Below are 57,671 nucleotides of genomic sequence, written 5' to 3' on the forward strand. Positions count from 1 at the left end.
TACGCGAGCTGGGTTCAGAACGTCGTGAGACAGTTCGGTCCCTATCCGTCGCGGGCGTAGGAAATTTGAGAGGAGCTGTCCTTAGTACGAGAGGACCGGGATGGACATACCGCTGGTGTACCAGTTGTCTTGCCAAAGGCATCGCTGGGTAGCTATGTATGGACGGGATAAATGCTGAAAGCATCTAAGCATGAAGCCCCCCTCAAGATGAGATTTCCCATTACGCAAGTAAGTAAGATCCTCAAAGATGATGAGGTAGATAGGTCCGGGGTGGAAGCGTGGCGACACGTGCAGCTGACGGATACTAATCGATCGAGGACTTATCCTTTATGTTAAATTAGTATGGTTGAACTTGTGTTTAGCGACAATGTTGGTTTTATTCAGTTTTGAACGAACAAGCATCGTTCAATTGTCTGGTGACGATGGCGAAGAGGTCACACCCGTTCCCATACCGAACACGGAAGTTAAGCTCTTCAGCGCCGATGGTAGTAGGGGGCTTCCCCCTGTGAGAGTAGGACGTCGCCGGGCACATCACTTTTTGATAGAACTGTTAGTTGGTTAGAATTGATCATTTACTACTATTTGCAGTTAAAGAACCTCACATTCTATCAAAAGGTATACATATTTAATAAGGTCCCGTGGTGTAGCGGTTAACATGCCTGCCTGTCACGCAGGAGATCGCCGGTTCGATCCCGGTCGGGACCGCCATTTAATTTAAACTTCCAACCGATTGTGGATTTACTCCAGGGTCGGTTTTTTTGTATGTACATATTTCTGAGATTGATGCAACGCTTTGAATTTGTTTGTGATGATGTGAAGAGAAGTTTAAATAACGTATAAAATTGTTTATTTACAACTGATTGGTTTCTAAAAATAAAAACTTTGTATTACTGGATCATGTATTCGTAAAGAAGAAAAGCAAGTGGATGGACGGATAGTTTATGGGTCCGGACTGATTTAAACGCGGGATGGCCTGTTAGAGGCGCGGTTGAATAAGTACTGTTCGGGGCAGATATTGCGTACACCATGTTTCTGTTCATTGGCTGCTTTAAACAATAACCGCGCCTTGTAGGAAATTGAACGCGATTCACCAAACGGATTCAATTGTTCGCCATCAATTCGCAAAGCTTTTAGAATGACGATATTTTCGGTACACTAGAACAAAGTGGAGAGGAAAGGATCAACTAATGAGGATTGAAATGAATGTTTCCTCTTTGCAGGAAACAGAACAGCTTGCTGAGAAGCTTTCAAATTTGTTGGCACCTCCTGATGTCCTGACATTGGAGGGAGATTTAGGTGCTGGAAAAACTACATTTACAAAAGCGCTTGCGAAAGGGTTAGGGATTACACGGACGGTAAATAGTCCGACCTTTACGATCATTAAGCAATATGAGGGAAAATATCTTCTTAACCATTTGGATGTGTATCGCCTTGCAGAAAGTGACGAGGACCTTGGTTGGGACGAGTTGTTTTTCGGGGATGCAATTAGTATTGTTGAATGGGCGCATTTAATTGAAGAAGATTTACCAAAGGAACGTTTGGGGATTCAACTATTCCATACAGGAGAGACGTCCCGTAAAATAATTTTTACGCCGCTTGGTGAGCGTTATATGAAGATATGTGAGGCGATGACGAAATGATATGGTTAGGAATTGATACGGCCAATACGCCATTGTCCGTTGCAATTGTGAAGGATGGAAACGTCTTAACAGAAGTGAATTCTTCAATGGCGCTCAATCATTCATTGCGTGCGATGCCAGTTATAGAGGAACTTTTTAGGACAGTGCAAATGGAGCCGAAACAATTGGACGCGATTGCTGTTTCAGAAGGCCCGGGATCGTATACAGGCGTGCGAATCGGTGTGACGATTGCGAAGACATTGGCTTGGACGTTGCAAGTACCGCTTGTCGGCGTATCGAGCTTGAAGGCTTTAGCAGCGAACGCTTCCTACTTCCCTGGTGTCATCTGTCCGCTATTTGATGCGCGGCGGAATCATGTATATGCTGGTCTTTATGAAGAAGTGGATGGTTTGATAACCTCTGTACAAGAGGATGGGCATTTTGCGATTGATGAGTTGCTGGATGCTTTAGCAGGTAGAGGCCAACGAGTACTGTTCATTGGAAAAGACGTTGCAATGTATGAAGAAAAAATTAAAGAACGACTGGCCGATTTGGCTGTCATTGCGCCTTTTTCGATGCAACTTCCACGTGCGTCGTCACTTATTTACATGGCGCAGCAATCTGAAGAAAAAGCAGATACACACACATTTACACCGGAGTATCGCCGGATTGCGGAGGCAGAGGCGAATTGGATACAGCAACAACGGAAGGAAAAAGGCTTGTGAATACGACGATTGAGTATAGAAAAATGCGTGTAGAAGACATTCCAGCTGTCGTAGGAATTGAAGAGGAGTCATTCGCGACGCCTTGGACGGAAGAAGTGTTTGCGCACGAAATGAATGGTAATGATTATGCACACTATATTGTGGCCGTACAAGAAGATGAGGTGATCGGGCATTGTGGCATGTGGGTTGTGCTCGATGAATGCCATATTACGAATGTTGCGGTTCGCAAACATATGCGTGGAAATGGCATTGGGGAAGCGTTAATGCGGAAGGCCATTGAACTGTGCAAAGCGAATGAGGTTCGGTTAATGACACTTGAAGTACGTGTTTCGAATGAGACTGCAAAAAATCTTTATCGTAAGTTAGGTTTTCAAGACGGTGGCATACGGAAAAACTATTATACGGACGACCATGAAGATGCGCTCGTCATGTGGGTGGAATTGTAATGAATAAAGATGTCTATGTATTAGGTATTGAAACGAGTTGTGATGAGACGGCAGCTTCCGTTGTGAAAAATGGTCGTGAAATCGTCTCGAATGTCGTCGCGTCCCAAATCCAAAGTCAGCAACGTTTTGGAGGGGTCGTGCCAGAAATTGCATCACGTCATCATGTCGAGCAAATTACGCTTGTCATTGAAGAGGCATTGAAAGTCGCAAAGATGATGCCAGCGGACTTGGATGCGGTGGCGGTAACAGAAGGACCAGGACTAGTCGGTGCGCTATTGATTGGGATTAATGCGGCAAAAGCGTTTGCGTTTGCAAATGGCTTACCGATTATCGGAGTGCACCATATTGCTGGCCATATTTATGCCAACCAGTTAATGCAACCGATGGAGTTTCCGTTATTAGCCCTCATTGTTTCTGGCGGGCATACGGAGCTAGTCGTCATGGAGAAGCACGGTTCCTTTAAGTTAATTGGAGAAACGCGTGACGATGCCGCAGGAGAAGCATATGATAAGGTTGCACGTGTACTTGGATTACCGTATCCAGGAGGTCCACAAATTGATAAACTGGCATTGGAAAGCGAAGAGGCAATTGAATTTCCTCGTGCTTGGCTAGAAGCAGATTCTTATGATTTCAGTTTTAGTGGATTAAAGTCCGCGGTCATTAATTATAAACATAATGTCGAGCAAAAAGGTGGCTCGGTTATACCTTCTCACGTGGCGGCAGGTTTTCAACAGAGCGTTGTGGACGTGTTGACAGCTAAAACCGTAAGAGCTGCAAAAGAGTACGGTGTAAAGCAAGTCATTGCAGCTGGTGGAGTTGCAGCAAACAAAGGATTGCGCACTTCATTGGAAGCGACATTTAAAGATGCAGGGATTCCGTTTTACGTCCCGCCTATATCGCTATGTACCGATAACGCGGCAATGATTGCAGCTGCAGGAACAGCCATGTTTATCGAAGGCAAAAGAGGCGCAATGGATATGAACGGGAAGCCTGGTATGCAGTTAACTTCATGGAGTGAATAATTGGCGGAAATCGTCGAAATATGACGATTTCCGTTTTTATTTGGTATGAGGCGGTATTCATTTGTCAATAGGGAACGTTCGTACTTATGCACATTTGTTTATAAGTTGTGGATAGTTTTTCGATATATGTGTATACTTGCACAACTGATGGGATAACTTTGTGGATTAAAAAACATCTTTCTGTGGATAACGTGGATAACTATGTTCATATCCGATTCTATCAATGCTAATCATGTTGATAAGATTGTGGAATAAAAATTGGGGCGATGTCGAAAAAGAAAAATGCTGTCGAAAGGAATTTCTCCTTCAACAGCAAATTATTATGCTAATAATGTTTCGAGTTCTTCTTGCAAGTTCAACCATTTCTCGGATTGGTTGTCGTGTTCGGTCTGTAACGTATCGATTTGTTGTTGGATGTCCATCAACTTTACATGATCATCCGCATAGTCAGGATTGAGTAATTCGTCTTGGAGCTTACTGATTTCTTCATCCATCGTGGCAAGCGAGGCTTCCACTTCCGCGATTGCTCGTGTTAACCGACGTTCTTGTCGTTTGACTTCTTTATCTTCATCATGTCGTCGGTTTTTTGCAGCGGTTGATTGCTCTGCGATTGCTTTTTCTGCTTTCAATTCTTCAAGTTCGTTTTTCTTTTCAATGAAGTAGTCATAATCACCGAGGTATTCCGTTACACCACTCGGTCCTACATCCACGACTTTGGTTGCTATGCGGTTTATGAAATACCTGTCATGGGAGACGAACAAAATGGTCCCAGGAAAATCATCAAGTGCGTTTTCCAATACTTCTTTGCTGTCGAGGTCCAAGTGGTTTGTCGGTTCATCGAGGACGAGTGTATTGGATTTTAGCAACATCAGTTTTGCTAATGAAAGTCGTGCCTTTTCTCCACCGGATAATGAAGTGACGGGTTTATCCACATCTTCGCCTGTGAAAAGGAACCGACCGAGTACGGAGCGCACATCCTTTTCGTTCATCATTGGCCATTCATCCCAAAGTTCGGATAGAACAGTACCGGATCCAATAATGGTCGCTTGGTTCTGGTCATAATAGCCAAACTGCACGTTCGTGCCGTAACGGATTGAACCGGCAAGTGGTTCATGCTTTTTCACGATTGTTTTCAACAATGTCGACTTTCCAATTCCGTTTGGACCAATAATCGCAATCCGATCGCCTTTATACGCATGCATGTGAATGTGCTGTGACACAGGATTTCCATTATAGCCAACCGCAATGTTTTCCAACGTCAATACATCATTCCCGCTTGGTCGATCGATCGAGAAGGAAAAACTGGCGGACTTCTCGTCTCCGTCAGGCGAATCCATCCATTCGGTCCGCTCCAAAAGTTTACGTCGGCTTTTTGCCATTTTGGACGTGGAGGCACGAGCGATGTTCCGTTGAATGAAATCTTCCAACTTGGCCCGTTCACTCGATTCACGCTCAAATAGTTTTTTATCCCGCTCATAATTCTTCGCTTTTTCATCCAAGTATGCACTATAGTTCCCTGTATACTTCGTCACTTTACGTCTGGAAACTTCATAGACAATTGTCACGATTTGATCGAGGAAGTACCGGTCATGCGAAACGATTAGGATGGCCCCTTCATAAGAAACAAGGTATTTTTCCAGCCAGCCTAATGTCTCGATGTCCAAATGGTTCGTCGGCTCGTCCAAAATAAGCAAATCCGGTTTCGTTAACAACATCTTAGCAAGAGCGAGTCGTGTCTTTTGCCCACCGGACAATAAATTTACAGCTTTCTCATAGTCTTCCGGATAGAAACGCATGCCGTGCAACACAGAGCGCATATCCGATTCGTATTGATAGCCTCCGCAATCTTTGAATTCGATTTGGAGTGCATCGTATTCTTTCATGACGCGGTCGTATTCCATGCTGTTCTCATAAACGGCAGGGTCGGCCATTTGCATTTCCAGTTTGCGCAGTCTCGTTTCCATCTCTTGAAGGGGTTTAAACACGGTCAACATTTCTTCCCAAATCGTCAGCGGTGAGTCAATACCGGCATGTTGTTCGAGGTAACCGACTTGAATTCCTTTCGGCATGTTCAATTCGCCCGAATCAGCGGACATTTCACCAGCGATGATTTTTAATAACGTCGACTTGCCGGCACCATTTCTTCCGACAAGTGCTACACGGTCACGATGTTGCACTTCAAGTCGTACGTTTTCTAATATGTCAGTTCCTGAAAAGGATTTCGTTACACCATTCACTTGTAAAACAATCATCTCTCACACCTCTATTCTCTTTAAGTGTAATCGAATGGACAAGGCGGTGCAACGGTCGACTTTACAGGAGCGGGCTTGTGCTGTACGATAGAATCGGTTGAATGTATGCACAGGAGGAAGAAAATGTCTGAAGTCACCCCGAAAATCCCACAGGCAACGTCGAAACGGTTGCCATTGTATTATAGATTCCTGCAAAATTTCGCAAATGCAGGGAAGAAACGCGTTTCTTCTAGCGAATTAAGTGAAGCGATGAAAATTGATGCGGCGACCATACGTCGTGACTTCTCCCATTTTGGCGCGCTTGGCCGCAAAGGATATGGGTATGATGTCCATCATCTGCTTACATTTTTCCGTCAGACACTTGATCAAGATGAAGAGACGGATGTTGCCTTGATTGGTGTAGGAAGTCTAGGGAATGCATTGCTTAAATACAACTTCCAAAAAAACCATAATACACGCATCGTCATTGCTTTTGATTCGAAAGCGCCGAATGACGGGAAGTTGATAAGCGATATCCCCGTATTCCATCCTGATATGATTGAGGAAAAAATTAAAGAATTAGGCATTAATCTTGTGATCTTAACATTGCCTTCTCGGGCTGCTCAAGAGATGGCGGATCGATTAGTGAAAATCGATGTGAAGGGTATCCTAAACTTTACGCCAGTTCGGTTGGATGTCCCGCGGTGGATGCATGTCCATACAATTGATTTATCTGTAGAGCTCCAATCGTTAATTTACTTCATTAAAAATGACGTAAAAGATTCACAATTATAATTGGTTTGTTAATAGTAATACTGGCGTTTTTCATGTAGAATAGACACATATGAAGGAGGTGTCCGAAATGGCTCCAGGAGTAACTAGTTTAATCATTATCGCAATCATTGCTTTGCTCATTTTTGGACCGAAGAAGTTGCCAGAAATCGGTAAAGCATTCGGCTCTTCATTACGCGAATTCAAATCAGCAACAAAAGGACTTGTATCTGATGATGACGATTCCGTCAAAAAAGTAGAAGACAAGAAAAAAGACGTGCAATAAGTAAGGATGTCTGTCCGATGAACGAAAAAAATTTAACAGTCATTGAACATATAGATGAAATTAGAAAACGGCTGATGGTAATCGTCGTTTTCTTTGTTATTGCAGTGATTGGAAGCTTCTTTCTCGCCAAACCGATTATTCAGTTTGTGCAATTCAATGCCGAAGATAGCGGCCATTTGACGGAAAACAGCTTTCACGCCTTCACTGTCATCGATCCGATTGCCATTTACTTAAAGGTGATCATCTTTTTAGCCATCATTATCATTTCTCCAATTATTATGTATCAGTTTTGGGCGTTCATATCGCCAGGACTTCATGAAACGGAACGAAAGGTGACATTAAGCTATATTCCATTTGCTTTTGCACTGTTCCTAATTGGTATCGGTTTTTCCTATTTCGTTCTGATGCCGTTTGTTATGAACTTCATGAGTAATTTGGCGGCTGATCTAGGCATTACACAAACAATTGGTATTAACGAATACTTTACGTTCCTGTTCCAGATTCTTATTCCGTTCGGGATTGTCTTTCAATTGCCGATCGTATTACTGTTCTTGTCGAGGCTCGGCATTTTGGATCCCGTACATTTGGTGAAAATCAGGAAAGTGGCGTACTTTACGTTGTTCGTTATTGCTGCGTTCATTACACCGCCCGATATTATGTCGCATTTATTAGTAACTGTGCCATTGTTCGCGTTGTACGAAATTAGTATTCTGATTTGCCGCGTCGGGTACAAGAAGTATTTGAAAGCCGAAAAGAAGCGGAAGCTAGAAGAAATTAAAGCGGAACAACAGCGACAAATCGACGAAGTGATGGGGAACTTAGAAAAATAAACTTCTTTCATCCGTCCTCTGCTATTTACGAGGGCGGTTTTTTTACGCTCAAAAATTAGCTGACATGAAACAAATACGCAAGGATAAACGTAAGTAGTAGTGAATGAATAAACGGATGGTCTTTTAAAGACATCCAATCATATACATAAGATGGAAAAGGAGGCGTTTGTATGAATCCTATCATGTCGATTTGGACTCAACCGACGAAGACGTTGGCGTATATTTTAGAGAATAAAAAAATTGGGTATGGATTTCTCCTCATTGCACTTTATTCAATAAGTGCAGGAATGGTTTCCTCTGCAGGTACAGGGTTATTTTCGGGACTTCCATTAGGAATCATTGTCCTGTTAGGGATTGTGAGCACCTTTATCGGCTCAATGATCGGGTGGTTGATCGGTGCGGCGATGTATACGCGGGTAGGGAAATGGCTTGGTGGAAAAGGGACGTTTTCGGATATGGCGCGTTTATTTCCTGCCTTTTCATTACTCATGATTTGGCTCGCACCGATGCATTTAGCGATGGTCGTTATGTATGGACCAGAACTTTTTGATACACCGACCTCTCAATTTGCCTTTACGAATTTACCGATTGGTGTGTATTTGTTAACGAACGTTGTGACATTAGCGATCGGGATTTATGGTGTGGTCATAGCGAGTAAGGGGATTGGTCTGGTGCACGGATTTTCGGCAATGCGTGGATTTGGCGTCATTCTTATTATCATCGCTATTGGAGTGCTTCTGGCGATCGTATTGGCGTTCGCTTTCTCGGCGATGCTGTTTTCAATCATTTAACGATAAATGTTGGTGAGTAAAAACCGAGCAACCCGTTATAGTTGGTTGCTCGGTTTTATTAGTGAAAGAATATCGCTAGTGCTTGTTTCGTATTTTGCAGCTGTAAGAGTTTATCGGCATTTAATTGAACAATCATGACAAAGCCGTTCATGAGGAAATGGGCAATCATCGGCGTCCAGATCCGTTTTGTATGGTAATAAATAAACGAAAAGACGATGCCTGGTGCCATATAGATGAGCGTGTGTTCTGGTTCTCCATGAACGAGCGCGAAGATCACACCACTAAGGATGGCCGCAATCCAAAAGTTCGTTTTTGTATAAATGCTTCCGAAAATGACTCTTCTGAACACAAGCTCTTCTAGTAGCGGTGCGAAGATGACGATCGGGATTATGATAATGGAGGAAGCTTTTGCAATTGTGCTTAGCATGGCGGTATTATCAGAACCTGGCTCTATGCCAAGACCAAACTCAATTGCTCCGGCAATCATTTGCCCTGCCATTGCCATGAAAAAGCCGAGGACTCCCCAAAGGATTGATTTACCGATTGACGCTTGCTTGCCTTTCTTGAAGATGTTCCAGAAACGTTTGTTTCGTGTTGTCATGAACAAGATGAATGGGGCAGCTATCATATTGGAGATGAAAAGTGCCCACGCGACCGCATTTAATCTTGCTAGCTCAATCTCTTGCCCAGCTGTCGTATGAAAATAGGTGAAGAAACTTTTACTAATTGGAATACTGACGAGTTGCATGGCGATATATAAGAGGATGATCCATACATTGATTTTCCAGTTTTTCATGTGCAACTTCCTTTCTTCTGATGTCCATTTTAGCGGTTTCATACTAGTTTAGCAAAGAGAAAACATAGCCAAGATAAGGTTTCATTTATATTGGACAGGCGAGGTGTAAAGAAAGTTCACGAGCGGAAAAATTATCTAAAAAACAGCAAGTATTTCACTTGCAATTAGTGGGCAACTTGATTATGATAATAAATGTATTAGCACTCGTGCTTACTGAGTGCTAAAAAGAAGATAACATATCGAGGAGGGTGTTTCACTTGTTGAAACCATTAGGTGACCGTATCGTAATCGAACTGATCGAAGCAGAAGAAAAAACGTCAAGCGGTATTGTACTACCGGATTCTGCGAAAGAAAAACCGCAAGAAGGTAAAGTAGTTGCGGCAGGTACTGGACGAGTTCTTGAAAACGGACAGCGCGTTGAGCTGGAAGTGAAAGAAGGCGACCGCATCATCTTCTCAAAATATGCTGGAACTGAAGTGAAATATGAAGGCAATGAATATTTAATCCTGCGTGAAAGCGACGTTCTAGCAATTATCGGCTAAGTCATACGCTTATAAAAGAAAACACGAAAAATCAGGAGGGAATTCATAAATGGCTAAAGAAATTAAATTTAATGAAGACGCACGTAGCGCAATGCTTCGTGGTGTAGATACACTTGCAGATGCTGTTAAAGTAACACTTGGACCAAAAGGACGTAACGTTGTTCTTGAAAGAAAATTCGGTTCACCGCTCATTACAAATGACGGTGTAACGATTGCAAAAGAAATCGAACTTGAAGATGCATTCGAAAACATGGGTGCAAAACTTGTTGCAGAAGTTGCTTCTAAAACAAACGAAATCGCTGGTGACGGTACAACGACTGCGACGGTTCTAGCGCAAGCGATGATCCGTGAAGGATTGAAAAACGTAACAGCTGGTGCGAACCCTGTCGGTATCCGTAAAGGGATCGAGCAAGCGGTTGCGACTGCAGTGGAAGAACTAAAAGGCATTTCCGATGAAATCGAAAGCAAACAAGAAATCGCACAAGTTGCGGCTATTTCTTCTGGTGACGAAGAAGTTGGAGAATTGATCGCTGAGGCAATGGAGCGCGTTGGCAACGACGGTGTCATTACGCTTGAAGAATCAAAAGGCTTCACGACTGAGCTTGACGTCGTAGAAGGTATGCAATTCGACCGTGGTTATGCTTCTGCATACATGGCGACAGATACAGACAAAATGGAAGCGGTTCTCGACAACCCTTACATTCTAATTACAGATAAGAAGATTTCAAATATCCAAGAAATCCTTCCAGTTCTTGAGCAAGTCGTTCAACAAGGTAAGCCGTTGTTGATGATTGCGGAAGACGTAGAAGGCGAAGCACTTGCAACACTTGTTGTAAACAAACTTCGTGGTACGTTCAACGCTGTTGCTGTTAAAGCACCAGGCTTCGGTGACCGTCGTAAAGCAATGCTTGAAGATATCGCAATCCTAACAGGCGGAGAAGTGATCACAGAAGATCTAGGTCTAGACTTGAAATCTGCTGATATCACGCAACTTGGTCGCGCTGCGAAAGTCGTTGTTACAAAAGACAACACGACAATCGTTGAAGGAAATGGCGATGCAGATGCAATCGCATCACGTGTTGGTCAAATCCGTGCACAACTTGAAGAGTCAACGTCTGAGTTCGACAAAGAGAAACTACAAGAGCGCCTTGCGAAATTGGCTGGCGGCGTAGCAGTCATCAAAGTCGGCGCAGCAACTGAAACAGAATTGAAAGAGCGTAAACTTCGCATTGAAGACGCATTGAACTCTACACGTGCGGCTGTTGAAGAAGGAATCGTATCCGGTGGTGGTACAGCGCTTGTTAACGTTTATACAAAAGTTGAAACACTTCTTGAAGGTGTAGAAGGCGACGTCGCAACAGGCGTGAAAATCGTTCTTCGTGCACTTGAAGAACCAGTTCGCCAAATCGCAACAAATGCTGGTCTTGAAGGCTCAATCGTTGTCGATCGCCTCAAGCGCGAAGAAGTTGGCATCGGCTTCAACGCAGCAAACGGCGAGTGGGTCAACATGGTTCAAGCGGGTATCGTAGATCCAACAAAAGTAACACGCTCTGCACTCCAAAACGCAGCATCTGTTGCAGCAATGTTCCTATCAACTGAAGCAGTTGTAGCAGACATCCCAGAACCAGCTGGCGCTGGTGGCGGTATGCCTGATATGGGTGGCATGGGTGGCATGATGTAATAAATTCTCTACCCCCTTGTACTATCAAGGTGTAGAGAACTATTCATCAACACCAAATAAATCACTCAAAATCAAGAAGGTCTTTCATTAATTCATTGAATTGGTGAAAGGCCTTTTTCTAGTAAATAGTAATTGAACTGAATTTTAAAGAACGTCTTGTTTGGCAGAGTTGTTTAGATTGATCATTATATTTTCCAAAATTTATTCTTATAGTAGGGAAGATTCCTTTTTTATTGTTCCGTATTAAACAGAATAGAGAGGTGCATCAATGAATGGTTTTTTTCTGATGAGACAGGGAAGTTAATATGTAGAAAATGTATACATAAAGCCTTACTAATGAGAGGAGTGGTATACTAGCAAATAGCTATTTATATGCAGCTGATTAAAAAGATGGTTAGGAGATAAAAGGAATGACATACGCAATAGAAATAAAAGAACTAAAAAAAGTCTATACGGGCGGTGTCGAGGCTTTGCGTGGCATCGATTTGAAAGTAGAGGAAGGAGACTTCTACGCTCTCTTGGGGCCTAACGGTGCCGGCAAATCTACGACCATCGGCATTGTGACATCCCTCGTCAATAAGACATCAGGAAAAGTTCATGTCTTCGGCTATGATATGGACACGCACTTAATGCAGGTCAAGCTACAGATCGGTCTGGTTCCTCAAGAGTTCAACTTTAGTCCTTTTGAAACGGTCCAGCAGATTGTGTTGAACCAGGCGGGATATTATGGCGTGCCAAGGAAAGAGGCATTGAAGCGCAGCGAAAAGTACTTGAAGCAGTCAGATTTATGGGAGAAAAGAAATGTACAATCACGGATGCTTTCTGGAGGGATGAAACGTCGTCTAATGATTTCACGCGCCTTGATGCATGAACCGCGTCTACTCATTCTGGATGAGCCGACGGCCGGTGTGGACATTGAATTGAGACGAGAAATGTGGACGTTTTTGAAAGAGTTGAATGAGAACGGCACGACTATTATTCTGACAACGCATTACTTGGAAGAAGCGGAGATGTTATGCCGCAACATTGGTATTATTCAAAATGGGCAGCTGATTGAAGATACCAGTATGAAATCATTGCTGGCTAAACTCCAGTATGAAACCATTATTTTAGATATCAAATCTTCCGGACGGGTGCCGGTAATCAAAGGCTATAAAAGTGAACTCTTGGACGAAGAATCACTTTCTGTGGAGGTAGCACGTGATCAAGGGATCAACGAAGTATTTAGCCAATTGACAGAACAAGGAATTAAAGTGTTGTCCATGCGCAACAAGTCTAATCGATTAGAAGAGTTATTTTTAAAACTTACAGAAGAAACGGCAGTGGGGGATACACATGTTTAAACTATATTTTACAGCATTAAAAGGCTTGTCAGTCAAAGAAACGAACCGCTATCTCAGGATATGGGTCCAAACATTGGTCCCGCCGGTCATTACAACTTCCTTGTACTTTATCATTTTCGGGAATTTGATTGGTAAACGGATTGGCGAGATGGAAGGATTCTCCTACATGGAGTTTATAGTCCCGGGATTGATCATGATGTCCGTCATCACGAGTTCCTACTCAAATGTCTCGTCCTCATTTTTTTCACAAAAGTTTCAAAAGAACATTGAAGAACTATTAGTTGCCCCTGTACCGACTCATATTATTATCTGGGGCTTTGTGATTGGAGGAATGGGAAGAAGTATTTTGGTGGGTATACTGGTCACGATTATTTCTCTGTTTTTTGTTCCGTTGCAAGTCTACTCTTGGGGCGTAGTCGTCTTGACGCTTTTGATGACGTCTATTTTGTTCTCTTTGGCAGGACTGTTAAACGGTATTTTTGCAAAATCATTTGACGACGTGTCGATTGTTCCTACGTTTATTCTTCAGCCGTTGACCTATTTAGGCGGCGTGTTTTTTGCAATCTCGATGCTTCCTCCGTTTTGGCAGCTAGTATCACAGTTCAACCCGATTGTTTATATGATATCAGGATTCCGATTTGGGATTCTTGGTGTAACCGACGTTCCGATTGTATTCTCTGTTCTCATTTCATTTGTCTTTGTCATTTCTCTTTATGCAATCAATTGGTATCTGATTGAAAAAGGCCGTGGGCTGAGAAGCTGACATCTTTTGTGCTCACTCCACAACCTCTTACAATCAATGATAATAGCAAATGAACTTAGTCATTAAAATCATTGCCTGTGCAAGGTTGAATTCAGTTAATTCACTACAATTGCATATACATACAAATTACTTGTTTTAACATGAATGTTTCTGGCACAGGCACCTTCACACATTAAATAAATCGAAGACTAATCGAAGACTGACAAGCTTGTGTATTTTTCTTTGCATTCTTCTGCACTTTTATCTTGCGAAACACATGGCACAAAGAAGCCTTGAAAGTTGCGAACTCTTGAAAAGCTTATTGGCGTTTGTCTAGAAGTGAGACCCTTTACAAAGCAATCAAAATAGAAACGTTCATGAAGTGAGGGGCTAAATGACTCAAACCATCTTTACAAGCGTCGATACTCAAGTTATTGCACCACCGTGTACAGTAGTTAACTTTTCCCTCCTACTTATTTTATTGAAATTGTTTATCAATAATTTTTAGCGGAGAAAAGTTCAAGAACACAACAAAAGACAGCATAATGCCTTGGGCAGGTGTTATTAATGATGTTAACCATTTTTAAGTATTGATAAAAATCTCCTACAAACGTATAATTAACAGAGTGTTAGCGAAATTTTTGTTGTATAATACACTTAGTGTAACCAATGCCAAATTCGGATTTGTAGCTGAAAAATATGTTTGACAAAGTGTAAACAATGGTATATATTATATAAGTCGGTAGAGTATTTGATTAACATTCATTATGATTGAGCATAATATATATTGGGACGATTAAGAGCCCGGAAATAATTATGGACGTAAGAGCCATGGAAAAGGATGTTGATAAAATCAACATCCTTTTTTTATAGAGAAAAATATTTTCTTAAACCATAATGTATTACGAAAGACTGAGTATAATTAGGTTCACTATTAGCGTCGTTTCTGTAGCCCCAAGCAAAATGATAAATATTCTTATTTTTCTTCTTTCGATGAATCCATGAATTTCCAACTACGCCGTATTTATAAAGTGATCTTAATGCATCCTTTAAGTCTGTAACATTTGGATAGTTCTGTTTATGAGCAAGAAAGTACTCTTCAATCATTTTTAAGTCGAAAGTACGCTTCTTTAAATCATTAATTAATTTTAAGCTATCTAATAACATTTCTTTGTCCTTGCTAATACTTATTTCATTTTCTAATTCATTAAAAAACCATTTAGAGTATTCTTTTGAGCAATCTTGAAAATAGTGAGGCTCAAAATATTTGGCATTGGGATTGTTATCAATAACTAATGTTAGATACCTAATTATGTCTCGAGGTCTCCCATAGCTGAAATTTATTAAGTAATCAATAACCTCTCGATTATCAATTTTCTTAGGAAAAATTGTCTTGTATAATTCACTATTCGTTACATTAAAATAGTCAGGAACTGAAATTCTTATCTTATTTAAGATCATTTCCATTATTGGATGGTCTTCTGGGTTGTTGTAATTCTTTGAAATCCAATACAATTCAACTTTACTACCTGTAATTAGCTTGTTTGAATTACTTGAATATTTATGAAGGTCATCAATAATATCGCTTCTTAGTAGTATAATAACCTTAGATTTTGCTTTACCTGCATTTTTTAACTTTAGATTAATTTCTTTGATGGTTTCTAGCATAGATAATAAAACCTGGTAGTAGTTGGAATCTTCGTTTATCTTGTCTTCAAGTTCATCCAAGTCATCGTAGATAAGAATTGTCTCTTTATTTCTGCTAATACAATTGAGCACTAAGTTTTCTAAGTTAGTAATGACCTCAAAATATTCTGTTCTTATGTAATACCTATGCGTTTGAGATGTATCTTCTAATGTTGATTTAATACTACTACTAAACTGTTTATATTGACCTTGAACTGTTTGATTTTGAGTTTTGGAAGTACTATACTCCTTTAGTTTGAAGATGTCGCTGGGGTATTTCTTTTTGAAGAAAATTCTTAGTTTATATTCATTTGTAAAAGGTCTATACTTATTAATTTTATCTAATTCCAATATACTTTCTCCTATTTGAACTAAAAACGTCCATTTCCAAAACAAAACTAATTCATCAGTTTGAAGTGATCTATATTCTAGATCTAATAGTTGCTGTAATTTAAAATCATGTCTAGTGAAGATTTTACAATTTACATTTTTTTCTTTGTTTAATTGTTTATGTATATATTTGGATAAAATGGTTTTTCCGGTCCCTTTTCTACCAGATATAATAAATTTGTCAGACTCAATGATTTGATTATATTTACTATTCTTTTTATAAAACAGCTGCTCAAAATTGTCTCTAGTGGATTCTACTTCCCCATCAATATTACCCACAAATAAATCTTTAAGTTGTACCATTTCAGACAAAACTTCTCCCCCTTAAAAATACATCTCCCAATCTTTATTATACACATTTGGAAATAGTTTTCATAGATTACTAACTACTTTCTGGTCTAACTAAAACGAATGTTCATCTTATAAAAAACGATAAATAAATCTTCTTAAACTTCTTCAATGTGGAGATTAATAATGTTTTGATAGAAAAAGTACGGGAGAATTATATTTGCGACAATCATAGTGCAATCTAAATTAACATGTAACCAAATTAAAGACGAAAGGAAGGGTGAACGGGAATATTCTGTGCTTAATCTGTTCCTGCTTTAATTGTACGGATCATATGGATAGGGAGTTTGTAGATAGTAAAGACAATGGCTATCTCGCCTTTCTTTAGATATTGATATCGTTCTTAGTCTTTTCTAATACAAAAATATGGTTACTAGTAGTATAATGCGTATTGGTAAATTACTATTAAACTAATCCTACTACTTTTATTTCCAACTGGAGGCGCAGGGGAACAAGATAAAAAATCGCAATAACATGAGTTCTTCTAAAACATCTTGTAGTTGCAAACTGGAGCAAATAGTACTCATTCTAAGTTAGAGGTTTTTACAACTCTCTTAAAGAGAAAGAATGCGAAACTTAGCGCGACAAGGTCCGCAATAAAATCAGGTGCCTGTGTAAAAAAAACAGTTAATTCACTATAATTGAATATACATAAAACTCATTCTTTGTAGTTGATATGTTTGTATTTTTATATTGTATATCCATACAAATAGATTGAATTAACATGAATGTTTCAGGCTCAGGCACCGTCACAACTTATATTATTGTGAGTGAGATAGTGATGATTTATTCTTCAAAAAGATGATGCAACATTCGATCGCGGTTCTCAAAGAATTGCTTCATAATCGAGTAGTGTTCCGTTTCTTCCAATGTTGTTTCGTACACTCCATCTTCGGTGATTTGCATAATGGTGGAAAGCGGATGTGCCATGACGATTGGTGAATGAGTGGAGATGATGAACTGAGATCCATCCTTTACAAGCTGGTCGATACGGGAGAGTAATGACAGTTGGCGAAGTGGGGAAAGAGCTGCTTCCGGTTCGTCCAAAATATACAGTCCGTTTCCTCTAAAACGCTCTCTGAATACAGCGAAGAACGATTCTCCATGGGATTGCTCGTGCAGTGACAAGCCTCCAAAAGAATCGATAATTCTGGGACCACGTACTGGCTCTTTGTCCAGTTCTTCGATTGTAGTTGCTACATTATAAAACGTTTCAGCTCTGAAGAAAAAATGATCCCTTGCACGTTCCGTCCCTTTTACAAGCCGAAGGTGCTCATCGAGCTCCGAATGTGAGTCATAACTAGAAAAATTGAAATTCATCGTTCCGCCTTCAGGGTTGAAACCATATGCAATTGCGATCCCTTCAAGAAGTGTTGACTTGCCCATGCCATTTTCTCCGATAATATAGGTGATGTTCGGATGAAGGGGTAGTTCGTGCATGTTCTTTATGAAGGGAAGTGTGAATGGGAATTTCCCGTGCTTAATCTGTTCTCGTTTTAATTGTACGGATCTTATGTATTGGGAGTTTGCAGTTAGTAAAGACAAAGACTTATACCCCTTTCATTACGTATAGTTACGTGACCTATCTAAAGCAGTCTTAACATTGTTGCATCGTGTATGTGCTCATTACATCATCAATCTCATTGTAACCCATGTTTAACCGCATATAGCGCTGCTTGGGTCCGATCGGCAAGTCCCAGTTTAGCCAATATGCTAGAGACATGTGTTTTAACGGTTTTTTCAGTAATGAACAGGGAAGAGGCGATTTCTTTGTTACTTTTTCCCTTTGCAATTTCTTTTAATACATCCAGCTCTCTTTTGGTTAAGGCATCCACTACTATTTTATTGGAGAAGTTATTAATGACATGTGAAGTCGCTTTCGGGTGCAATTGTTTTTCACCGTTCAGTATTTTTTTCAAAGCAGTTACGAGCTCATCAGGTTGAATATCTTTTAATTGGAACCCAGAGGCACCAGCTTCCAGTGCAGGGATGACATGATCTTGATCGGAAAAACTCGTTAACATCATAATTTTTATCTCAGGATGCTCTTGTTTGATGATTTTTGTTGCCTCAATTCCATCCATCTCAGGCATGACTAAATCCATTAAAATAATGTCCGGTTTTAATGAATTGGCAAGTTGTACCGCTTCTTTTCCATTGGAGGCTTCACCTACAATGTCGAGATCCTGTTGAGTTCGAAAAAAGAATACAAGTCCTTTTCGGACGACATGATGGTCATCTACGATCAATACACGTATACTCACTAGTTTTACCTCCTTCAGACGAAATCAGAGAATCTTTCACTTAAAGCGGAATCACAATTTGAATATCTGTGCCGCTCCCGAGCCTGCTTGTTAACTGGAAACGGCCATTTAATGCTTCAGTACGGGTTTTCATATTTCGTAAGCCTAATGATAGAATAAAAGAGTTTTCCTCATAACGGAAGCCGCATCCTGCATCTTTAATGCTCATCATCACTTGATTTTCATCAACATATAAAGAAAGAGCTACGTCATTTGTATTAGCATGTTTTTTACAGTTGGCTAGTGCCTCTTGTCCGATTCGCCACAGTGCTTCTTCAACTTTACTAGGAAGACTCACTGCTCCTGACATTTTTGCTTGAATGGACAGGCCAATCATTTCTGCATAACTACTCAGTGCACTTACTAAGCCATTTTCGAGTCCTTGTGGTTTTAATTGCCAGATGAGTGCTCGCATTTCCCCTAGTGCCTCTTGGCTTAAATCTTGTATATAGCTGAATGTTTGCTTTACCTCATCCACTGTTGTCATTTCAACACCTGCTCTTGCAGTAAGGCTAAGGGAGAATAGAAGCTGGTTAACGGAATCATGAAGATCTCTTGCCAATCGATTGCGCTCGGAAATCAGGGCAATCTCTTGTTCCCGGTTTGTAAGCTTTATGCGCTTTAAGGCGGTCCCTATTTGGAAAGCGACCGCTTCAAGTAAAGCAAGCTCATTCTTTTGAAAATGTGTTTTGTTAGGAGAAGCGACATTTAAGATGCCAAACTGTTCCTCTCCAGCGCGTAGCGGAACAGTTGCATGATGGGTAAGCCCGCAAGTGTTGCCAGCCGCATCTGCTAAGGCATCCTCAATTCGTTTACATTCGATAATATTAGTAGCTTTCTTCAATGTGTGATTGTTGTATTTGCTTACACACCAGCAATCACCCTGACACATTCTTTGTTTGTTGTTGTTGGCTAAAGCAGGTGGTAGAGCAACATCCGCTACAAGTTGTTGCATACCATGTTCATTTACTAAAAAAATCCAACCTGTCTGTAGTCCTGTTACGTGAAGAAGTTTTTTTAAAACGCCAGAGAGAATCGTTGTCGTATCCGTACCTTCATTTAATAGTTCTGCAATTTCTTTTAAAATGGTTAACTCTTCATACTTAGCATCTCCGGACATCTCAAGTCCCTCCAGCATTGTTTACTTATAAGTTATTATAGCGTATTTCCAATTTGAATGAACTCGATGATTTCTCGATTTGGTCCCTCGTAAAAGACAGTTTGCCACCCGTTTTCCAGCTCATAAGGACCTTCCAGCTTTTGAGTACGATGAAATTGGTTCATTACTTCGTGAAGATTGGGTACCTCAAAACAAATATGAACTGTTCTCACGTCTTCTTGCGTTTCAATTAACTCTAGCCTGTAATCCTTCGAGCCTAGAAAAACAATGTCCTCATTCATAAAAGAGAAGCGGGTTTCAATTTCAAGATTGAGAAGCTGTTGATAAAATGCCATAGATTTTTCGAGATTCGTAACTTCTAACCCGACATGATGAAAACGCATAGGCGCCTCCTTCTAAGTTCAATTAAATAATCAAATTCATATCCCCGAATTCGTGCCAGAGGTAGCGAGATGTTATCGCTTCATTATAGGCACATCGTAAATGCTGTTCCGATACAAAAGCAGTGAGCATTTCTAAGTGACTAGCTTTTGGCTCGTGGAGACCCGTAATCATTCCGTCCACTATTTTCAAAGGGGTATGGTGATTGATGTAAAGATTTGTTGTGCCGGAAAGTACGTTATTATGCGCAACAGTTTCAAGAGCACGAACGACCGTTGTACCTACTGCAACGATTCGTTTTCCAGAGGCTTTCGTTTCGAGAATCCTTTGCATTGTGCGTCCGGAAATGTGATATTCTTCAGGTTGATCTTCTGGTGTTGATTCGTACTCGTCATCGAGTAAGTAGCTCAATCCAGTATGCAGTTGGATATAATCAATCTGGACACCACCTTGCATTAACGCAAAGAGGAGTTCCCAGCTAAAGGCTCTACCAGCGGATGGCATTTCGACGGAGCCCGGATGACTGCCAAATACGGTTTGATAGCAATCTAATGCCCATGGCTCGTTAATATATTCGTAGCGTATCGGTTCGCCGAGAAAATAGATATCATGGAATAAATCCGTTCCTTTCTTTGAAAACTGAATGGTTTTTAATGGCGAATGCTCCTTGTTGGCGACAACGGTGGCCGATAACTCAGGTGAAAACTGTATGTTATCGCCTATGTTAACGGAGTTTGCGATGAGTAACGCATCCCATGTATCTTCAGTCCGACGTCTTGCCAAACGAACTTCAATTTGTGCTGCCAGTTCTTTTCTGTTCCTCATCCACGCTCCTTTTAACACCGCAGGTATCGTGCGGCTATTATTTAGAATGACTAGATCACCAGATTGAAGATAGTTCGGTAAATGATTGAATCGGTCATGGCGAACTTCACCTGTTGTCCGATCGAGTACCATCATCCTTACGTGATCTCTTCTCATCCCCCTTTTTTCAGGGGGATGAGAGGCATTTAATTCATCAGGAAGGTGGAAGTCTAGTGATTGAACGGCCATCAAGATTCACCTTCTGACTGTGCTTCAAATCGTTTTCCACTAATTCCTTCAGAAGTAGCAGATGCCAAGTATAGAAAAACATTCACGACATCTTCTGGTTCTGCTAAAGGATAATCGCAATCAGGCACCGCTAAACGATGCATTTCTGTATTCATCTCTCCAGGGTCTACCATGTTTATCCGTACATTTGTCTCGCTTAACTCATCTGCCCATGTTTCGGTAAGACCTTCAATCGCGAATTTCGAGATACCATAGGCTCCCCAGCCCGCATAACCCGTATTGCCCGCTTCGGAAGTTACATTAATAATTGACCCGTTGTTTCGCTCAAGCATGCCCGGAATGACTCTTCTCGTGACTAAAAAAGTGGAATTGACATTCACCTTTACTACCTCTGCAAAATCTTCTTCAGGATAGTCAAGAAGCATAGGCATCGGACTTGGCCCTAGAATCGAAGCGTTATTAATTAATACATCAATCTGACCGAAGGCACTCTCTGTTGTTGCGACAAACCGTTCCACATCCCTAGCATTCGATACATCAGCCGTAATGGCCAACACATCTACGCCGAAAGCCTCGGCTTCTTTTTTTACCATCTGCAAACTTTCCTCAGATCTCGCACAAATTGCCAGTTTTGCGCCTTCCTTTGCAAACGCGATTGTTAAAGCTCTTCCTAAACCTCTAGATGCCCCTGTAATTAGTACTACTTTATTTTTCATATGATATTCTCTCCTTTATCTCTTGCTATCTAAAGTATATCGACGAGAATTCGGGTTCACCTCGTAGAAAAGCTTGAACTTTTCTACGACTTTCGATGGAGGGAAACGGTTTGGCGTGAGAAGCGATACAACTAGTAAAATACGTTAGTCTATTAGGGGGGAAGTAAGTTGTGAAAATTATTAAGTTGAATCTAGGTAGGGAAAGCTGAAGTTAATGCACCACACGCAGGAGTCAAGCTTGTATATGAGAGGACCACGTAAATGATATAAAAAGTGAGCTATTTACCTGTCCAAGCACAGATTATTAAATCTCTTCTTTAACATGCTAGTAGAATTCTAATGGAAAAAAAGCAACCACATTGATTTCAATGAATGGCTGCTTGTGAACACGATAATATAGTTTTCATCTTGTGTTATTAGAAGGTCTATTTTCATTAAGCTGATTGAGTTTCCGAATAAAACTCTAAAGTATTACTTATCATTTCCCCACATACAACAACTCTTCCACATCTTTCGTATCCATGGCTCCATCCAAAATCGCTTGCACACCTTTTAACGTTTCTTGTAATGAAACTGACTCACCTTTTTTTCCTGTGAATTCTTCTGCTACATAGAAGGGTTGAGTCATGTAGGCTTCTAAACGTTCTCCACGTTTATATGTTTGTAATTCAGCGGCGGGTAGTTTCTCAATGCCGTTTACGTTTACTAAGGAGCGTAATTCTCTGTATCGTCGAAGTAGTTTTTGAGCTCTTTGTTGGATAAAAAAGTGATTTTGATCCATATGTGCGCCTTCCAGTACGGAAGAAGTTGAACTGATTGGATCTACCGCAGGGTAGCAATGACGAGCGGATAAGTCTGCATCGAACTGCCAAAGAGTTTCAAGTGGACCAAACGGAAGATCTTCATCCATCACATCTCCAGTCAAATCCAGTAAAAACGTTGTGATAGAATCCATTCCAATTTGTTGTAGCCGTTCTTGCATTTCATAGATTTGTCCAGACACGACATGACTTCTATCCGCTGCGAAGGCGATTTCATTTTCCACACCCAACGAAGCAATCTTTTCGTACGTTTCTTCAATCGATTGTGTTGTCATTTCCGTGTTCTCTAGGACATCTGACAGCTCGGGATAGTCACCTTTAGGCAGTAGCAAGATGGTAGTAAATCCTTCATTCTTTAATCTAAAGAACAATTCACTCAGCACGACAAGTTGCCCCATGTTTTTGCGTGCGACTAAACCAACTGTACCGCCTTTTGCTAATGGTGCAAACAAATCCAACGTCTTAATCTTCGTTTCGATCATTTCCATCTTCTCCCCTCTGATAATCAATTCATCCAAACTGCAACCTGCTAAATCAGCTAACGCAACAAGCGTACGTACTTCGGATTTGCCGACAGAAATCTTCCCTGTGCAAAGGTTAGACACCGTTGCTGCTCGCAAGCCAATCGCTTTCGCGGCGCTTGTTAGATTTGGTACTCTCCTTCTAAGTAGAGAAACATTTAAGCGTAAATTGTCATCATTCAACTAAATACACCTCCTATTACTTTATATAGTAATTTAAATTACAGATAAAATCAACACTAAATTACTCTATACCGTAATTTATATTACAACTTGATATTTAGTTATATAAGCACAGTCATTTTATACTTAGTATAATAAAAAATGCCACCGCTTTACTTAGCGATGGCAACTAGATGTGTTTTTATCATCGAAGACAATCAGATACTCACAACAACATCCGCAAATACCTTTCAAAGTTAATCCCTTCAACAGTCGGAACTCCTTCCATATCCGTATCTTGAATCGCTGCAGACAAAAACGTTTCAGCAAGTTGGATCGCTTTTGCCATGTCTTCTCCTCTCATCAGACTCCCCATTATTACAGATGCAAACAAATCTCCGGTGCCTGAATAACTTTTGCCGTTATACGGAACGAGACTGAAGGCGGACGACTCGCCGTTCATGTACATGTTCCCGATACTTGCGTCCGCTGACTTTGCGTTCGGGGCATTGACGCCTGTAATGATAATATGAGCATCTGTCATCTGTTGCAATTGAAGGCCGGCTTCTTGGACAGCTTGTAAATAGTCCAATTTGTCGGCGTATCGGTTGAGTCTTTCATAGGAGTAGCCTGTTAGCAAGCAGCACTCTGTTAAATTCGGTGTAATGACATCTGCACGAGTGACAAGTTTGCGCATTTGTTGCAACAATTCTTCATCAAAGTTTGTATAAGCTTCTCCCATATCTCCCATGACTGGATCCACGAGTAAAAGTGTATTTTCGCTCTTAAATCGATCGAGAAATTGAAGGATATGTTGTACTTGATCTTTCCCTGTAATGTAGCCTGTATGTATCCCGTCAAATGTCACTTGGAGCTTGTCCCACTCTGATTGAAAATAGGGCATTTTCGTTGTTAAGTCTTCACTGAAATAACTAGGATAACCTGTTTGTGCTGAAAAGATCGCCGTCGGTAAAGGTACGGCTTGTACCCCCATAACGGATAGTACAGGAATCGCGGCAGTTAAAGAGCATTTACCAAACGAAGACAGGTCTTGGATGATAGCGACTTTTTTCATAATTTCCTCCGAACAATGTAATCATTTCATTCCATGATACCATAGCTTGTTTGCAAGTTATTGAACAAAGTTTAACTACATACTAATCATACGTTCCTTTTAATTACCGAGGTGCTCAGTGTGATACTTATTATTCATCCTGTTCATGATGTATACTCTAAGAAATACAATTTACAAAAGGGGTCATTCATATGGCGAATAAAGCGGCTGGTCAAACACTATCTACTGAACAACGTGATGAACTATTGACTACTCTGCAAGACCGTTTCGAAACCAATATGCACCGCCACCAAAACTTGTTATGGGCAGATGTTCAAACTAAGTTAGAGAACATGCCTGAAAAACTATGGTCGCTACATGAAATGGAGAGAACCGGTGGTGAACCTGATGTAATAGGGTTCGACAAAGTTCAAGATGCATATATTTTCTGTGACTGTTCACCTGAAAGCCCAGCAGGACGGAGAAGCGTTTGTTACGATCAAGAAGCGCTTGAAAAGCGGAAGAAAAACAAGCCGGAAAATAGCGCAATGGCGATGGCGGCTGAGATGGGTATTGAAGTAGTCGATGAGCAACAGTATCGGATGTTGCAACAAATCGAGCATGTCGACAAAAAGACGTCCAGTTGGATTCAGACGCCACCGGATATTCGTAAACTTGGTGGTGCATTGTTTTGCGATTACCGTTACGAAACGGTTTTTGTCTACCATAATGGCGCAGATTCTTATTATGCTGCAAGAGGTTTTCGTGGAAGGTTGCTCGTGTAAATAGTGTTTTAATTGCATAGTAAACAGATAAACTCTTTCCTACATCAGGGAAAGGGTTTTTTGTTTGATAAACGATATGACACGCTTGTCAAACCTTTGTCTAATTTAAATTCAAAAACATTAAACGATTAAGAGTGAAACAAGCCGAAAGAGGGTACGAAAGAACAAACAGACACTCTTTGCTTGAAGTATAGTGATGCACGCTTGGTATAAAAGAGTTGGTATTTAAGAAAGGTTGTGTGACATGGATCCAAATTTAAGGAAGTTGGAAGAGATAAAACAGTCACTGAATGCCAAGTTTTACGAACGGGAACATGAAGTGGAAGGGATTTTATTGGCATTGTTAGCACGACAGCATCTATTAATGATTGGACCTGCCGGAACAGCGAAATCTGCTTTATCGACAGAGCTTGCGAAAATCATAGACGGGACGAACTATTTTCAATGGCTACTAACGCCGTTTAGTACACCCGAAGAAGTATTTGGACCGTTGTCGTTAAAGGAGCTGGAAGTGGGTGTTTACAAGCGCAATACTAGAAATAAAATGCCTGAAGCAGATTTGGTGTTTTTAGATGAAATTTTTAAGGCAAATTCAGCGATTTTAAACAGTTTATTGACACTCATCAATGAACGTCTTTTCTACAACGGTGACGCTCCTGTGGAGACGCCGCTCATTTCTGTCATTGGTGCTTCGAATGAGTACCCGGAAGAAGGAGAAGGGCTAGAAGCGTTGTTCGACCGGTTTTTACTACGCTATGAAATCCCCTACATTGAAGATGAACAGAATTTCCTTTCAATGCTGAAAAGCGAGGGCAAGGTGGAGGAATTGCCTGCGATGGATTTGAAGGAGTTGTACCAGCTGCAAGAGCTTACAGACAATGTTCACGTGCCGGACAAAGTGTTTGAAACGTTAGTTACGATTCGGCAGGCGTTGTTTGACGAAGGAATTCGACCTTCTGATCGACGATTCAAGCAAGCGCTCTGTGTGTTAAAAGCGAAAGCGGTTCTTCATCAGCGGAATCATGTCCAACTAGGTGACTTGTCTGTTTTAGAAAATGCATTGTGGGAGACGCTCGATCAGAAAGAAACGGTCTGTAACGTGATTCGGCGTTATACAACTCATTCAGTAGAACGGACGCTCGCAACTATTGAAAGGGAAGCGGAAGAAATTTATGACATGGCAGTGAGGGATCAGTCATCAGAAGCAGGGATGGAAGCAATGGAAAAGTTGAAAGTGCTCGTTGGAGAATTAGAACAATTAAAAGAGGATGAACCAGCTGAAGCAACTAAGATTATCGAGTTATCGAACAAGCTGACAAGCTTATCGAAGGAAGTTGAAAATAGCAGAGTGGATGAACAGTATACTGATGGGACAGTTGACAGTACGAGTGAGCAAAATGAGACAGAGGGTGTGTTCTTTAGAATGTAAAAGGAGGCGAGCTGCATGCGAACTAGCAAAATCATTCGAGATCAGCGCTCGGTCCTAAAGACGGATACATTTGAAAAAAGGCGTTTCCAAGGTGTTTTTGAAATGTCCGAAGGTTTACAACGAATTCGGGATGCATCAGACTTGCCGACGATTGAGCCTTTGTTGCAAGACATTTGGGCTTCCTTCTATAAGATGAAACCGATGATTGTTCGAAGCAGGTTGGATAGAGATTTAGATATTAACCGTACAATTATGAAACAAGTAATGCGTCATGAACAGTTTGAACGTTTTAGAATGTATACGAAATTGAATATTCTTACGGCTGCTATCTTTACGGAAATCATGGGAGAAAAACTTAATCAGTGGTTGGCGGAAGAACTGGCGGCAAATAGAGAAGGTGGCTTGCAAGGTGTATCTGTAAAGAATGGACAAGCCGAAGTATCGGACGAAACTGAATCAGAAATAGAAGAATTAGAAGATGGATTTGAAGAGGAAACGATTGTTTTTAATGAAAAACTGGAATTGGCTATCGAACTGAACCCTCAACGATTTGCGAATCGAATTGGAGAAGCAATGGATGAAGCGCTCCATACAAAAGAAAGTCTTGTTTCTTTAATGGGCGGAACCGGTGTTGGCAAAGGTGATGCGGAGCTAAAAAAAGTGCCACTTCGTGAAAAGTTGATGATTGCTGAAAAAATTGCAACCGATCTGCAAATGAAAAACATTGCAGAATGGGCTGGCCATTTTACACGCATTGCACTAAAGAAAAGCCATACAACGTATATCGATGCTGCAGAACGGAGAGGGGTCGTACAAGGCAAAGACGTGGAACGATTACTTCCATCAGAACTCGGCATGTATAAACATCCCGTGGCGAAAAAAGCGTTTCTCCGGAAGTTTGCTGAAGGAGAGACGATGCAATACGACCAAAAAAAACGGGATTATACGGGGAGAGGTCCCATTGTTTTTTGTTTCGATCAGTCTGGCAGTATGAGTGAGTTGGATACACAGGCGAAGGGATTCGTCATTGCTCTCTTATCGATTGCTAAAAAACAGAACCGTGACTTATGTGTCCTCTTGTTTTCAACTGAGGTCCAAAGATTTACTTTCAAAAAAGGCCGGATGACCTCCCGAGAGTTAATTCATATGGCAGAAACGTATCTAGGAGGCGGTACGGACTATTCATTAGCACTTGAGCATGCACTAGCAGTTCTTGCAGAAAGTGAATTTTCACGTGCAGATATTCTTTTCGTAACGGATGGGGAAAACGATGTAAGTGAGGAATTTTTACAACGTTTTATTGATAAGAAAAGTGAAAAGAATGTTCAAGTGTTATCACTTCTAATGGGAACAACGTCAACTGCCGTGGAGGGATTCTCAGATCGAGTGATGCACGTGACGGATTTCGATGAGGCTGGCAGCTATTCGTTATTTGAAATTTGAAGAAAGAACCTTCTTGTATAACGTAGTGATGACTTCAATTGGCAGTAACAAAATAACAGAAATGAGGAATGAACATGATTGAACTGAAAACATCCATGCCAGGGAAAAAAGCATTGTTTGGTGACGCGTGCACCGTGTTAGGGGAGCATGGTTTACAAATGGGTGGGAACTGGGATTTTGACAAAGGCTATTTTGATACGATTCTTCATCAAGATGGGGATGACTCCATCTATTTACGTGTACCGTTTGACGTCATTGATGGGATGCTTGACGAAGATTCGGCCATGATTGAGTTCGGGAAACCGTTCATCATTCGACATGTGTTGAACATTGGCTTGGATGATGATGATAGCCCTGTACTGGCAGCTGTCGGGTTGGATCAGTTCCAAAAACCGGATGATCCAGATGCTCCCATCCAGTATAGCGAAAAATGGATAGAGGAGGGGGAGGCACACGTTTCCCGTTTCTCTGAAGACGCGGTTTTCATTGCACCGTATTAAGGCTAGGTGAATAGTGTCTACTTAAAACATACTAACATTAGTAGTACAAACCAAGGCCATGGTTTGTGCTACTATTTTTTTATAGTAGAAGTGAAGAAAAGCCGACCAGCCTCTTGGACCTTTTGAGTCCGTATTTAAAACCGGCTAACTTCACGCCCTTATATGAATCAGTTTAGTATGTTGGGTCCATAGAGATCGTGTATAAGAAAGTGGAATCGATAAGGTAGTGTGGAGGCTTCTATGATTGGTCAAGAAGGAGAAATGAACATGAAACATGTCGTAGCTTTAGATGTGAGTAAAGGAAAAAGTACGATTGCGATTTATGATGGTTATCGCCAATGTGAATTTGAAGGCGAATTTCATCATACACGTGTTGAATTTGAACGATTGCACGAAAGAATGGCAGAGATCACAAAGGTAGATGGCCAGGCACCAGATATCGTGTTTGAAGCAACCGGCGTCTATTCAAAACCTATCGAAACATTTCTCAAAGATTTTGGCTATGCGTATTGCCGCATGAATCCACTTGAAGCCAATTTACAGATGGCGAAGATGCGGCGGCATAAAACAGATCTTAGTGATGCCCATGAACTTGCGAAGACCCATTTCCAAGCGGCGCGTAAACATACATATATCCAAGATGATTATTATGAACAGATGCGTGCCTTGACGCGTTATTACGATGAAATTGATGAAGAAATGATTTTACTGAAAAGCAGAATGCATTCTATTTTACATCTTAGCTTCCCGGAATTAGAAAAGCTCATTACACCAAGTTCAGCTCTGTTCTTAAATATTGTTCAGCTCTATCCGCATCCTGCACTTTTACTGGATCATTCAAAGACGGTCATTAAGAATCGTTTAAAAGCTAATACAAGAAAGAACCTTTCGTTGGCACGAGCTGAAGCGAAAGCATCCGTTCTATTGGAAGCAGCGCGAAACAGCTATCCAGCCATCAAACCGAATGATATTCGATGCGACCAGGTTCGTGATTACGCGTCCCGAATTGCCGACTTGAAGGAGAAGAAAGATACACTGATAAAACAAATGAAAAAGTTATCAGAAGGCCGAAAAGAATATCTTGTTTACCGCTCGATACCGGGTATAGGCGATTCGACGGCATGCCGATTAATCGGAGAAATTGGAGATATTCGCCGCTTTAAGAATGCGAAACAATTGAACGCTTACGCAGGCATCGATATTATGCGATACCAGTCGGGCAATACACAATATAGAGATCGTATTAATAAAAGAGGAAACAAACATCTGCGGAAGATTCTATATTTTATGATATGCGCTATGCTTATGGCTAAAAGAAAGCCGAATCATTTTGTGGATTATTACTACAAATTAAAAAAGCAACCTCAGAGGAAGCCCCATAAGGTTGCGATCATCGCCTGCATCAATAAGTTTCTGAAAGTGACATTTCAGTTACTGACGTGTGGCATTCTATACGATTATGAGTCCGCACTACCAGCTCAGAAATCGTAATCACTTACCTAGAACTATACCACAATGACCTTTCGAAAAAAATTAAAATCGTCAGGTCTTTTTGGCGTATCTAAAAAGGACGGTTAAGAGGGGTGGGATATCCCGCCCCTCTTAACCATCCTAGAAAGTATAAATAAATCTTTTAAAAAGGTTGACTAATTGTAAGAAAGAGGTTGTGATAAAACGTAAAAAATGCATGAAGGCAAAATTCGCCGGTATGCATTTTTTTCTGCTTTAACAAGTTTCTTTTTCATATTCATGAGTGGATCGGAGCGGAAAAAGGCCGACTCCTGCGGGACTGTAGCGCGAATGTTGAGACCCCGCAGGGAAAGCCGTCACGTAGAACGGCTTTTGCGAGCAAAAGCGCAGCGTTGGGAGCAAGGATGCCTTAATTTCCGCAAAGTACGCAGAAATACGGCAAATCGAACTCTTCGTTGTTCGATTGGCTCAAGCGCGCCCCGCGGAAAGCGTGCCTTTTGGAGCGCAGAGGAACGGTCTATGTAGAGTTTTGCCTCTTGTTTTTTTGTCAAATGCGTTCATACAGTACTTCAACGAGTAGAGAGTGATGGGTAATTAGGTGGATTATTCGAAACTACAAAAACCTACAAAACTTTAGAAGGTTTAATGGGTTCTGTTTTTTCTAAACAAATCTATTGACAGAGAATTTTTACGGGTTTAAGATAAAACTATAAATTCGGAAACGTTTTCCGATAATCGTAATAATGTTGGGGTAGAAGAATGGAGGATGTTTAGGATGGTCAACCATGTGATAAACGATTGTGATGTACTAAGATCCGCTTCTGAAGTAATGCAAATCCAAAGACTTGGAGCAATGCGCTCATCTAGTCTCAGCTTTTTACGTATTATGCTACGCAAATTGATGAGAGAAAATTGGAAAATAGAACGCACGGCATTTAATTTAGATAACGATGGTTATGGTGAAGCACTTTATACAATTACTACCCCACAAGGCCATTATACGTTTGTTGCATTGTCGCGGGAAATTAGTGATGAAAATCGAAGCGATCGTGTCATTTCGGAAAAATGGGACGTAACTTTTGCCCTTTGTGAAGGAACTATTTCTGAACTAAAACTGAAAAAAATGAGACAGGAACTACCGAAGCAAGAAATGGGACGAGGGGATGTGACAGATCTCGTCTGGTCAAGAGCGAATAAAAGTGAACGAGTTTTTAACCATGTCGTGGAAGCGCTATCAAATGGTGAGCAACCTGACTTGAATTTTATTTATGAAATTGGCTATCTCTTCAGGACAACTGCAGTATATGGAAATGGCAAATTCGGAATTGCTCCTTATGAAAAATTGAAAGACAATCATACGTTTAGTGGAGCGTTTCAAGCCCAAATGTTTGCGGTTTATATGCTACGGCACTTTAGTTTTGAAATGGTCGAACATATCGCAAGTAAGCGAAATCCGCATGCTGTTAAATTGCAGCCTGAAGTAAAAAAACTGTTAGGAACGGGTAATGCGACTGGTTTAGGCATGGTGCCATTTTTAATTTCACACCCTAAATTGCTGCATCAGTGGATTTGGATTCGAGAAGTTGCTTTGGCACGTGCGAAGCAACAACAGCCTTCCTCAGAAGATTGTAAACGCTTTATCGATAACCTAAAACGTACCTATTCTTATTTAATCAATGCACCTATCCCTGAGCTGGAGCTGTTTGAAAATCCACGGGACTTAGCGAAAGAAGTCAAACAGATTTCTAAACTTGCAGAACAAATTTTTGTAAGGGTTCTACAAGCTGGACAGGGAACAAGTCAAAGCTGGAGAAAGTTTGTTGAGGAGGTACAAATTCATTTTTCGGTTGAAGCGCAAGAACTTGTAAACTCTCAACTAATTGAACTGTATCCAAAAGTGATTGAAGATTTGGAAAGCCAAACAAATGCGGATGATCAAATCTTTTTAGTGCCTGAAATGTCGATTAATCGTTTGCAATCAATACTAAAAAAGCAATATGGTTGGGCTTTTCAATATGACTTTAATAATCCAGAGGCTCGACATTACTTTTGGTATCGATCTGTAGAGAAAGAGGAGCCTCGTATCGGAGAACGGGGGATAGACCCAGGCGATGAACTTGCAATGCCCATGAACATAGCTGAGCAGGTGCAACAACTTGCTGTTGAGATTGAATCTTGTCATGGTGAGCAATCCGTAGCTTCATTCTTGCTGAAAAAGCCCGAGTTAAGAGGGATTGTAAGACGTATTCAATCATTGGAGGGCTTAACTTACAGTGAGGTTCAAACGAATTTAACGGGAGCAGATTTATTGCCAGTCTATTTATTGCGCTGCAAGTTAGCTATTTTTGGGGCGGAGCGGTTTGATCCTAAATCGAATCGATGGGTTAGAATTACACTATTTCAGGGGGCTCCATTAGTAGAAGAAATAGGTAGCTCGACTTTTACAGATGATTGGTTCTATCCAAATTTACCAAATTTAGAGGAGGTCAAATGATGATAGATACGAAAGATATGATGATTATTGATGCATTAGAATTAAGTAATTGGGACCGCGATTTTGTCCTTATGCTACAAAAAGGTGGTGTGACTTGTGTACACGCTTGTTGTGGATTATGGGAAAATGCGCGTGAGACATTAAGTAAAGTGGCAGGTTGGCATCGCTTCTTTGAAGAACATCAAGATTTGGTCATGCCTGTTAAGACAGGAGAAGACATTGAAACGGCTAAAGCAGTTGGGAAACTCGGTATTATTTTAGGCGCACAGAATACATCTGCCTTAGAGGATGAATTAGGTTTAGTGTCGGTGTTTAACGAACTCGGTGTGAAAATCATGCAACTTACATATAACAATCAAAACTTAATCGGAAGCAGCTGCTACGAAGAGGTAGATCCAGGACTCTCTAGATACGGTAAGAATGTCATTAGGGAAATGAACCGCGTTGGAATGGTCATTGACTTGTCGCATGTCGGTACAAAGACTTCATTAGACACATTAGCATTATCTAGTCGTCCTGTTGCAATTACGCATGCGAATCCAGACTGGATCTATCCAACGAAACGTAACAAATCAGCAGAAGTGTTAGCTGCCTTACGTGAAAATAAAGGGGTACTAGGGGTGTGTGCGTACCCTCACTTGATCAACGGAGCAAGTACAACATTAGAAGAATTCTGCGACATGATTGCCCAAACTGTAGAATTTATGGGGGTCGATCACGTCGGAATAGGCACCGATTTAACACATAATATGTCGGTTGACTTCCTTGCTTGGATGCGAATGGGAAGATGGACTCATGAAATTGATTATGGCGCGGGTTCTAAATCGAGTCCTGGTTGGCCGGAGTGGCCGGCATGGTTTCAAACGCCAGTGGATTTCCCGAATATCGCACAAGGTTTAGCCGCGCGTGGTATGACCTATGATGAAGTTTCGAAAATTATGGGAGGGAATTGGTACCGTTTCTTTTCGGAAGGATTTAAGGCGGAGAAGGAGTTGGAGAAATGCGTGTCTCTCACTTAGAACTATACACCCATTGTAAAAAAATCTTCCAGGCTTGTGGGGTTCCGTATGGGTATGCAGAAGAAGGTGCAGAAACCGTAGCAAATGCTGAATTCCTCGGATTATATGGTTTACAACAATTAGCTGATGAATTGTCGCACTTGCAAAGTCAGTTGGATGAATTGAAAATTGTGGCGGAACGGAATCATGTTACGAAAATAGATGGTGGTAAGCAAAGTGGTATGCTACTTGGCAAAGCTTGTGCAGATTATTTAGTCGCACAATTGCAAGATCAACACGTTGCTGCTGTTTGTGTAACTGATACAAGACCGTCACGTGTGCTGACACAGCAAGCGATTTATCTAGCTAAGAAAAAGATTGGAAGTATCATTCTATATCAATTGCCAAGCCATTCATCGTTGATACTCTCATCTCCTAGCTATGCATTTCCGATCATGATTCATAAACGGAACAATGAAGATGTCGTGGATTGGATAAATAGACAACTAGGTTTGCGGGGTGATGAATCCCTGAATCTCCCACATGAATATACGGAGTTTTGTATTTTCGGTACTACTTCTATTAGTGTAATCGATGAGTTGCTAGAAAATTTTCAGCAAACAATAGATCCCTCTTACATCATCACAACGGGTGATGATTTTGAACAGAAATGGCAGTCATCTTGGGAATATGGAGCTGAAATTAATAAAGAACTTTGGATTGAACTAAATGAAACAGGCAAGCGGATGCTTGTAGAATCAACAGACCAATCACGTTTGCGTGGAGCGGGAGAAATGGCGTAACAAGAGAATTTACTAACTGGAGGAGATTGAAAATGATGACAGTTAAAAGTGATGTAAAAGTGTTGAAGAACTTCATTAATGGTGAATGGGTGGAAACATCAGGGTCAGATATTCTTGAAATTAGAAATCCTGCTAATCATGATGAACTAATCGTGACGGTTCGACAATCAACTGAAAAGGATGCGCAAGCAGCGATTGAAGCAGCTGAACAGGCATTTCCTGAATGGAGTAAGACGCCATCACCTGCTAGAGGCGAATACTTATTTAAAATAGCAGCAATTATGGAAGAAGAAGCGGAGGACATTGCTCGAATTATTGTACAGGAAGAAGGCAAGACATTTACCGATGCATTAAAAGAAGTTAACTATGCAGCTGGTATTGTAAAGTTTTACGCTGGTGAAGGACGCCGAATGACGGGTAGGATTATTGAATCTGATATGCCGGGTGTTCAAATTGAATTACATAAGGAAGCACTAGGCGTGGTGTTAGTCGTCACCCCTTGGAATTTCCCGTTATCAATTCCCGCTTGGAAGATTGCTCCTGCCATTTTAAGTGGTAATACGGTCGTCCTGAAAGCATCGTCTGAAACCCCTTTAACAGCACAGAAATTTGTGGAAATTATTGAGAGGGCAGGCGTTCCAGCAGGTGTTGTGAACCAATTGGTTGGACCTGGACGCCTTGTTACGGAGATGATTCATCATCCTGCGGTAAAAGCAATTACATTTACAGGATCCAATCGTGTAGGCAACTTGATTTATTCAGAAGCTTCAAAAGATATGAAGCGTGTATTGCTTGAAATGGGCGGGAAAAACCCATTAATCGTGATGGAAGACGCCGATGTGGATGCGGCAGTCGGACTTGCGATTGCGGGAGGATACGGACAAACTGGTCAAGCATGTACCGCTACGAGCAGAGTACTAGTCCATAAAGATATTCGTCAAGAATTCACAGAGAAATTAGTGGCTAAATCGAAAGAGATTAAGGTCGGTAATGGCATGGATAAAGATGTAACGATGGGACCTCAAGTAAGTGAAGGTGAGCGTCAATCTACATTGGATTTAATTAAAAAAGCAGTGGACGAGGGTGGAGAACTACTGACTGGCGGCGGGATTCCTGAATTTGAAGGTTCAGAAAAAGGATACTTTGTTGAACCAACAGTAATCGGCAACGTGAAGTCATCAATGACGATTGCACAGGAAGAAGTATTTGGTCCAGTTATTAGCATTATTGAAATTTCCTCAATTGATGAGGCGATTGATGTGGCAAATGATGTGGCATACGGTTTGTCGGCTGCTATTTGTACTAGAAATCTAACATATATGAACAGGGCGTTAAACGATATTCAAGCTGGAATTGTGAAAGTGAATATGACAACGACAGGGACTTTCTTCCAAGCGCCGTTTGGTGGATATAAGCAGTCAAGTACGGGCACGTACAAAGAACTAGGAAGCGAAGCAGTTGAGTTCTATTGCCAGAACAAAACACGTTATATCAACAGTAACTAAGTTCAATAGAGGGGATAGCTTGGTCTTTCCCCTTCTTTCTGCTAATCTGCATATGTTAGTATATTCAAAAAGAATCGAGTATCTATATTATTTGTAGAGGAGCAAGTTCATTTGAAAAAAACACCAGAAGTTTCAGCGACGGTTGTACGGGCAATTTCCGTCATAAATTATTTAAATGATGTGTCAGGACCACAAGGCGTTAGTGAAATCAGTAAAGGATTAGGATTGTCTACAACAATCGTTCATCGATTACTCACTACGTTGAAGATGGAAGGTATGGTATTTCAAGATCCGCGTTCAAAATTGTATTCATTAGGCACAGTCTTTTTGGATTATGCCAATAAAATCATGAGTGAAATGCCAATTGCGCCAATCATTGAGCCTTGGCTTATGTCGTTACGGCATGACACAGGAGAAACAGTTGGGTTCTATATGCCGACAGGCCAAATGCGTATTTGTGTATTAGAATATGAAAGTTTGCAAGAAATTAAGCGGTCTGTTGGAATTGGTAAGCGCATGCCACTTCATGTTGGGGCAAGTGGCCGAGCGATTTTGGCATTCCAGTCAGCTGAATTACAGGAGAGACTTCTGCTCACATTGCCAAAGGATGAACGTAGCCGTTTACAGGAATTACTTGAAGAGACTAGAATTCTTGGTTACGCAACAAACGAAGAAGAGATTACGCCTAATGTGGCGGCATTATCTGCTCCAGTATTTGATCAACAAGGACGAGTAATCGGATCATTATCTATCTCAGGACCATTGTTTAGATGGAACCGGAAGACGATGGAATCGTATGTATCTGAGCTGTTGAATGCGACAAATGAAATTCAACACTCACTATTCTAATGATAAGGATGATAGCAATGAGACCAGAGGATAAGTTAAAGGAACTTGGCTTAGAGTTGCCAGAAAAACGAGCAAAAGGAGGAAATTATATTTCCTGTGTGCGTACAGGTAATCTATTGTTTTTATCAGGATCCCTTTCATATGACGTAATTGGTAAGGTCGGCGATACACTAACGATTGAAGAAGGGTATGCGGCTTCCAGACAGGCGATTCTATTTGCATTATCGACCATTAAAGAAGAAGTTGGAGAACTATCAAAAGTTAAGAAGTTTGTAAAATTGCTTGGTATGATTAACACGGCATTTGAATTTACAGGACAGGCAAAAGTGATGAATGGTGCTTCTGATTTATTAGTAGAGGTGTTTGGTGAAGAAGTTGGATCGCACGCTCGAACTGCGGTAGGTATGATGTTGCCGCGCGGAGCAGCTGTAGAAATTGATGTCATTGTGGAAGTGGCATAATTTCTCCACACTTTCGTAAAAGGTAAGCGTTTACAAAATGGTGGACGAGGAGGTTTTACATTGAATAAATACGAATCTAAAACGGATCGGCCCGTTCTGCTCATAAGTGGGGGACTTTTAGTTGCTTTTGTAATTGCTTCATTTATTAATCTTGATTTTGTATCGAACATGGTGAATCAATCGTTCGCTTTTTCAATAAAATATTTCGGTGCATTTTGGCAGATATTGTTGTTAGGTACGTTTCTCATTGCACTTTTCTTAGCGTTTTCGAAGTATGGAAAGATACGTCTAGGAGCTGCACAAAAACCTGAAATTGGCTACTTTAAGTGGCTGGCTATGATTATGACTACATTGCTAGCGGGTGGAGGTGTTTTTTGGGCGGCAGCAGAACCGATGTATCACTTCCTTGATCGTCCACCTCTTTTCGAAGGTGTTGAATCAGGAACTAGAGAAGCAGTAATTCCTGCGTTTGCACAATCGTATTTACATTGGGGCTTTCTTGCCTGGTCAATTCTTGGGACATTAGGAACGATTGTATTGATGTATGCACATTACCAAAAAGGAATGCCATTAAAACCGCGTACCTTGCTCTATCCTTTACTAGGTGAAAGGATTATGAGAAAAAGTGCATTAGGCACAATTATTGATGCGTTTTCAATAATTGCCGTTGCGGCAGGGACGATCGGTCCAATTGGTTTCCTTGGTCTGCAGGCTGCATATGGGATGGAAGCGCTATATGGAGTGCCGAATAACTTGACAACCCAAGTCCTTATCATTAGTAGTGTTGTTGTCATTGCTACGATTTCAGCAGTCACTGGTTTGCGGAAAGGAATCCAATTCCTGAGTAATTTAAATGTCATCATAACACTTATTTTAATGGTTGCCATTTTAGTAATCGGACCTGGTGGATTTATTATTGATACATTTATCTCTGCAAGTGGTGTTCATCTCCAGGAGTTTCTTGCAATGAGTACATTTCGTGGTGATTCTGCTTGGCTTGGTTCCTGGACAATCTTCTTTTGGGGCTGGTTCCTCGGATATGGACCAATGATGGCAATTTTTATCTCCACCATTACGCGTGGACGTACAATCCGAGAGTTGGTTTTGGCAGTATCCGTTACAGCACCAATTGTCACGGCATTTTGGTTCACTGTCGTTGGTGGAACAGGTATCTTTTATGAATTGGGTAATCCAGGTGTTGTGTCAAATGCATTAAGTACAGGTGGTATGCCGGCAGCAATGGTAGCCATCACTCAACAACTCCCGCTAGATGCCTTAATTGCGCCTCTTTTCCTGTTAGTGACCATTCTATTCGTTGTAACAACAGGTGATTCGATGGCCTATACCATTTCAGTTGCCATTACAGGAGATGGCCATCCACCTAAAAGCATGCGAGTATTTTGGGCGGTCATCATGGGAGCGGTAGCGATTGTACTATTAATGATCAGTGAAGGTGGGATTAATGCAATCCAATCTTTTATAGTTGTTACAGCAATCCCAGTTTCATTAATACTATTACCAACATTTTGGGCAGCACCAAAAGCGGCGAGAATCATGTACAAAGAGCAATTTAGTCATACAGAAGAAATGACGAACATGGAAGAAGCCGATAGAATGTGGAAGGTTGATCAAGAAACTTCTTCAAAATTGACGAAAAAATATTCTTGAGAGATGAAGTCGTGAAGAGCTAATTGTTAGTATAGTAGCAACCAATGAGTGAGAATTAAAATGTAAACAAACCGGCAGCCTTCTTAATGAGGGCTGCCGGTTTGTTCTGCCTTATACTTTTTTCAGTTCAATGTTTTCAATTTCCTCTGCAATCGCTTTTGTCAGGTCTTCAGCAGTTTTAGGCACAAAGTTTTTCAAGATTGTATTGATCATCGGTCCCATCATGCCTTTTGCTGTAATATCCAAGTTTCCGACCATTTCGGTTTTGGATTCAGATACTGCAATTGCTTTAAAAAAACCATTGCCTGCAAAGTTTTCGTTCAGTCCTGTCAAATTGAACGTTACGAGCGAAGGCTCTTGCCACTCTGTAATTTCGATCTTCAGCTTAACGGTTTTTTGCATGATGCCGATATCGCCTTTGAACGTCCAAGTCGATTGCGTGTCACTTAAAATTTCATGCTCAATGTAGCCGGGAACGAGCGGCGCCCATCGATTCATATCACTGACAAAGTTCCATATCTTCTCAATCGGTAAATCCAATTCAAGTGCGTGTGTACCACTAGGCATTTCTAAATTCCTCCTCTATTATGCTAAAACGATCTCTTCAATGTGTATGCTTCTACTTTCAACATTACCCACGTGCTTTCCGGCTAAATATCCGAACGTTAAAGCTGGTCCTATCGTCCCGCCTGCACCAGGATATGCACCTCCAAGGACACCCATCGCTGCGTTACCAGCTGCATACAAGCCTGGAATAACATTTCCGCGGAGGCTAATCACTTGTCCATGTTCATTAATACGTGGCCCTCCATTTGTTCCTAGTGACCCCGCATGTACTGGAATCGCATAAAATGGTCCTTTTTCAATGGGTCCGATCATCGCTTCAGGTCCTTTAAAGCCGGTTGCAAACTTCTGCCTCTACAGTTTGTTTCTCAGAAGGGGCTGCAGACTCATTCGAGCATGCAAGCAACATTCCTGAGCAAAGTAGACAAAAAAGAGTCCGATCGCTTGCTTACTAAACATTGATTTCCTCCTAACGATTTACCAGTTACCTATACTATAACAATATTTTGTGAATCGTGCTAAATTAGCATCACAAGTCTGTGAGGGTAACTTGATAAAAGGGGGAGAACGCAAAAAAAGCAAAAACTTCTAGTTTCTACAACCAGAAGTTTTTGCGTATTAGAAAGGTTGTCTTACAATCCAGCTTTTACATCTTCAATCATGATTTTAATGGATTGTAATCCGCCACCTGCAAGGTACCAAGGGCCACCGTTCAAGTAAACGATCTTGTCGTTTTTGTAAGCGTTCGTTTTCTTAACAATGTCGTTTTCAATCGCATTTTTTACACTTGCATTCGCATCAAATGCAGAATCGCGGTCAATAACGAAAAGGATGTCAGGATTTTGTTCCATTACGTATTCGAATGAAATGCTTTGACCATGTGTAGATTTCTCAATGTTTACGTCAGCAGGCTTGAATCCAAAAACATCATGGATAATTCCGAAACGAGAGCTTGGTCCATAAGCGCTGACTTTCTCTTCGTTCCCCATAATTATTAAAGTCTTTTCATCTTTAGCTGCTGCTTGTTCCTTAATCTCTTCAATAGAAGCGTTCACTTCAGCTAATTCAGCTTTCACTTCATCTTCTTTACCGAAAAGTTTACCGATTGTTTCCATGTTGCTTGTAAATGAATCCATATAGTTCGTGTAGTCTACACCCATGTATACAGTTGGAGCAATCTTCTTGAATTCTTCATATAGATCTGATTGACGAGCAGAGATGAAAATGACGTCAGGTTGCATTGCATGAATTGCTTCGAAATCAGGCTCTTTCAAGCTTCCAAGATTCTCGTATTCATCACTCTTATACTTTTCCAAGTACTGAGGAATCGTTGCTTGTGGAAGACCCGCAACTGGAATATTCAATTCATCTAATGTATCTAATACACCAAAGTCGAAGACAACAACTTTCTCAGGTGTTTTCTCGAATACAACTTCTTCTTCATCCAGCTCATGCTTAATGGAAACTGGTGTAGTTTCTTCAGTTGCTGGTTTGTCAGCATCTGTTCCTGTTGCTCCATTCGTATTGGAATCTTTATCACTGTTCGTTCCGCATGCAGCTAGAACAAAAAGTAGTGATAAAACAAGTGTAAATAAAGACCATTTCTTCATGCTTGACTATCTCCTTTTCCATCTTCTGATTTTCGGAATTGATATTGATTAATAGTGATAATCATTATCAGTTACCTTACAAATTTGATTTTATCAGATTAAAATGGAATGTCAACTATTAATTGAAAATCATTATCAGTTACGTGCGAACTTTCTATGCTATGGGATACGAATAAAACATGTATATCATTGTGCAACAAGAAAAGAATCCATTCGTCCTTTCTTTGGAGATGAATAGATCGTATAAATTCTCGTATCCTTAATGGTATATAGAAAGGGTTTCTGAAAAAGAAGAATGCCTGATTTTCATAGCGACTCATCCATTGCTCAAAGCAAGTAAATCCACCCTAATAATAGGTCATCGTACAGACAAAAACGGCATTCCTGCGCTACAATTCTATAAGAGAAAATTATAGGTCAAATCAGTTTAGGAGGAATATAAGTGGTTTTTATTCGTAATCAGCTTTCAAGCTATGGAGTGGAGCCACCTTGGCTTGATCCTGTTGCTTTTATCATACTTATTACCTGCATTACGCTTCTATGCGTCATTGCAAACTTCATTACAAAAAAAGTCGTCATCCGCTTTATCACGCATATTGTCAGCAAAAATAAGTACAAATGGGATGATGTATTAGTAGAACGAAAAGTGTTCCATAAGTTATCGCATTTTGTCCCTGCCATCATTATTTATTACTTTGCTGCGTCATTTCCGACGTATCGGACGGCGATTGAAACGTTAGCAATCACGTACATTATGATTGTAGCGTTTAGTGTGATGAACCGCTTGTTAACAGTGTTCAATGATATTTATCAAACGTATGAAATTGCAAAGACGAAGCCGATTAAAGGCTATATCCAAGTAGCGAAAATCACGATTATCATCATCGGAACCATCCTCGTCATAGCTAATTTGTTAGGAGAAAGTCCGCTAATCTTGCTGAGTGGAATCGGTGCGCTCTCAGCCGTGTTCATGTTAGTGTTCAAAGATTCATTATTAGGCCTCGTTGCAGGGGTCCAATTGTCTGCGAATGACATGGTGCGAGTCGGGGATTGGATTGAAATGCCGAAATATGGGGCGGATGGGGATGTCATCGATATTTCATTAAACACGGTCATGGTCCGTAATTTTGATCGGACAGTCACGATGATACCGAGTTATGCGCTCATATCCGATTCGTTCATTAACTGGAGAGGGATGCAAGAATCCGGGGGGCGCCGTATTAAACGTGCCTTGCATATTGACACGTCGAGCATTGCATTTTGCTCAAAAGAATTGCTCGATCATTTAAGAGAGATTCACTTCCTAAGCGACTACATTACGGAACGTGAAGTGGAAATTGAAACATACAACACGACCAAAAGCATTAATCGGAGCAATGCGGTCAACGGGCGTGCGCTTACAAATATAGGCGTATTTCGAGTCTATGTACATGAATATTTGAAACGACACCCAGGCATCCATCAAGAGATGACGCTGATGGTTCGTCAATTGGCTCCAAGTGAAAACGGTCTGCCGTTAGAAATCTATGCCTTTACGAATAGTACGCAATGGACAATCTACGAGGCTGTGCAAGCGGATATTTTTGACCATCTATTTGCCGTAGCGGGTCAATTTGGACTTCGTGTATTCCAAAATCCTGCAGGAAGTGATTTTAAGTGGATGCCACAACGTGCTCCTAGTGAAGGGGATAGGTATGAATTAAATGAAAAAAGTGAGTAGGAATTTCCCGTTCCTCTCACTTTTTTTCGTTTATTTATTTAATATAGACGCTGTTCATGTGGACATGGCGGAAACCCATGGATATCTTGAATGGTGCGTAAATCGTACTGCTTCATTGCAAATTGCGTATGGTACAGGTATTCGATAAGAAGCAATTTACCATCCGAGAAACCGCATAATACACCTGACGTACCTTGCCCGTTGCGAAATGAAACCCCGACTGGCTGTCCCGTTAAATAGTGAACTTTTTGCTGCCAATGCATGACTGACACTCCTTCCACTGTAGTATATTAGACGGTGAGGAGTTAGGTGCCTGGCCATTGGATCGTATCGTTTGAGAAAGGAATATGAAACTTCTCTCCATTCAAACCGTACAGTTAATAGAATTCATATTATGGAAAGGGGAGGAAAACCATCGCTACGAGAATTTCAAATTTCTTTGGGTGTTTAGGCTGCTTCCTTCCATTAGGTGCGGCTGGACTATTCATTCATGCAATTTTTAATGGCTATGGTGTGAAGGCTTTTTTATTGCTTGTAATTGCTTGCGTGATAGCGATGAAACTGTTTGCACAAGAACAGAGGATCGAGGATAAACAAGTAGAAGTGCTTCGCAAAAAGCTCCAATCCTTGCAACTGAATGGAGTGGCTTCTTCCAGACTACGTACATTTATTGCGGCAGATGCATTGGCGAAAGTTTCGCTAGATGGGGACAAGCAACAGATATATTTGTGGAGAGCTCAAAGTCATGAAGGGGAACTGCTGGAGAAACCGCAGAAGAATATGTCGTATGAGACATTCAGTTATAAGGCTGAATTACTCGAATCGGTTTCTGTCCTTGCAGACGACCACGTACTGTCCACTTCAAACCAAACAGACCTGACAGGTGATGAGCAAATATCAGAGAGTGGAAAAGTGGAAAGAATTACACTTCTTCTTCAAGTGACAGACGAAAAATATCCATTTCATCCAATTCGTTTCTACAATAAACCCAATTCAGGATTAGTAAAAGGTTCAGCTGACTATAAAAAAGTTATTGAAGAAGTTATGAAATGGTTTGATTCCTTGTCAGAATTGACCTGGATGAAAGATGGTACTGAACAACATGGTGATCTTCAAGTGAACGAACGGTTTGATTGGGAAAAGACGGACAGTGAACGCTCGAAACTTCCAGAGGCGGATGGAGAGCATGCACATGGAGAATTTAATGAAGTTACTAACGAAAGCTCCCATAGTTCTGAAGTTCGGGAAGAGGACATGGATGCTGTAAACTGTGTTGAAGTTAAGAAGCAAGAAGCCTATGAAAATGAGCGAATAGAAGAGGAGTCTTCAGAAAAACGAACAGTATCCGAAACGAAAAACATGAGAGAAGAAGAAAACGAGAATAAAGAAGTAGAGAAAAGTGTTCCGTACGAGTATAGCCACAACGTTGATAGTGAAAATTCAAATGTGTCAGCAGAACCTGCAGAAAATGAACTCTCTTACTTTGAAAAGCTGATAAAACAAAACAAAGAGCAGTTGAATGCAGAGCGGAAAAAGTGAAAAAGTGGCCTGAGAACTTATGGCCACTTTTTCATGGTGAATATTGATGACTAAGCATAAGAAAAGCGGGCGGTGGGAAGGGAAAGCACTTGCCACGTCATCATGCTTAATCCGTATCACAACGTAACCCGCTCGCAACACAACGTAATAGCTTCGTATCGCAACATTCCTCTCTCGTATCACAACGTAACCCGATCGCATCACAACACTCGAGCCGTAACACAACGTAATAGCTTCGTATCACAACATTCCTCTCTCGTATCACAACGTAACCCGCTCGCATCACAACACTCGAGCCGTAACACAACGTAATAGCTTCGTATCACAACATTCCTCTCTCGTATCGCAACGTAACTCGCTCGCATCACAACACGCGAGCCATCCCATACTATAAAAATCGACATGAACATTCAGAAATCTAGAAAACCTCCACTCGATTTCGGCCATTCAGTTTTGCTTGGTACAAAGCTTTATCACATCTGGATATGAGTGTGTGGACGGTGTCACCTGGAAGATACGAAGCAATTCCGAAACTACCAGTAAGCGATTCATCTATAGGAAATGCGTGTTGCTCCATAAGGAATCGAATCTTCTCGGAAAGTTGTAGTGCTTCACCCTCTGTAGTTTCTTGACAAATGATTAGGAATTCTTCACCACCCCATCTGCCAATTACATCTTTTTCTCGCTGGATCCTTGTAAGTAATTTTGCCGTTTCAATTAAAATGGCATCTCCGACTTGATGGCCGTATGTATCATTGACCGTTTTAAACTTATCGATGTCTAGTAAAATAATCGAGAGCGGTTGATTGTCATTCGCTGCTCGCTTAAAAGCGACATCCATCATAGAATCCAGTCGAAAACGATTGGCAAGTTGTGTCAGTCTATCCGTATTCGCTAAGTATTCAAGTTCCCTTTTTGCTTTTTCTAACTGTTGCGTCCGTTCCAACACTTTATCCTCAAGCGTTTCAGTCAACGCTTGTTGCATGCGTTCATTTTCATTTTTAATAATACTGATTTTATCGCCTAAAGCGAGCGATAAAAATAACGCTTCAAAAATTGCCCCAATTGCAGGAACATCTTCGTATATACGCGGGTGCAGAGGAATAATCCCTAAGAAACCTAAACCCTGTACAACAATGGAGCTTAAGAGAATCGTCCACCCAATCATGTAAAAGCGTGCGGATTTAAGGCCCTTCCTAAGCAACTGGAATCCTGATATCCATAGTAAAACGAGGACAATCATCGTGAAAACCGTTGTTACGTCATTAATCATACTGACATTTGGGGTAAGTATTGCTGCAACAAACAATAGAATGTTTAGCCATAAGGCGATGGTCAATAAACGATAAAACTTTGGCAAGTTCTTTTTTAATTCAAGAAATTCCCTTCCGAATAGAATCATGAACAACACTAATAAGTTGCAACTTAACACCAATGATCGCGTAAAAAACCATTCGGGTACAAGTTGACCTAATAACTCAATGTCAAATGTATTCATAGTAGCTTGAAATACCATGAAGCTCCACATGTAACAAACGTAAAACAGATATGCTTTTTCTCGTAGTGAAAAGTATAAGAATAAATTATAAATAGATAATGCCGTTAAGAAACCGTAAAATGCTCCGGTGAAAAATTTGTAGGAAATAATTTTTTGTATGAATTCATTTGTTGTATACAGAGAAGAAATCACTGTCAATGGAAGGGAACCCTCTAACCTCAGATAGATTTCTGAGACAGTTGATGGATTATCGATGGTAAATAAAATCGAGCGGAAATGAATTGGCCGATTTTCTAAGTTCGAAAAACCACCTGTTTGTATTTCATAAGAACCGTCCTCATTTACAAGATACATTGTAATACTCTCTAGTTTATCAATTAGTTCGAGCCAGTAGGATTTATCGTGCTCCAACAGTAATTCATCTGCTTGTAAGCGAAGCCAAACGACATCATCTGTATGCCAAAAATTTAAGTAGTTTTCGGTACTGGCAGTGAAGGATGAATGATAATCGTCGGTTAATAAGTCGTCGATCGTAAGTGATGCAGACGAATCACGGAATATCTCATAATAAGGGCCAAGTTTTAATGAGGAGGAAGATCTGGATGTTGGATTGGTTAAAAGAGAATAGAAAGAAAATATCACACCGACAATGAGAACAATGAAAGTTAGTCGTCGGGTAGTCGTATGAATCAGTTTTGTTTTCATCATTAAACCTATCTGCCTCCAAAGTTACTATTTATTTAGGTAGAATTTACTTATTTGTATAGAATACCACGCTTGATAAATAGATACAAAATACAATTTACAAGAATTCTTTGATTTTACAATAACGGCTTATAACGTAACCCGCTCGCATCGCAACACTCATGGCGCATCACAACATACCTCATTCGCATCACAACGTAACCCGCTCGGAACACAACACTCGCTTCAAGTTGAAAAAACCACCTCACACAAGCAACACGTGTAAGATGGCATTTCCTAATCACTTCAATTACCGCTTTCCAACTTGTATCCCTATCAATTTTTCAACCATCTCCATATGTGCATCTTTCGGATAAGACTTATACAGGTAACTGGCTAACCGAACGGGATCTCCGAAAAAGTAGCGTTCATATTGGGTTTGTCTTGTGCCGAATGCGCTCATGGTGAGGTCCCAAGCGAGACGGAAGATTTTCACCCGGTCTTCTGCAGACTGGTTTGCAGCTTGTAAATAGTGGTGGAGGTCAGGAATGCGCTCAGATTGAAAGTCTTTTTCGGTAGGCAATGTAACCATTCCACTCGCTCCGATCAGCTGAATGATTTCATTAAATCGTGGATAGAGTTTCGGAAAGATGTTGCTTGCAACTTGCAAAGGTAACAGGCTTGGTCGCATATAACCTGCTGTATCGACTGTTGCGTCCATTTCGGATTTTGCGAGCAGTGCTTTCATCGTTTCAAGCCCGATGATGATTTCCGATAGTTTTTCATGAATGTGCTGATATTCACTGATGTTAATCGTTTGTACAAGCAGTTCGGCGACACTTAGCATGAATTCGGTTTTGACGATTTGTCTCGTGATGACTTGGTGAAACGTGAAAGGTTGAAAGGAACTTGCACCGAAAAAGGTTGCGGCGACTTCGGGAGCATCGTAGAAAAATACACGTTCCCAAGGGACTAGGACGTTATCAAACACGACTAGTGAATCCATCTCATCGAATCGGGAACTGAGTGGATAGTTGAACGTTGACGTGCCTCCGACAAAAGATTCTCGGCAAATGAAACGCAACCCCTTTGAATTTGAGGGGATGGAAAATGCGAAAGCTTCCTCAGGTTCACAAAGTAGTTTCGGTGTACTGAATACGAGAATTTCATCTGTCAATCCACCTTGAGTCGCAAGAAGACGTGCTCCTCTAATGATAAGCCCATCATTTGTTTTCTTTACAACTTTTGCAGCAATTGGTTCGTCGCTACATTCGAAGTAAGCTTGAGATCGATTCACTTGAGGTGTAATGAAAGTATGGGTGAATGAAAGATCATTATCTCTCGCTTTTTCATACATAGCTAGCATATGTTGAGGAAAACAATTCTCCTTTCCCTCCAATAAATAACGCGAAGAGGCAAAACTCATCATGACTGTATTTAAATAATCAGGACTTCTACCGAGTAGCCCGCAAGTTTGGCGAGCCCACTGTTCAATCATACGTCTTCTCAACCGTAATTCCTCGATTGTGCGAGGTTGCATGAAAGATAAACCGACACGTTCTTTTGTAGTTGGTGACGTATAGGTCATTTTTTGTAACAACTCTGGGGATACTTGGGCATCATACAAATCGGCTTTTGTGCGCAGAATTCCTTTAAAGGCACTATTGTCAGAAAGTGGTCCTTTTACTTGCATACCGTCAAGCCAAATTTCATTATTGAGTGAATTGATCTTTTTAAGAAAATCACTGCCATTTATCGCTCCCACAACATTCCCCCGTATATGTTTTTTCTAGTATATTACCAACTATTTTCATGTGACAAAGAAGCATGATTTTTCCGTGTTCAACCATTCTATAGAAGAAGAAGTGTTTGCGTTTAGTATGACGATCTTCGTTACATGAAAAAATGAACGTTTTGTATGTGAATATAAAAGTTAAATGATGAACATTATTTTTAACGCGTTGTATTTTTTTATAAAGCGAATAAATTCATCTATTGAATTTTCTCACTTAATGACGTAAACAACTGATAGGTATGTAAAAATTAAATAATGTATTACCTGAAATTGTTGAAGATGCATAGGGGAATATCGATTAATATCTTGTGATTTAAGAAAGTAAAACCTATTAATTTGATGTAAAAATAAACTTAAACAGTTGACGTATAGACGATAGTAGCGTAATTTAACCACTTTAGGTAAACAATATATTTACTTGGAATGCCTTTATTAGCATCAGAAGAAATTCAACCGGTGTTAGTAGTAATGTTGAGAGGAGTGAAGGCATGAAGTTAGACCAGCCAAAAACGGACTGGCCCGTATTAATGATTAGTGGTGGACTACTTGTTGCATTCGTAGTCGCATCGTTACTCAATTTAGATTTCGTCACGAACGCAGTCGATACGTCATTTGCGTTTGCTGTAAAATATTTTGGAGCATTTTGGCAAGCACTTCTGTTAGGTGTCTTTTTTGTCGCAATCGGTATTGCCCTGTCAAGTTATGGACGCGTGCGTCTTGGGAAATTAGAGAAACCTGAGATAGGGAAATTTAAATGGCTAGCAATGATTATGACAACCTTACTAGCGGGGGGCGGTGTGTTCTGGGCCGCTGCGGAACCGATGTATCATTTCATAAGTACGCCGCCAACATTTAATGGCGTTGAGCCAAGTACAAAGGAAGCGGTCATTCCGGCACTTGCACAAAGTTATTTGCACTGGGGGTTTCTAGCATGGTCGATCCTCGGTACACTGAGCACGATCGTTTTAATGTATGCTCACTATCATAAAGGAATGCCGCTGAAACCTCGCTCGCTGCTCTATCCAATATTCGGAGAGAAAATTATGACGAAGAGTGCGCTAGGGACAGCGGTCGATGCATTTGCCATCATTTCTGTAGCAGCTGGAACAATTGGACCGATTGGATTTCTTGGTTTGCAAGCGGCATACGGCATGGAAGCGATATTCGGTATACCGAATAATATGTTTACGCAAATCCTCATTATTGTAGGTGTTGTAGCGATTGCAATGATTTCAGCAATCACAGGGCTTCGAAAAGGGATCCAGTTTTTAAGCAATTTGAATATCTTGTTAACGTTAGTATTAATGGTTGTCGTGCTTTTATTAGGGCCAGGTGGGTTTATTCTTACGAATTTCTTATCTGCATCTGGTGTGCATCTGCAAGAATTTCTACGCATTAGTACGTACCATGGAGATTCTGAATGGCTTGGATTATGGACGGTTTTTTTCTGGGGTTGGTTTTTAGGCTACGGTCCAATGATGGGCGTTTTCATTTCTACGATTTCAAGAGGACGGACAATTAGAGAGCTTGTTGTATCAATATCCATTATTGCTCCTGTCGTAACGTGCTTCTGGTTTACGGTTGTTGGTGGATCAGGAATTTTCTACGAGTTACTGCAACCGGGTGTAATTTCTAATGCGCTGAACAGTGCAGGCATGCCAGCAGCAATGATTGCAATTACGCAGCAGTTGCCGTTCAGTGTCATCATTGCACCTGCCTTTCTAATTGTTACGATTTTGTTTGTTGTGACAACAGCAGATTCAATGTCCTATACAATTTCAGTAGCAGTTCGAGGAAATTCTAAGCCACCAAAGATGTTACGGATCTTTTGGGCGATGATTATGGGAGCAGTCGCAATCGTCCTTCTAGCAATTGGAGAAGGGAGCATCACTGCCATCCAATCATTCATCGTCGTGGCGGCTGTTCCGGTTTCCTTGTTTCTACTTCCGTTGCTTTGGACAGCCCCGAAAGTTGCGGGGATTTTAGCGCGTGAACAGTTTCCTGTCGCGCAACAGGTTATTCGCACTGAAGACGATCATGCAAAAATTGATAAACAAGACGACCATACACAAAACGTATGACTGCAAAATGAGAAACGTCAGGACACTTACTCTGTGCTGGCGTTTTTCTTATGCGGATAAATGATTTACTCCTTTCAAACGAGGGTACGATTAGAGAAGTGTATATTCGTGACAAGGAGGAGAGTCAGATGGATAACAAATACGATTTAATTGTCATCGGAACAGGAAGTGCAGGCGCAGTTGCTGCAAAAAAATGTTCAGAGGCAGGATGGAGTGTTGCGATCATTGACGACCGACCATTTGGAGGAACTTGTGCAATCCGAGGGTGTGATCCGAAAAAAGTTCTTGTAGGCGCAGCAGAATTAATGGATTGGCACGAGCGGATGCAAGGGAATGGTCTTGCTGGACATGCACAGATTGATTGGCAAGCGTTGATGGCATTCAAGCAAACTTTTACACAACCGGTTCCTGAACAAACAGAAGAAAAGTTTAAAAAACTAGGCATTCAGATGTACACAGGCAAAGCGGTGTTCCAAAGTGAAACGGAAATACAAGTTGGATCGCACTTGTTGGTGGGCGAGCATATTTTGATTGCCACAGGAGCTCAACCTGTAAAGATGGGGATTCAAGGGGAGGAGCACTTAGCGTCCAGCGACGATTTTCTAGAGCTTGAAGAACTGCCGAGAAAAATCGTCTTTGTCGGTGGTGGATACATCTCCTTTGAATTTGCGCATATTGCCGCTCGTGCAGGTGCCGAAGTCCATATTATCCATAGAGGAGACAATCCCTTAAAGCAGTTTGATCAAGATCTTGTCCAACTATTGTTGAAACGTTCGCGAGAAATTGGCGTACACCTACACTTAGGCGTCTCTGTGGAAGAAATCGAAAGAGAAGGTGACCAATATACCGTTATCGGAGCAGCGGGTGAGAAGCGACATGAATGGGAAGCTGATTTAGTCGTTCATGGAGCTGGTCGGTCGCCTGCACTAGATATGGACTTGGAAAAGGGGAATGTGGAAAGCGATAAGAATGGTGTCCGTGTCAATGAGTATTTGCAAAGTGTGAGTAATCCACGTGTATATGCAGCTGGTGACGTTGCTGCAACGGATGGTCCTCCTTTGACACCAATTGCAACAACCGAATCTCATATTGTAGCGGCAAATTTACTAAGAGGCAATGAGAAAAAAGCGCAGTACCCAGCTGTTGCATCTGTCGTTTTCACCACTCCAAAACTCGCCTCAGTAGGCATGACGGAACAACAAGCAAAAGAATGTGGAAGGGAAGTAGACATACGTTTCGAAGAAGTGTCTGATTGGTTTACGTATCGACGGACAAATGAAAGGCATGCAGCGTTTAAGGTCATTACGGATTCGCAAAAAGGAGTTGTTCTAGGGGCGCATCTTTTAAGTGGTGAAGCGCATGAACTCATCAATCACTTTGCAACGGCGATCCGTTTTGAGTTGCCCATTAAAGAACTAAAGAAAATGGCATTTGCTTATCCTACCGTTGCATCCGATATTTCTTATATGATTTAGCAAAAAAGAGGGGGGTTGTCCCAAAGTACGATAGCAATCGTCTAAGGAACAACCCCTTAAATTATTTTGTAGGAGATGACAGTACATATAGAAATGTTCGCCACAAACTTATTGAATTAGAGAATCTGCGTCAATTCTGAATTCAGTACCCTTTGGGCTTGAAGGATTACACCTGAAGCTGTTAAGCCGTAAACGGAATAGATTCCACCGTTTTGATTTGGAACAATTTCCACTTCATATTGAAGCGTTCCTGCACCTAAACCCAAGTTGCGAACAGTCGATGCATTAGCCGCAGTGGCAAAGTTTGTGGAAGTAATGAGTTGTCTTGTCCCGTTTAGCCGGAAAACTCGGACAACACCTGTAAGCATACCTCCTGTGCGATTCAGGATTTTTATTTGAACGGAAGTTGCATTAGATGGCAAGTTCCCGACGTTTTCGATCGGTCCAGTTGTATAAGGCATTCAATACACCTCCTTCTAGTAAGCTCTATAATCTGCAGATTACACTATCATTCTATTCGCGGTTTTGTACATGTACTGAACGATTGAATCAATTCATTAAAAAGAATTGTTGAAGATATGGGTATATTCATTGAGTGGAATGGTGGATTGCTCATTGAAATGAGGATTTTTTAAATCGTGTGAGTCCTATCGCGGAAAAGAGTTGATATTTTACAGTAGAGCCGTGATGATGGACAAAATGAAAATACATGAACCGAATAAGTACGAATCGGCTCATGCATTGTAGGTAGTAATCGTATAGTTTTTTTGTTTGTTGATAGAGCTTGTCTGCGAATTAATCGCTAGAGGGGCTAATGTGTATAGAAATATTGAAAGGTTAGCTCTCTACACCACGATAGCCCGTTTCTGCTTTAAAGCGCACTTCTGCATAGGAAGTTTCTTCAGCTTCGTGACGTTTGGCGCCAACATACGTACCGACAACTGCAGCGATGAATCCTGCAGGTATCGAAATGATTGCCGGATTGACGAATGGGAAGAGTGGTTCGCCTACGAAGAATGCAGCTCCAGGAACTGGGTTAATGACGTTTGGACTGACAGATACGAGAATAAGCGCCGTAAATAACCCGGTCAGCATCGAGGCGACTGCACCCGTTGTATTGAATTTTCGCCAGTAAATCGTCATCAATAACGTTGGAACATTGGCAGATGCCGCGATACAAAACGCTAGAGAAACAAGGAATGCGACATTCAATTTTTCTGAACCAAGCGCCAAAAGAATTGAAACGACACTGACACTGATTGCCGCAATACGGGCTGCTAACACTTGTTGTTTCTCTGAAACTTTACCTTTCATAATAATTTCACCATAAATGTCATGCGCAATAGCGGATGCACCTGAAAGCACTAGCCCTGCAACTACGGCAAGAATTGTTGCGAATGCAACGGCAGCTACGAAAGATTCAAGTGGATCTCCGCCAAGGACTCCTGCAAGCATAGGAGCAGCCATATTTCCGGCGGGGTTTTCAGCAATGATGGCTTTCGAACCGACAAACTTTGCTGCGCCGAATCCTAGGAAGATTGTAAGTACGTAAAAAATACCGATAATCCAAACTGCATAAACGACAGAGGAGCGTGCGGTCTTTGCATCTTTCACTGTAAAGAAGCGCATCAAAATATGTGGCAGTCCTGCTGTTCCAAGAACGAGTGCAAGTAAAACAGAGATCAGTCCAATTGGATCTTTGTAGACGACTCCGGAATGAAGGAAGGATTCTCCGTGATCTGTCGCAGTACGCATAACGTCAAACATTCCAACGAAATTGAAGTTGAATTTCATTAACACAAGGAATGAAATGACGATTGTCCCAATCATAAGCAAAATGGCCTTTACAATTTGTACCCAGCTCGTTGCTGTCATACCACCAAATAAGACGTAAATGAGCATCATCACGCCGACAATGAGTACAGAAAGCATATAATCAATACCGAATAGTAGTTTAATAAGGGCACCAGCACCGACAAGTTGGGCAAGCATATAGAAAAGTACAATCGTAATCGTATTTAGTGCAGCTGCTCCACGAACTTTTTTCGCACCAAAACGAGAACCAATCATATCGGCCATCGTATACTTCCCAAGGTTACGAAGCGGTTCTGCAATTAGAAATAGAACAACCAAATAGGCAGTTAGAAAACCGACACTATAATAAAACCCGTCAAAGCCATTTAAAGAAATTGCACCGGCAATACCTAGGAAAGAGGCTGCCGATAAATAATCCCCAGCAATCGCCATACCGTTCTGCCAGCCGGTCAGAGAACCGCCAGCCGTATAAAAATCACTGGCTGTCCTTGTTTGTTTGGCAGCCCAATACGTAATGTAAAGTGTTAGCAAAATGACCGCAAAAAAGATTGCAACAGAAAAAAAGCTCATAGTCCAATTCCCCCTTATTGTCGAACGTGCTTGTCAAGTACATGGTCTACTTCTTTGTCGAATTGTCTCGATTTCTTTACATAAATTTGTGTAAACACCCATACCATGACGAATAAACCGAACGCATAGACCCATGTCCACGTCATCCAACCGATTGCGCGTGTTTCGAGTATCGACGTATACCCAGTTAACACAGGCAACATTAGATAAATGGTAAAGAATGCGATGACATAAGGTGTTAAAAAGCGGTTTTTCTTCTTGACGAGCTGCTTGAACTCGGGCGTTTCAATAATCCGTTCATAATCAGACTGTTGTAACGGACCAGACGTTTTACCAAGTTTTTTCTTTTCTCTCGACTTGACTGTCACTAACTCCCATCTCCTTTGTCTATAAAAAATCATCTGTTTCCTTGTCTAAAACAAAATAGATCCCCCAATCGATTTTGTCGAAATACCAAAGAAGCACATGTCTGTGTTCAATCTACCAAAATGACAGAAAATAATCAATATTATTTTTTAATAATAATTATAATTATTCTACTAATAAGAACATAGGGTAGGTTTAAGTCAATTGGTTGTATGTCCGGACATAAAAGGAGCTTCAATATCTTAAATGAATAAAAAAATTCCACCGAATCCGATGTTGGATTGATGGAATCTTTCTATTCTCAGCCAGTAAATTGATCTGGAGAAATTTTCTTTTTAATGCGCATGGCAATTACATATACGATAACAGAGACAAGTAGTGATTGAACTGCTGGTAAACCCATCGGTGTTATATATTGTGTAATATAGCCGACGATGACACCTGCTACAACAGCAATTGTCGCCATCCAGTTCCAACCTGGGCACTCTACCCATTGTTGTTTACGGATGATGAAGAAGTCTCCCATCATTACACCACCAATTGCCGGGTATAAGAGGGCAGTCAAGTAGAGGAAGTCCTCAAAGTATTGAAGAATTCCAGCTAAGGCGACGATAATCGCTAAAATTGTACCAAGAAGAGTCAATAGTGCTCGTCCTTTACCAGAGTTCACATTCAACAAGTTTGCTAACGCTAATCCCATACTATAGTTATTAACGAGTTGTGATGTCCAAGTAGCTAACCAAAGAATTAGGAAGCCCCAAAACGGGAAGCCTAAGTTCATCATGACGTTCACAATATCCGCTTCCCCGACACCTACGGACATGATTGCACCTACTAGGAATAGAGGAAAACCGATAACCGCAATTCCACTTGGGATAATCCAGTTATCTTTCCATTTAGGTTTTGCATACCGCGTGTAGTCAGAAGCAATTACCCATTGAGACACGTTTACCCCAATAACTAAACTAATTGCTGCTAGAATTGTCATGCTTGGTTCAGGATTCCAAGCCATGATTGTGTCCCAACCTGTATTTTTCATTGTAAGATAAATTCCACCAATGATGAGGAGTAATCCCGATGGAACCGCAAGATAGTCTGTCCATTTCATAGAGTTATAACCAATAATAGAAGGTAGTGCGAAAAGAAGACCTGCGATTGTTGTAACGAGTGCCCAACCTAACCAGTTTGTATGATAATCAATGCCGAACATTGCAGACATTGCATTCCCGGCTACAGCTGTTTGTAATGCCCACCAGCCGAGCGACACAATGAAAATTGTGAAACCGACAATGACACGAGCCTGTACCGAACCGAAGCTGGATTTCGCGATAACAGAAGAAGAGCGACCTGTTTTTGCACCGATATAACCTTGGAGAGCGTTCCCAACCCATTGAAAGCCGAAAAGTGCAATGATTAAAATGAGCAGAATTTTACTCATACCGAAACTAGCTGTAAGTGAAGCGCCCACCATGAGGACGGGGATTGTGAATTCCAAACCCCCAAAAATAATTGCAGGCGTTATCCAATGTTGTCTTTGACCTTCTGGGACAGGTGCTAATGCATTATCTTGTCCAAGTATATTGTGTTCTGAGTTGTTACCGTTTTGTTGTTGTTCCATCGTTTCACCCCTTAGTTAAGCTCAAAAAGATTAATTATTCAGATATTTTTAATGGTAGTTCATATAAAGTTTGTTGTATAGTTCGAGAAAGCTTCGATTAGTAAGGATACGAAGCTTTCTCAATTTTTTTTGCGAGTTATGCTTTGACAAGCGCAAAGATTAATTCAACTGGTTCGTCTCCTGGATTTTGGCACCAATGAACTTCACCGGCAGGAATGAAAGATGCTTCGCCTGCTGATATTTCAAAAGGTTCACCGCCAGATTCACCAATCAGTTTGCCTTTTGTAATAAAGGAATACTCTTGTTCTTCATGGAAGGTTGTCCCTTCAGCAGGGAGACGTTCTCCTGCAGGAACTGTGACATAGCCAAATTTCACTTCTGCGTTTGGAAATTGATCATGAAACAAGTTTTGAACAATTTCATTCGTGTTCTGAGGTGTTTGTTTTTTCATTGTCGTTAATCCCCTTTATTGTGCTCTGCCAGCAAGTTCTTTGTAGTCAAATGTGTTTGTATCTACTTCTACGTAGAAAATGTCTCGTGCTTCATCCACTGTAAAATAGCCATTTTTGACGTCACTTGCCACTTGTGCAGCAGGGCGTTCTTTCGGATTTCCGTAACCTCCACCAGTACCCGTCATAAGGCGAACAACGTCATTTTTATTCAGTTTATATCGAGGATATACACCAAACGGGCCGTCTGTTGTGCCATCTGCTTTATCCACATAAAATTCGTTTGGTGATCCTTGATGCCCCTTGTCGATGCCCCATGGTAGGAACTTATTGCGGCCATAGGTTACAGTGACTGTTTGGCCATCAGTCATCGCGCGGTATGAACGAGTGACTCCTTTTCCGCCGACATACTTTCCGGCGCCTGCACCGTTACCGTCTTCTCGAAGGCTGTACTCATCTAACATGACGCCATATCTCGTTTCTGCAACTTCGACTGGAACGTTGTACGTTTCGCCGTCTCCCATGCAGAATTGGCCGGAAGCCCCATCATTACGATTCGATGCACCCCATCCACCGACAGAAGGTTCAACGATAAGGAAAGCCTCATCAGTTTCATGATGCATGCCATTTAAGGTGACGGCACAAACCGATAGGAAATGCCCGGCATTTAAGCGTTCTGGCAAGTGTGGTGCCATTGCTTTCCAAACGAGATCCAAACTCCCTAATAGTGTTTCAAAATAGTTGGACACTGGTACGGGACGTTCTGCTGACATAATCGATTTTGGATCTGTGATGATACGCAATGGGCGGAATACACCATCATTGACATCCTGAGCTGGGTTCGTAATGGCTAAGAAAATTGCACGGACGGCAGATGTTAATCCTGTGAGCGAACAGTTCATCGGGCCAGGTACTTGAGGTGAACTTCCTCTAAAGTCACAGATGAATTCATCATCCGTAATTGTCACTTTTACTTTAATAGGAAATGGTCCGTTCCCAATGCCATCTGTGTCGATAAAGTCTTCTGCATAGAATTCACCTTTGGGCAATTTCTTTAATTCTTCTCTAGAAATCTTTTCACCGTGATCAAGCAAATAGTTGA

At 41.1% G+C, this 57,671-nt stretch carries 51 protein-coding genes, 1 tRNA gene and 2 rRNA genes (2 of these 54 only partly in view); 31 read left to right on the forward strand and 23 right to left on the reverse strand.

From position 1 onward, the window contains the following. From ACVHUV_RS06060 to tsaD, 7 genes are all read left to right on the forward strand, one after another. Nucleotides 1-328, forward strand: a 23S ribosomal RNA gene (locus ACVHUV_RS06060); it begins 2,604 nt to the left of the window's first position. 84 nt (nucleotides 329-412) lie between these two features. Further along, nucleotides 413-528, forward strand: a 5S ribosomal RNA gene (gene rrf, locus ACVHUV_RS06065). Between the two features lie 104 nt (nucleotides 529-632). Then, a tRNA-Asp gene (locus tag ACVHUV_RS06070) sits at nucleotides 633-708 on the forward strand. A 479-nt stretch (nucleotides 709-1,187) separates the two neighbouring features. Continuing rightward, nucleotides 1,188-1,640 (forward strand): tRNA (adenosine(37)-N6)-threonylcarbamoyltransferase complex ATPase subunit type 1 TsaE, encoded by a 453-nt coding sequence (tsaE, locus tag ACVHUV_RS06075; RefSeq protein ID WP_462086420.1) that lies wholly within the window; start codon nucleotides 1,188-1,190, stop codon nucleotides 1,638-1,640. Beyond that, entirely contained in the window at nucleotides 1,637-2,344 is a 708-nt protein-coding gene (gene tsaB, locus ACVHUV_RS06080; RefSeq protein ID WP_462086421.1) for a tRNA (adenosine(37)-N6)-threonylcarbamoyltransferase complex dimerization subunit type 1 TsaB, read from the forward strand. The genes tsaE and tsaB overlap by 4 nt, the downstream gene beginning before the upstream one ends. Further along, nucleotides 2,308-2,790 (forward strand): ribosomal protein S18-alanine N-acetyltransferase, encoded by a 483-nt coding sequence (rimI, locus tag ACVHUV_RS06085; protein WP_462086422.1) that lies wholly within the window; start codon nucleotides 2,308-2,310, stop codon nucleotides 2,788-2,790. Before tsaB ends, rimI begins: the two co-directional genes overlap by 37 nt. Next, complete coding sequence (gene tsaD, locus ACVHUV_RS06090) at nucleotides 2,790-3,812, forward strand: tRNA (adenosine(37)-N6)-threonylcarbamoyltransferase complex transferase subunit TsaD (protein WP_462086423.1); 1,023 nt, start codon at nucleotides 2,790-2,792, stop codon at nucleotides 3,810-3,812. Before rimI ends, tsaD begins: the two co-directional genes overlap by 1 nt. 320 nt (nucleotides 3,813-4,132) lie before the next feature. Here tsaD and ACVHUV_RS06095 read toward each other — a convergent pair whose 3' ends face one another. Next, nucleotides 4,133-6,064, reverse strand: coding sequence for an ABC-F family ATP-binding cassette domain-containing protein (locus ACVHUV_RS06095; RefSeq protein WP_371390493.1), 1,932 nt, complete (start codon nucleotides 6,062-6,064; stop codon nucleotides 4,133-4,135). Between the two features lie 123 nt (nucleotides 6,065-6,187). On the opposite strand from ACVHUV_RS06095, the gene ACVHUV_RS06100 reads away from it, so the two are divergent. The 4 genes from ACVHUV_RS06100 to ACVHUV_RS06115 all read left to right on the forward strand — a co-directional run bounded on the left by ACVHUV_RS06100 (nucleotide 6,188) and on the right by ACVHUV_RS06115 (nucleotide 8,721). Next, nucleotides 6,188-6,838, forward strand: a complete 651-nt coding sequence (locus ACVHUV_RS06100) for a redox-sensing transcriptional repressor Rex (RefSeq protein WP_462086424.1) — start codon at nucleotides 6,188-6,190, stop codon at nucleotides 6,836-6,838. A 67-nt stretch (nucleotides 6,839-6,905) separates the two neighbouring features. Next, nucleotides 6,906-7,100, forward strand: coding sequence for a twin-arginine translocase TatA/TatE family subunit (tatA, locus tag ACVHUV_RS06105; RefSeq protein WP_371390495.1), 195 nt, complete (start codon nucleotides 6,906-6,908; stop codon nucleotides 7,098-7,100). A gap of 17 nt (nucleotides 7,101-7,117) precedes the next feature. Next, the gene (tatC, locus tag ACVHUV_RS06110) at nucleotides 7,118-7,930 is read left to right on the forward strand and encodes a twin-arginine translocase subunit TatC (protein WP_371390496.1); all 813 of its coding nucleotides are present in this window, start codon (nucleotides 7,118-7,120) and stop codon (nucleotides 7,928-7,930) included. A 170-nt stretch (nucleotides 7,931-8,100) separates the two neighbouring features. Continuing rightward, nucleotides 8,101-8,721: a YIP1 family protein gene (locus ACVHUV_RS06115; RefSeq protein ID WP_462086425.1), complete on the forward strand. Its 621-nt coding sequence runs from the start codon at nucleotides 8,101-8,103 to the stop codon at nucleotides 8,719-8,721. A gap of 58 nt (nucleotides 8,722-8,779) precedes the next feature. Here the strand turns inward: ACVHUV_RS06115 and ACVHUV_RS06120 are convergent, their stop codons facing one another. Continuing rightward, nucleotides 8,780-9,517, reverse strand: coding sequence for a CPBP family intramembrane glutamic endopeptidase (locus ACVHUV_RS06120; protein ID WP_371390498.1), 738 nt, complete (start codon nucleotides 9,515-9,517; stop codon nucleotides 8,780-8,782). 257 nt (nucleotides 9,518-9,774) lie between these two features. Here ACVHUV_RS06120 and groES point away from each other — a divergent pair, with 257 nt between their 5' ends. The 4 genes from groES (at nucleotide 9,775) to ACVHUV_RS06140 (ending at nucleotide 13,846) form a co-directional block, all read left to right on the forward strand. Next, complete coding sequence (gene groES / locus ACVHUV_RS06125) at nucleotides 9,775-10,059, forward strand: co-chaperone GroES (protein WP_371390500.1); 285 nt, start codon at nucleotides 9,775-9,777, stop codon at nucleotides 10,057-10,059. A gap of 49 nt (nucleotides 10,060-10,108) precedes the next feature. Next, the gene (gene groL / locus ACVHUV_RS06130; protein WP_317944226.1) at nucleotides 10,109-11,740 is read left to right on the forward strand and encodes a chaperonin GroEL; all 1,632 of its coding nucleotides are present in this window, start codon (nucleotides 10,109-10,111) and stop codon (nucleotides 11,738-11,740) included. A gap of 410 nt (nucleotides 11,741-12,150) precedes the next feature. Next, entirely contained in the window at nucleotides 12,151-13,083 is a 933-nt protein-coding gene (locus ACVHUV_RS06135) for an ABC transporter ATP-binding protein (protein ID WP_462086426.1), read from the forward strand. Further along, complete coding sequence (locus tag ACVHUV_RS06140; RefSeq protein WP_462086427.1) at nucleotides 13,076-13,846, forward strand: ABC transporter permease; 771 nt, start codon at nucleotides 13,076-13,078, stop codon at nucleotides 13,844-13,846. The genes ACVHUV_RS06135 and ACVHUV_RS06140 overlap by 8 nt, the downstream gene beginning before the upstream one ends. Nucleotides 13,847-14,692: 846 nt before the next feature. On the opposite strand, the gene ACVHUV_RS06145 is transcribed toward ACVHUV_RS06140, so the two are convergent. The 9 genes from ACVHUV_RS06145 to ACVHUV_RS06185 all read right to left on the reverse strand — a co-directional run bounded on the left by ACVHUV_RS06145 (nucleotide 14,693) and on the right by ACVHUV_RS06185 (nucleotide 24,401). Further along, nucleotides 14,693-16,204: a P-loop ATPase, Sll1717 family gene (locus ACVHUV_RS06145; protein ID WP_462086869.1), complete on the reverse strand. Its 1,512-nt coding sequence runs from the start codon at nucleotides 16,202-16,204 to the stop codon at nucleotides 14,693-14,695. Between the two features lie 831 nt (nucleotides 16,205-17,035). Continuing rightward, on the reverse strand, nucleotides 17,036-17,794 hold the full coding sequence (locus tag ACVHUV_RS06150) for an AAA family ATPase (RefSeq protein ID WP_462086428.1): 759 nt from the start codon (nucleotides 17,792-17,794) through the stop codon (nucleotides 17,036-17,038). A gap of 95 nt (nucleotides 17,795-17,889) precedes the next feature. Further along, nucleotides 17,890-18,513, reverse strand: a complete 624-nt coding sequence (locus ACVHUV_RS06155; protein WP_462086429.1) for a response regulator — start codon at nucleotides 18,511-18,513, stop codon at nucleotides 17,890-17,892. 40 nt (nucleotides 18,514-18,553) lie between these two features. After that, nucleotides 18,554-19,672, reverse strand: coding sequence for a GAF domain-containing sensor histidine kinase (locus tag ACVHUV_RS06160; protein ID WP_462086430.1), 1,119 nt, complete (start codon nucleotides 19,670-19,672; stop codon nucleotides 18,554-18,556). A 35-nt stretch (nucleotides 19,673-19,707) separates the two neighbouring features. Beyond that, complete coding sequence (locus ACVHUV_RS06165) at nucleotides 19,708-20,055, reverse strand: VOC family protein (protein ID WP_462086431.1); 348 nt, start codon at nucleotides 20,053-20,055, stop codon at nucleotides 19,708-19,710. A 22-nt stretch (nucleotides 20,056-20,077) separates the two neighbouring features. Then, a complete protein-coding gene (locus tag ACVHUV_RS06170; protein ID WP_462086432.1) occupies nucleotides 20,078-21,106 on the reverse strand; it encodes an S-adenosylmethionine:tRNA ribosyltransferase-isomerase in 1,029 nt (342 codons plus the stop codon). Further along, nucleotides 21,106-21,822, reverse strand: a complete 717-nt coding sequence (locus tag ACVHUV_RS06175; protein WP_462086433.1) for an SDR family NAD(P)-dependent oxidoreductase — start codon at nucleotides 21,820-21,822, stop codon at nucleotides 21,106-21,108. The genes ACVHUV_RS06170 and ACVHUV_RS06175 overlap by 1 nt, the downstream gene beginning before the upstream one ends. A 478-nt stretch (nucleotides 21,823-22,300) precedes the next feature. Next, nucleotides 22,301-23,347 carry an ATP synthase beta subunit C-terminal domain-containing protein gene (locus ACVHUV_RS06180; protein ID WP_462086434.1) on the reverse strand — a complete coding sequence of 349 codons (1,047 nt, stop codon included), beginning with the start codon at nucleotides 23,345-23,347 and terminating at the stop codon, nucleotides 22,301-22,303. 205 nt (nucleotides 23,348-23,552) lie between these two features. Beyond that, nucleotides 23,553-24,401 (reverse strand): pyridoxamine kinase, encoded by an 849-nt coding sequence (locus ACVHUV_RS06185; RefSeq protein ID WP_462086435.1) that lies wholly within the window; start codon nucleotides 24,399-24,401, stop codon nucleotides 23,553-23,555. A gap of 191 nt (nucleotides 24,402-24,592) precedes the next feature. On the opposite strand from ACVHUV_RS06185, the gene ACVHUV_RS06190 reads away from it, so the two are divergent. The 12 genes from ACVHUV_RS06190 to ACVHUV_RS06245 all read left to right on the forward strand — a co-directional run bounded on the left by ACVHUV_RS06190 (nucleotide 24,593) and on the right by ACVHUV_RS06245 (nucleotide 38,785). Further along, complete coding sequence (locus ACVHUV_RS06190; protein ID WP_462086436.1) at nucleotides 24,593-25,165, forward strand: DUF4256 domain-containing protein; 573 nt, start codon at nucleotides 24,593-24,595, stop codon at nucleotides 25,163-25,165. Between the two features lie 244 nt (nucleotides 25,166-25,409). Further along, nucleotides 25,410-26,594 carry an AAA family ATPase gene (locus ACVHUV_RS06195; protein ID WP_462086437.1) on the forward strand — a complete coding sequence of 395 codons (1,185 nt, stop codon included), beginning with the start codon at nucleotides 25,410-25,412 and terminating at the stop codon, nucleotides 26,592-26,594. 15 nt (nucleotides 26,595-26,609) lie between these two features. Continuing rightward, nucleotides 26,610-28,037, forward strand: coding sequence for a vWA domain-containing protein (locus tag ACVHUV_RS06200; RefSeq protein ID WP_462086438.1), 1,428 nt, complete (start codon nucleotides 26,610-26,612; stop codon nucleotides 28,035-28,037). A gap of 74 nt (nucleotides 28,038-28,111) precedes the next feature. Then, nucleotides 28,112-28,537: a YugN family protein gene (locus ACVHUV_RS06205; RefSeq protein WP_462086439.1), complete on the forward strand. Its 426-nt coding sequence runs from the start codon at nucleotides 28,112-28,114 to the stop codon at nucleotides 28,535-28,537. 267 nt (nucleotides 28,538-28,804) lie between these two features. Further along, nucleotides 28,805-30,028, forward strand: coding sequence for an IS110 family RNA-guided transposase (locus tag ACVHUV_RS06210; protein WP_371391898.1), 1,224 nt, complete (start codon nucleotides 28,805-28,807; stop codon nucleotides 30,026-30,028). Nucleotides 30,029-30,782: 754 nt separating this feature from the next. Next, the gene (locus ACVHUV_RS06215) at nucleotides 30,783-32,501 is read left to right on the forward strand and encodes a hypothetical protein (RefSeq protein WP_462086440.1); all 1,719 of its coding nucleotides are present in this window, start codon (nucleotides 30,783-30,785) and stop codon (nucleotides 32,499-32,501) included. After that, the gene (locus ACVHUV_RS06220) at nucleotides 32,501-33,520 is read left to right on the forward strand and encodes a membrane dipeptidase (protein ID WP_462086441.1); all 1,020 of its coding nucleotides are present in this window, start codon (nucleotides 32,501-32,503) and stop codon (nucleotides 33,518-33,520) included. The genes ACVHUV_RS06215 and ACVHUV_RS06220 overlap by 1 nt, the downstream gene beginning before the upstream one ends. Then, nucleotides 33,502-34,302 carry a DUF3726 domain-containing protein gene (locus tag ACVHUV_RS06225; RefSeq protein ID WP_462086442.1) on the forward strand — a complete coding sequence of 267 codons (801 nt, stop codon included), beginning with the start codon at nucleotides 33,502-33,504 and terminating at the stop codon, nucleotides 34,300-34,302. The genes ACVHUV_RS06220 and ACVHUV_RS06225 overlap by 19 nt, the downstream gene beginning before the upstream one ends. A 32-nt stretch (nucleotides 34,303-34,334) precedes the next feature. Continuing rightward, complete coding sequence (locus ACVHUV_RS06230) at nucleotides 34,335-35,807, forward strand: aldehyde dehydrogenase family protein (protein WP_462086443.1); 1,473 nt, start codon at nucleotides 34,335-34,337, stop codon at nucleotides 35,805-35,807. Nucleotides 35,808-35,918: 111 nt separating this feature from the next. Further along, nucleotides 35,919-36,656: an IclR family transcriptional regulator gene (locus tag ACVHUV_RS06235; protein ID WP_371390518.1), complete on the forward strand. Its 738-nt coding sequence runs from the start codon at nucleotides 35,919-35,921 to the stop codon at nucleotides 36,654-36,656. Between the two features lie 17 nt (nucleotides 36,657-36,673). Continuing rightward, on the forward strand, nucleotides 36,674-37,117 hold the full coding sequence (locus ACVHUV_RS06240; RefSeq protein ID WP_317944193.1) for a RidA family protein: 444 nt from the start codon (nucleotides 36,674-36,676) through the stop codon (nucleotides 37,115-37,117). Between the two features lie 60 nt (nucleotides 37,118-37,177). After that, nucleotides 37,178-38,785, forward strand: a complete 1,608-nt coding sequence (locus ACVHUV_RS06245; protein WP_462086444.1) for a BCCT family transporter — start codon at nucleotides 37,178-37,180, stop codon at nucleotides 38,783-38,785. Between the two features lie 111 nt (nucleotides 38,786-38,896). On the opposite strand, the gene ACVHUV_RS06250 is transcribed toward ACVHUV_RS06245, so the two are convergent. From ACVHUV_RS06250 to ACVHUV_RS06260, 3 genes are all read right to left on the reverse strand, one after another. Further along, nucleotides 38,897-39,352 carry an SRPBCC family protein gene (locus ACVHUV_RS06250; protein ID WP_462086445.1) on the reverse strand — a complete coding sequence of 152 codons (456 nt, stop codon included), beginning with the start codon at nucleotides 39,350-39,352 and terminating at the stop codon, nucleotides 38,897-38,899. Nucleotides 39,353-39,370: 18 nt separating this feature from the next. Continuing rightward, complete coding sequence (locus ACVHUV_RS06255; RefSeq protein WP_462086446.1) at nucleotides 39,371-39,664, reverse strand: FAD-binding protein; 294 nt, start codon at nucleotides 39,662-39,664, stop codon at nucleotides 39,371-39,373. 317 nt (nucleotides 39,665-39,981) lie between these two features. Beyond that, nucleotides 39,982-40,959, reverse strand: a complete 978-nt coding sequence (locus ACVHUV_RS06260; RefSeq protein ID WP_462086447.1) for a siderophore ABC transporter substrate-binding protein — start codon at nucleotides 40,957-40,959, stop codon at nucleotides 39,982-39,984. A gap of 442 nt (nucleotides 40,960-41,401) precedes the next feature. On the opposite strand from ACVHUV_RS06260, the gene ACVHUV_RS06265 reads away from it, so the two are divergent. Beyond that, on the forward strand, nucleotides 41,402-42,679 hold the full coding sequence (locus ACVHUV_RS06265; protein WP_462086448.1) for a mechanosensitive ion channel family protein: 1,278 nt from the start codon (nucleotides 41,402-41,404) through the stop codon (nucleotides 42,677-42,679). A 38-nt stretch (nucleotides 42,680-42,717) separates the two neighbouring features. Here the strand turns inward: ACVHUV_RS06265 and ACVHUV_RS06270 are convergent, their stop codons facing one another. Next, on the reverse strand, nucleotides 42,718-42,942 hold the full coding sequence (locus ACVHUV_RS06270) for a hypothetical protein (protein WP_462086449.1): 225 nt from the start codon (nucleotides 42,940-42,942) through the stop codon (nucleotides 42,718-42,720). Nucleotides 42,943-43,207: 265 nt separating this feature from the next. On the opposite strand from ACVHUV_RS06270, the gene ACVHUV_RS06275 reads away from it, so the two are divergent. Continuing rightward, nucleotides 43,208-44,218, forward strand: a complete 1,011-nt coding sequence (locus ACVHUV_RS06275; RefSeq protein ID WP_462086450.1) for a hypothetical protein — start codon at nucleotides 43,208-43,210, stop codon at nucleotides 44,216-44,218. A gap of 418 nt (nucleotides 44,219-44,636) precedes the next feature. Here the strand turns inward: ACVHUV_RS06275 and ACVHUV_RS06280 are convergent, their stop codons facing one another. Both ACVHUV_RS06280 and hpaB read right to left on the reverse strand, forming a co-directional pair. Next, the gene (locus ACVHUV_RS06280; RefSeq protein WP_462086451.1) at nucleotides 44,637-46,424 is read right to left on the reverse strand and encodes a sensor domain-containing diguanylate cyclase; all 1,788 of its coding nucleotides are present in this window, start codon (nucleotides 46,422-46,424) and stop codon (nucleotides 44,637-44,639) included. Between the two features lie 286 nt (nucleotides 46,425-46,710). After that, entirely contained in the window at nucleotides 46,711-48,165 is a 1,455-nt protein-coding gene (gene hpaB, locus ACVHUV_RS06285; protein WP_462086452.1) for a 4-hydroxyphenylacetate 3-monooxygenase, oxygenase component, read from the reverse strand. Between the two features lie 518 nt (nucleotides 48,166-48,683). Between hpaB and ACVHUV_RS06290 the strand changes: the two genes are divergently transcribed. Together ACVHUV_RS06290 and ACVHUV_RS06295 are read left to right on the forward strand one after the other, a co-directional pair. Beyond that, nucleotides 48,684-50,276, forward strand: coding sequence for a BCCT family transporter (locus ACVHUV_RS06290; RefSeq protein WP_462086453.1), 1,593 nt, complete (start codon nucleotides 48,684-48,686; stop codon nucleotides 50,274-50,276). A gap of 128 nt (nucleotides 50,277-50,404) precedes the next feature. Then, nucleotides 50,405-51,751 carry a dihydrolipoyl dehydrogenase family protein gene (locus tag ACVHUV_RS06295; RefSeq protein ID WP_462086454.1) on the forward strand — a complete coding sequence of 449 codons (1,347 nt, stop codon included), beginning with the start codon at nucleotides 50,405-50,407 and terminating at the stop codon, nucleotides 51,749-51,751. A 116-nt stretch (nucleotides 51,752-51,867) separates the two neighbouring features. Here the strand turns inward: ACVHUV_RS06295 and ACVHUV_RS06300 are convergent, their stop codons facing one another. The 6 genes from ACVHUV_RS06300 to ACVHUV_RS06325 form a co-directional block, all read right to left on the reverse strand. Then, nucleotides 51,868-52,212, reverse strand: coding sequence for an ATPase (locus ACVHUV_RS06300; RefSeq protein WP_371390532.1), 345 nt, complete (start codon nucleotides 52,210-52,212; stop codon nucleotides 51,868-51,870). 376 nt (nucleotides 52,213-52,588) lie between these two features. Continuing rightward, nucleotides 52,589-54,136 carry a solute symporter family protein gene (locus ACVHUV_RS06305; protein ID WP_462086455.1) on the reverse strand — a complete coding sequence of 516 codons (1,548 nt, stop codon included), beginning with the start codon at nucleotides 54,134-54,136 and terminating at the stop codon, nucleotides 52,589-52,591. A gap of 14 nt (nucleotides 54,137-54,150) precedes the next feature. Beyond that, nucleotides 54,151-54,504: a DUF485 domain-containing protein gene (locus ACVHUV_RS06310; RefSeq protein WP_462086456.1), complete on the reverse strand. Its 354-nt coding sequence runs from the start codon at nucleotides 54,502-54,504 to the stop codon at nucleotides 54,151-54,153. A gap of 299 nt (nucleotides 54,505-54,803) precedes the next feature. Further along, entirely contained in the window at nucleotides 54,804-56,120 is a 1,317-nt protein-coding gene (locus tag ACVHUV_RS06315) for a purine-cytosine permease family protein (RefSeq protein ID WP_462086457.1), read from the reverse strand. 136 nt (nucleotides 56,121-56,256) lie between these two features. Beyond that, the gene (locus tag ACVHUV_RS06320; protein ID WP_462086458.1) at nucleotides 56,257-56,571 is read right to left on the reverse strand and encodes a cupin domain-containing protein; all 315 of its coding nucleotides are present in this window, start codon (nucleotides 56,569-56,571) and stop codon (nucleotides 56,257-56,259) included. Nucleotides 56,572-56,586: 15 nt separating this feature from the next. Next, nucleotides 56,587-57,671: the 3' portion of a hydantoinase B/oxoprolinase family protein gene (locus tag ACVHUV_RS06325; RefSeq protein WP_317944149.1), read on the reverse strand. It continues 652 nt past the right edge of the window; only the last 1,085 of its 1,737 coding nucleotides appear in the window; its start codon lies off the right edge, out of view — the gene reads right to left on this strand; it ends in the stop codon at nucleotides 56,587-56,589.

Source organism: Sporosarcina saromensis (genome assembly GCF_054901285.1).

Bases quoted from the DNA above. Each gene is read 5' to 3' on its own strand.
- tsaE (WP_462086420.1), top strand. From the start codon at position 1,188: ATGAGGATTGAAATGAATGTTTCCTCTTTGCAGGAAACAGAACAGCTT.
- tsaB (WP_462086421.1), top strand. From the start codon at position 1,637: ATGATATGGTTAGGAATTGATACGGCCAATACGCCATTGTCCGTTGCA.
- tsaD (WP_462086423.1), top strand. From the start codon at position 2,790: ATGAATAAAGATGTCTATGTATTAGGTATTGAAACGAGTTGTGATGAG.
- ACVHUV_RS06095 (WP_371390493.1), bottom strand. From the start codon at position 6,064: ATGATTGTTTTACAAGTGAATGGTGTAACGAAATCCTTTTCAGGAACT.
- ACVHUV_RS06100 (WP_462086424.1), top strand. From the start codon at position 6,188: ATGTCTGAAGTCACCCCGAAAATCCCACAGGCAACGTCGAAACGGTTG.
- tatA (WP_371390495.1), top strand. From the start codon at position 6,906: ATGGCTCCAGGAGTAACTAGTTTAATCATTATCGCAATCATTGCTTTG.
- tatC (WP_371390496.1), top strand. From the start codon at position 7,118: ATGAACGAAAAAAATTTAACAGTCATTGAACATATAGATGAAATTAGA.
- ACVHUV_RS06115 (WP_462086425.1), top strand. From the start codon at position 8,101: ATGAATCCTATCATGTCGATTTGGACTCAACCGACGAAGACGTTGGCG.
- ACVHUV_RS06120 (WP_371390498.1), bottom strand. From the start codon at position 9,517: ATGAAAAACTGGAAAATCAATGTATGGATCATCCTCTTATATATCGCC.
- groL (WP_317944226.1), top strand. From the start codon at position 10,109: ATGGCTAAAGAAATTAAATTTAATGAAGACGCACGTAGCGCAATGCTT.
- ACVHUV_RS06135 (WP_462086426.1), top strand. From the start codon at position 12,151: ATGACATACGCAATAGAAATAAAAGAACTAAAAAAAGTCTATACGGGC.
- ACVHUV_RS06140 (WP_462086427.1), top strand. From the start codon at position 13,076: ATGTTTAAACTATATTTTACAGCATTAAAAGGCTTGTCAGTCAAAGAA.
- ACVHUV_RS06145 (WP_462086869.1), bottom strand. From the start codon at position 16,204: ATGGTACAACTTAAAGATTTATTTGTGGGTAATATTGATGGGGAAGTA.
- ACVHUV_RS06160 (WP_462086430.1), bottom strand. From the start codon at position 19,672: ATGTCCGGAGATGCTAAGTATGAAGAGTTAACCATTTTAAAAGAAATT.
- ACVHUV_RS06165 (WP_462086431.1), bottom strand. From the start codon at position 20,055: ATGCGTTTTCATCATGTCGGGTTAGAAGTTACGAATCTCGAAAAATCT.
- ACVHUV_RS06170 (WP_462086432.1), bottom strand. From the start codon at position 21,106: ATGGCCGTTCAATCACTAGACTTCCACCTTCCTGATGAATTAAATGCC.
- ACVHUV_RS06175 (WP_462086433.1), bottom strand. From the start codon at position 21,822: ATGAAAAATAAAGTAGTACTAATTACAGGGGCATCTAGAGGTTTAGGA.
- ACVHUV_RS06185 (WP_462086435.1), bottom strand. From the start codon at position 24,401: ATGAAAAAAGTCGCTATCATCCAAGACCTGTCTTCGTTTGGTAAATGC.
- ACVHUV_RS06190 (WP_462086436.1), top strand. From the start codon at position 24,593: ATGGCGAATAAAGCGGCTGGTCAAACACTATCTACTGAACAACGTGAT.
- ACVHUV_RS06195 (WP_462086437.1), top strand. From the start codon at position 25,410: ATGGATCCAAATTTAAGGAAGTTGGAAGAGATAAAACAGTCACTGAAT.
- ACVHUV_RS06200 (WP_462086438.1), top strand. From the start codon at position 26,610: ATGCGAACTAGCAAAATCATTCGAGATCAGCGCTCGGTCCTAAAGACG.
- ACVHUV_RS06205 (WP_462086439.1), top strand. From the start codon at position 28,112: ATGATTGAACTGAAAACATCCATGCCAGGGAAAAAAGCATTGTTTGGT.
- ACVHUV_RS06210 (WP_371391898.1), top strand. From the start codon at position 28,805: ATGAAACATGTCGTAGCTTTAGATGTGAGTAAAGGAAAAAGTACGATT.
- ACVHUV_RS06215 (WP_462086440.1), top strand. From the start codon at position 30,783: ATGGTCAACCATGTGATAAACGATTGTGATGTACTAAGATCCGCTTCT.
- ACVHUV_RS06220 (WP_462086441.1), top strand. From the start codon at position 32,501: ATGATAGATACGAAAGATATGATGATTATTGATGCATTAGAATTAAGT.
- ACVHUV_RS06225 (WP_462086442.1), top strand. From the start codon at position 33,502: ATGCGTGTCTCTCACTTAGAACTATACACCCATTGTAAAAAAATCTTC.
- ACVHUV_RS06230 (WP_462086443.1), top strand. From the start codon at position 34,335: ATGATGACAGTTAAAAGTGATGTAAAAGTGTTGAAGAACTTCATTAAT.
- ACVHUV_RS06240 (WP_317944193.1), top strand. From the start codon at position 36,674: ATGAGACCAGAGGATAAGTTAAAGGAACTTGGCTTAGAGTTGCCAGAA.
- ACVHUV_RS06250 (WP_462086445.1), bottom strand. From the start codon at position 39,352: ATGCCTAGTGGTACACACGCACTTGAATTGGATTTACCGATTGAGAAG.
- ACVHUV_RS06255 (WP_462086446.1), bottom strand. From the start codon at position 39,664: ATGATCGGACCCATTGAAAAAGGACCATTTTATGCGATTCCAGTACAT.
- ACVHUV_RS06260 (WP_462086447.1), bottom strand. From the start codon at position 40,959: ATGAAGAAATGGTCTTTATTTACACTTGTTTTATCACTACTTTTTGTT.
- ACVHUV_RS06270 (WP_462086449.1), bottom strand. From the start codon at position 42,942: ATGCATTGGCAGCAAAAAGTTCACTATTTAACGGGACAGCCAGTCGGG.
- ACVHUV_RS06280 (WP_462086451.1), bottom strand. From the start codon at position 46,424: ATGATGAAAACAAAACTGATTCATACGACTACCCGACGACTAACTTTC.
- ACVHUV_RS06290 (WP_462086453.1), top strand. From the start codon at position 48,684: ATGAAGTTAGACCAGCCAAAAACGGACTGGCCCGTATTAATGATTAGT.
- ACVHUV_RS06295 (WP_462086454.1), top strand. From the start codon at position 50,405: ATGGATAACAAATACGATTTAATTGTCATCGGAACAGGAAGTGCAGGC.
- ACVHUV_RS06300 (WP_371390532.1), bottom strand. From the start codon at position 52,212: ATGCCTTATACAACTGGACCGATCGAAAACGTCGGGAACTTGCCATCT.
- ACVHUV_RS06305 (WP_462086455.1), bottom strand. From the start codon at position 54,136: ATGAGCTTTTTTTCTGTTGCAATCTTTTTTGCGGTCATTTTGCTAACA.
- ACVHUV_RS06315 (WP_462086457.1), bottom strand. From the start codon at position 56,120: ATGGAACAACAACAAAACGGTAACAACTCAGAACACAATATACTTGGA.
- ACVHUV_RS06320 (WP_462086458.1), bottom strand. From the start codon at position 56,571: ATGAAAAAACAAACACCTCAGAACACGAATGAAATTGTTCAAAACTTG.